Annotated in this window: 38 protein-coding genes; 22 read left to right on the top strand and 16 right to left on the bottom strand. The window is 63.5% G+C overall.

The annotated features are described in order from the left end of the window. The first annotated feature begins 187 nt into the window (after positions 1-187). Together ACW9IN_RS25020 and ACW9IN_RS25015 are read left to right on the top strand one after the other, a co-directional pair. On the top strand, positions 188-865 hold the full coding sequence (locus ACW9IN_RS25020) for a sterol desaturase family protein (protein WP_457368347.1): 678 nt from the start codon (positions 188-190) through the stop codon (positions 863-865). Continuing rightward, entirely contained in the window at positions 862-1959 is a 1098-nt protein-coding gene (locus ACW9IN_RS25015; RefSeq protein ID WP_457368346.1) for an SMP-30/gluconolactonase/LRE family protein, read from the top strand. The genes ACW9IN_RS25020 and ACW9IN_RS25015 overlap by 4 nt, the downstream gene beginning before the upstream one ends. 56 nt (positions 1960-2015) lie before the next feature. Here the strand turns inward: ACW9IN_RS25015 and ACW9IN_RS25010 are convergent, their stop codons facing one another. The 4 genes from ACW9IN_RS25010 to ACW9IN_RS24995 form a co-directional block, all read right to left on the bottom strand. Then, positions 2016-3458: a hypothetical protein gene (locus ACW9IN_RS25010; protein ID WP_457368345.1), complete on the bottom strand. Its 1443-nt coding sequence runs from the start codon at positions 3456-3458 to the stop codon at positions 2016-2018. Between the two features lie 113 nt (positions 3459-3571). Further along, positions 3572-4636, bottom strand: a complete 1065-nt coding sequence (locus ACW9IN_RS25005) for a lipocalin-like domain-containing protein (RefSeq protein WP_457368344.1) — start codon at positions 4634-4636, stop codon at positions 3572-3574. Then, the gene (locus ACW9IN_RS25000; RefSeq protein WP_457368343.1) at positions 4626-7088 is read right to left on the bottom strand and encodes an ABC transporter permease; all 2463 of its coding nucleotides are present in this window, start codon (positions 7086-7088) and stop codon (positions 4626-4628) included. The genes ACW9IN_RS25005 and ACW9IN_RS25000 overlap by 11 nt, the downstream gene beginning before the upstream one ends. A 1-nt stretch (position 7089) precedes the next feature. After that, positions 7090-7758 carry an ABC transporter ATP-binding protein gene (locus ACW9IN_RS24995; RefSeq protein WP_457368342.1) on the bottom strand — a complete coding sequence of 223 codons (669 nt, stop codon included), beginning with the start codon at positions 7756-7758 and terminating at the stop codon, positions 7090-7092. 276 nt (positions 7759-8034) lie between these two features. Here ACW9IN_RS24995 and pmrG point away from each other — a divergent pair, with 276 nt between their 5' ends. Then, the gene (gene pmrG, locus ACW9IN_RS24990; RefSeq protein WP_457368341.1) at positions 8035-8709 is read left to right on the top strand and encodes a lipopolysaccharide core heptose(II)-phosphate phosphatase PmrG; all 675 of its coding nucleotides are present in this window, start codon (positions 8035-8037) and stop codon (positions 8707-8709) included. Between the two features lie 232 nt (positions 8710-8941). Next, on the top strand, positions 8942-10597 hold the full coding sequence (gene arnT / locus ACW9IN_RS24985) for a lipid IV(A) 4-amino-4-deoxy-L-arabinosyltransferase (RefSeq protein ID WP_457368340.1): 1656 nt from the start codon (positions 8942-8944) through the stop codon (positions 10595-10597). A 15-nt stretch (positions 10598-10612) separates the two neighbouring features. Here arnT and ACW9IN_RS24980 read toward each other — a convergent pair whose 3' ends face one another. From ACW9IN_RS24980 to ACW9IN_RS24955, 6 genes are all read right to left on the bottom strand, one after another. Continuing rightward, positions 10613-11545, bottom strand: coding sequence for an ATP-binding cassette domain-containing protein (locus tag ACW9IN_RS24980; protein WP_457368339.1), 933 nt, complete (start codon positions 11543-11545; stop codon positions 10613-10615). Positions 11546-11691: 146 nt separating this feature from the next. Further along, complete coding sequence (locus tag ACW9IN_RS24975; RefSeq protein ID WP_457368338.1) at positions 11692-12522, bottom strand: alpha/beta fold hydrolase; 831 nt, start codon at positions 12520-12522, stop codon at positions 11692-11694. Then, positions 12515-14131, bottom strand: a complete 1617-nt coding sequence (locus ACW9IN_RS24970) for an ABC transporter ATP-binding protein (RefSeq protein ID WP_457368337.1) — start codon at positions 14129-14131, stop codon at positions 12515-12517. The genes ACW9IN_RS24975 and ACW9IN_RS24970 overlap by 8 nt, the downstream gene beginning before the upstream one ends. Then, positions 14128-14955, bottom strand: a complete 828-nt coding sequence (locus ACW9IN_RS24965) for an ABC transporter permease (protein ID WP_457368336.1) — start codon at positions 14953-14955, stop codon at positions 14128-14130. The genes ACW9IN_RS24970 and ACW9IN_RS24965 overlap by 4 nt, the downstream gene beginning before the upstream one ends. Further along, the gene (locus ACW9IN_RS24960) at positions 14955-15932 is read right to left on the bottom strand and encodes an ABC transporter permease (RefSeq protein ID WP_457368335.1); all 978 of its coding nucleotides are present in this window, start codon (positions 15930-15932) and stop codon (positions 14955-14957) included. Before ACW9IN_RS24960 ends, ACW9IN_RS24965 begins: the two co-directional genes overlap by 1 nt. Then, positions 15929-17512 (bottom strand): ABC transporter substrate-binding protein, encoded by a 1584-nt coding sequence (locus tag ACW9IN_RS24955; protein ID WP_457368334.1) that lies wholly within the window; start codon positions 17510-17512, stop codon positions 15929-15931. Before ACW9IN_RS24955 ends, ACW9IN_RS24960 begins: the two co-directional genes overlap by 4 nt. 417 nt (positions 17513-17929) lie before the next feature. Here ACW9IN_RS24955 and ACW9IN_RS24950 point away from each other — a divergent pair, with 417 nt between their 5' ends. Next, positions 17930-19270 (top strand): tetratricopeptide repeat protein, encoded by a 1341-nt coding sequence (locus tag ACW9IN_RS24950; protein WP_457368333.1) that lies wholly within the window; start codon positions 17930-17932, stop codon positions 19268-19270. A 232-nt stretch (positions 19271-19502) separates the two neighbouring features. Here the strand turns inward: ACW9IN_RS24950 and ACW9IN_RS24945 are convergent, their stop codons facing one another. Beyond that, positions 19503-20513, bottom strand: a complete 1011-nt coding sequence (locus ACW9IN_RS24945; protein WP_457368332.1) for a P1 family peptidase — start codon at positions 20511-20513, stop codon at positions 19503-19505. A gap of 308 nt (positions 20514-20821) precedes the next feature. On the opposite strand from ACW9IN_RS24945, the gene ACW9IN_RS24940 reads away from it, so the two are divergent. From ACW9IN_RS24940 to ACW9IN_RS24910, 7 genes are read left to right on the top strand one after another with little or no spacing between them, the layout of a single operon-like run. Beyond that, the gene (locus tag ACW9IN_RS24940; RefSeq protein WP_457368331.1) at positions 20822-23257 is read left to right on the top strand and encodes a TonB-dependent receptor plug domain-containing protein; all 2436 of its coding nucleotides are present in this window, start codon (positions 20822-20824) and stop codon (positions 23255-23257) included. 57 nt (positions 23258-23314) lie between these two features. Next, positions 23315-24652, top strand: a complete 1338-nt coding sequence (locus tag ACW9IN_RS24935; protein WP_457368330.1) for an LLM class flavin-dependent oxidoreductase — start codon at positions 23315-23317, stop codon at positions 24650-24652. After that, on the top strand, positions 24649-25563 hold the full coding sequence (locus tag ACW9IN_RS24930) for a 5'/3'-nucleotidase SurE (protein WP_457368329.1): 915 nt from the start codon (positions 24649-24651) through the stop codon (positions 25561-25563). Before ACW9IN_RS24935 ends, ACW9IN_RS24930 begins: the two co-directional genes overlap by 4 nt. After that, a complete protein-coding gene (locus ACW9IN_RS24925) occupies positions 25560-26540 on the top strand; it encodes an LLM class flavin-dependent oxidoreductase (protein WP_457368328.1) in 981 nt (326 codons plus the stop codon). The genes ACW9IN_RS24930 and ACW9IN_RS24925 overlap by 4 nt, the downstream gene beginning before the upstream one ends. Then, positions 26537-27541: an LLM class flavin-dependent oxidoreductase gene (locus ACW9IN_RS24920; protein WP_457368327.1), complete on the top strand. Its 1005-nt coding sequence runs from the start codon at positions 26537-26539 to the stop codon at positions 27539-27541. Before ACW9IN_RS24925 ends, ACW9IN_RS24920 begins: the two co-directional genes overlap by 4 nt. Further along, on the top strand, positions 27531-28484 hold the full coding sequence (locus ACW9IN_RS24915) for an LLM class flavin-dependent oxidoreductase (RefSeq protein ID WP_457368326.1): 954 nt from the start codon (positions 27531-27533) through the stop codon (positions 28482-28484). Before ACW9IN_RS24920 ends, ACW9IN_RS24915 begins: the two co-directional genes overlap by 11 nt. Position 28485: 1 nt before the next feature. Next, positions 28486-29595, top strand: a complete 1110-nt coding sequence (locus ACW9IN_RS24910; protein ID WP_457368325.1) for an LLM class flavin-dependent oxidoreductase — start codon at positions 28486-28488, stop codon at positions 29593-29595. Positions 29596-29762: 167 nt separating this feature from the next. On the opposite strand, the gene ACW9IN_RS24905 is transcribed toward ACW9IN_RS24910, so the two are convergent. After that, positions 29763-36035, bottom strand: a complete 6273-nt coding sequence (locus ACW9IN_RS24905; protein ID WP_457368324.1) for an amino acid adenylation domain-containing protein — start codon at positions 36033-36035, stop codon at positions 29763-29765. A 451-nt stretch (positions 36036-36486) separates the two neighbouring features. On the opposite strand from ACW9IN_RS24905, the gene ACW9IN_RS24900 reads away from it, so the two are divergent. After that, positions 36487-37278, top strand: coding sequence for a helix-turn-helix transcriptional regulator (locus ACW9IN_RS24900; RefSeq protein WP_457368323.1), 792 nt, complete (start codon positions 36487-36489; stop codon positions 37276-37278). Then, positions 37278-38699, top strand: coding sequence for an efflux transporter outer membrane subunit (locus tag ACW9IN_RS24895; protein ID WP_457368322.1), 1422 nt, complete (start codon positions 37278-37280; stop codon positions 38697-38699). The genes ACW9IN_RS24900 and ACW9IN_RS24895 overlap by 1 nt, the downstream gene beginning before the upstream one ends. A gap of 9 nt (positions 38700-38708) precedes the next feature. Here the strand turns inward: ACW9IN_RS24895 and ACW9IN_RS24890 are convergent, their stop codons facing one another. From ACW9IN_RS24890 to hpaA, 4 genes are all read right to left on the bottom strand, one after another. Next, entirely contained in the window at positions 38709-39629 is a 921-nt protein-coding gene (locus ACW9IN_RS24890) for a hypothetical protein (protein ID WP_457368321.1), read from the bottom strand. 53 nt (positions 39630-39682) lie between these two features. Further along, a complete protein-coding gene (locus ACW9IN_RS24885; RefSeq protein WP_457368320.1) occupies positions 39683-40660 on the bottom strand; it encodes a hypothetical protein in 978 nt (325 codons plus the stop codon). Positions 40661-40710: 50 nt separating this feature from the next. Next, the gene (locus tag ACW9IN_RS24880) at positions 40711-41991 is read right to left on the bottom strand and encodes a hypothetical protein (protein ID WP_457368319.1); all 1281 of its coding nucleotides are present in this window, start codon (positions 41989-41991) and stop codon (positions 40711-40713) included. Positions 41992-42227: 236 nt separating this feature from the next. After that, the gene (gene hpaA, locus ACW9IN_RS24875; RefSeq protein WP_457368318.1) at positions 42228-43088 is read right to left on the bottom strand and encodes a 4-hydroxyphenylacetate catabolism regulatory protein HpaA; all 861 of its coding nucleotides are present in this window, start codon (positions 43086-43088) and stop codon (positions 42228-42230) included. A 127-nt stretch (positions 43089-43215) separates the two neighbouring features. Here hpaA and ACW9IN_RS24870 point away from each other — a divergent pair, with 127 nt between their 5' ends. The 8 genes from ACW9IN_RS24870 (at position 43216) to hpaI (ending at position 50481) form a co-directional block, all read left to right on the top strand. Further along, a complete protein-coding gene (locus ACW9IN_RS24870; protein WP_457368317.1) occupies positions 43216-43881 on the top strand; it encodes a fumarylacetoacetate hydrolase family protein in 666 nt (221 codons plus the stop codon). Next, positions 43878-44648 (top strand): fumarylacetoacetate hydrolase family protein, encoded by a 771-nt coding sequence (locus tag ACW9IN_RS24865; RefSeq protein ID WP_457368316.1) that lies wholly within the window; start codon positions 43878-43880, stop codon positions 44646-44648. Before ACW9IN_RS24870 ends, ACW9IN_RS24865 begins: the two co-directional genes overlap by 4 nt. 5 nt (positions 44649-44653) lie before the next feature. Continuing rightward, positions 44654-46114, top strand: coding sequence for a 5-carboxymethyl-2-hydroxymuconate semialdehyde dehydrogenase (gene hpaE / locus ACW9IN_RS24860; RefSeq protein ID WP_457368315.1), 1461 nt, complete (start codon positions 44654-44656; stop codon positions 46112-46114). A 97-nt stretch (positions 46115-46211) separates the two neighbouring features. Beyond that, positions 46212-47069 carry a 3,4-dihydroxyphenylacetate 2,3-dioxygenase gene (hpaD, locus tag ACW9IN_RS24855; protein ID WP_457368314.1) on the top strand — a complete coding sequence of 286 codons (858 nt, stop codon included), beginning with the start codon at positions 46212-46214 and terminating at the stop codon, positions 47067-47069. Positions 47070-47084: 15 nt separating this feature from the next. Next, on the top strand, positions 47085-47480 hold the full coding sequence (locus ACW9IN_RS24850; protein WP_457368313.1) for a 5-carboxymethyl-2-hydroxymuconate isomerase: 396 nt from the start codon (positions 47085-47087) through the stop codon (positions 47478-47480). 65 nt (positions 47481-47545) lie between these two features. Continuing rightward, positions 47546-48850, top strand: a complete 1305-nt coding sequence (locus ACW9IN_RS24845) for an MFS transporter (protein WP_457368312.1) — start codon at positions 47546-47548, stop codon at positions 48848-48850. 11 nt (positions 48851-48861) lie between these two features. Next, positions 48862-49665, top strand: a complete 804-nt coding sequence (gene hpaH / locus ACW9IN_RS24840; protein WP_457368311.1) for a 2-oxo-hept-4-ene-1,7-dioate hydratase — start codon at positions 48862-48864, stop codon at positions 49663-49665. A 15-nt stretch (positions 49666-49680) separates the two neighbouring features. Continuing rightward, complete coding sequence (gene hpaI, locus ACW9IN_RS24835) at positions 49681-50481, top strand: 4-hydroxy-2-oxoheptanedioate aldolase (RefSeq protein WP_457368310.1); 801 nt, start codon at positions 49681-49683, stop codon at positions 50479-50481. Positions 50482-50542: the final 61 nt, after the last annotated feature.

The following is a 50542-nucleotide window of genomic DNA, read 5'->3' as shown; positions in this document are numbered from 1 at the left end:
TGGGCTGGGCCGGCATTCCGGCTTTTCCAAAGTGACCCGCTGTAAGAGCGGAACCATAAGCCGCCGTGACCGCAGCAACGGATATACACCCATCACACCCCGCACACCCCGCCCCCCCCGAAAACCTAGCACAATCCCCCCCACCGACTAAGCTCACACCCCAACAAAAAAACACCGAGCCCTGGCCATGCCCCACCCCACCGAAACCTTCCGCGCCCGATACCGAGCCAACATCCACCGCCATTACAACCCCTGGCTACACGCAAGCTTCGTGCTGGGCTACGGCGCAACCTGCATCACCCTGGCCTGGACCTCCACCCACCACATCACCCCGCTGCAATGGCTGACCGTGCCCTTGACCCTGGTGTTCTTCAACCTGTGCATCTATCTCGTGCACCGCCACCTCGGCCATCACAAACACGCCCTGGCGCGCTTGTTCTACGCGCGGCATACCGGCGATCACCACAGTTTCTTCACCCCCGGCCACATGACCTACGACAGCCCCCGGGATTGGCGCGTAATCCTCTTTCCGGCCTGGTTGATCGTGCTGCACAGCCTGGCTATCACCCTGCCCGTCTGGTGGCTGCTCAAGCAGTGGAGCCCCAATGTCGCCGGGCTGTTTGCCGGCTGCATGATCCTCGGCTACCTGCTCTACGAAGTCTTCCATGCCTGTGAACACCTGCCCGCCGACCACCCGGTGGCGCGCCTGCCGTGGCTGCGCCAGATGCACCGCCTGCACGCCCTGCACCACCGCCGTGAGCTGATGCAAGGGCGCAACTTCAACATCGTCCTGCCACTGATGGACTACCTGTTCGGCACCCTGCACTGGGAACCGACCCCCCACGACAACCAGGAATCGTCATGAACACCCGCCCCAAAAAACTCCGCCACCTGCTGTTCGTATTGATGCTGGCGGTAGTGGCTTTTCTGCTGCTGATGCCCACTAAAGTCCAACCGGTGAACTGGGCGCCGCCCAAGGCGCCTTCGATGAAAGACGGCCCCTTCGCCGAAAACCAGCGCCTCAAGGGTATCCAGAAAATCGGCGCCCAGGACATCGCCGGCCCCGAAGCCCTGGTGCTGGACGCCCAGGGTTATCTGATCAGCGGCCTGCACGATGGGCGCATCATCCGCACCTCGCCCGACAGCCGCAGCCTGGAAGTGCTGGCCGACACCGGCGGGCGGCCCCTGGGGTTGGCGCTGCACCCGGATGGGCGTCTGATCATCGCCGATGGCATCAAGGGTTTGCTGGCCCTGGACGCAAAACACCAGCTCAGTGTCCTGAGCACCAGCGCCAACGGTATGCCGTTCGGCTTTACCAATGATGTGACCGTGGACGCGCGCGGGCGCTATGCGTATTTCAGCGATGCATCGAGCCGCTGGGGTTATGGCCAGGACGGCGAGGCGGTGATCGAACATGGCGGCGATGGGCGTCTGCTGGGCTATGACTTCAGCAGCGGCACCACCGAGGTCTTGCTCGACCAGTTGCAATTCGCCAATGGCGTCGCCCTCGGCCCCGACGAAAACTACGTGCTGGTGAATGAAACCGGCGCCTATCGCATCAGCCGCTACTGGCTCAAGGGCGAGCGCGTCGGCAGCCACGACCTGTTCATCGACAACTTGCCCGGCCTGCCGGACAACCTCAGTTTCAATGGCCAGGACCGTTTCTGGGTGGCGCTGTACTCACCCCGTAACCCATTGCTCGATGGCTTCGCCGGCTACCCCTTGCTGCGCAAGGTCATGGTGCGGGCGCTGATGGTGGTACCCAAGCCCATCGAGCGCAAGGCCTTCGTCCTGGGGCTGGACACCGACGGCAACGTCATCGCCAACCTGCAGGACGGCAGCGCGGGCAATTATTCGCCCATCACCACCGCCCGGGAGTATGGCGAATGGCTGTACCTGGGCTCGCTCAAGAGCAGCAGTATGGCGCGCCTGCCGTTGTCACTCGCGTTGGCGCACTGAGCAAGACGCAAAAAAGGCAGCCTCAAAAGGCTGCCTCTTTCATGTGCAACGTGGGATCAGTGAACGATGTCCTGGGTGCAGATATGCCCCAGGCTCACGTAAGGCACGTTATCGCCGCCGACGCCCACCCCCGGGAACTCCTCCAGCTCGATGCGCCAGCCGCCGAAGTTGAAGGTGGTGTCCCAGTTGTACGCCACGCCGGTGCTGCTGTCCGGGATCACCACGCGGTAATCGCCGAAGCAGTCGCCGATGCCGGCACTGGCCAGCGACGCACCCGCGCTGTTGGTGGTGGTCTTGAAGTCGGCCCAGTGGAACTCGGCCCCGTCAAAACGCTTGTCGACACGCAGTACCGGAGTAATGCCCAGCAACGGCGCGCCAGTAGTGTCGGACCACTGGGTGGACCAGTTCAGCGTCCGCGCCGTCTGGGTTGCCAACGGGAACACCGAGACCGGTACCCGCACGATGTTGTCACCCTTCACGCTGGACGTATTCAGACGCGGCGTGGAGCCCAGGCTCAATTGATACTTCTTGCTCGGGTCCTGTACCACCGCCGGGTTGGCGCGTACGCGTACCTTCACCGTGGTGCCCGGCGTGACGCTGGGATACGTGGAGGTGGAACCGGCAGGGATGGTCACCCAGTTGACGCCGTCGAAGCGGTCGAAGATCCACTGGTTGCGGCTGCCGCTCGCATCGCCCGCCAGGTACATGCTCACGCTCTGGCCACGCACCGCCTTGAAGTCGAAGTAATCGACATCGTTGGCGTTATCGAGGTTGCCGGTGACCTTGTTCATCGAGTCCGGCAGCACGAAGGCGGTCTGCGGGGTGTCATTGGGCTCGTAGGCATCGATGTTGCTGTCCACCGCGACACCGAAACTGAACTGCGAGTTGCTGGCGACCTTGGCCACCATGTACCAGTAGTAGTCACCCGCCGGCAGCACGCCGTTGAGGTATTCGTCGGCATTGCCGGCGGCGTCGGAGGAACCCACCACGCTGAGGTTGCCCTGGCCGTCATCCTGGAACAGGGTCAGCGACATGTCGGTGCCAGCGCTCTGGTTCACCAGTTGCACCTGGACCCGAGCGTTCTGCGCCAGATTGAAGTGATAGGCGAACTCCTCGCCCTGACTCACGCCACTGATGGTGTAGAGGGTGTTGATATCCAGGGTGGGAAACAACGGTTCAAAAGCGGCGACGGCGGCGTTTTTCAGGTCGGCCTGGGCCGGTTTTTTCAGCTCGCCGACCGTGCTGTCGAACGGTGCGCTGCTCGCCGCCTTGGTCACCGCTCGGGACTGACCGGTTTTCGCCGCCTGCAGCTTTTGCTTGAGGGTCGCCGAGACCTTGGCGGTATCGACCTTGCCACCCGGTTTCAGCGCCTTCTGCGCCGCCTGTTTGACCGCTTGCGCGCTGAGGGTTGGAGGGGTTTGCTCGGCCAGGGCAAAGGCCGAAACGAAGCAGGAGGCCGCTACGGCCGCGCCCAGCATAAACGCTTTTTTCGATTTCATTTTTTATCCATCCATAGTTAAAAAGTGAAGCTCAGGTGACATCCGGTCACCTGGGATGGAATCTAGATAAATACTGAATGCATGTCCAGTATTTTTTAAACGAATTGTTTAGCCTAGTAGCCGGTCATCTCCAGATACCCCACCCCGCCGTCGAACCGCACCGGGCCTTCCCAGTAGGGAATGCTCAGGTTCATCCACGCATTCGGATTGACCGCATCGACAGTGATATCCAGCTGTTTGCCGGGGACTTTCAGTGACCAGCGCGTAGGCATCGCGCGGCCTTCGACCGTGGTTGTGGCCAACGGTGTCAGCTGGATATCGGCGTTGTGCAGGGTCTGCGTGCGGCCCTCGTGGTCGATCCAGGTACCGGTGAGATAACCCGGCCCATCCGTTTGCCGTACCCGAAACAGCATCAGTTGTTCGCCCCGGTCCAGGTGCAGGGAGAACCAGTCCCAGCCGGTCTGGCTGGCGGCCAGGGGCTGGCTGCTCCATTCGCGATCCAGCCACGCCGGGCCACTCACCTGATAGGTCTTGCCATCGAGGCTGACGCTGCCGCTGGCCCTGAAGAATGGCTGGCTGTAGTAATACGAGGCCTGGCCCTGATCGGACTTGCGGCTGTAGCCGTTGTCACCCTGCAACACCAACGGGCGGCTGGAAGTCAGGCGCAGGTCGTAGGCGAATTGCGCGCCGGCGGCCTTGAGTTGCAGGTCGGCCAGCGGGCTCGCGGCGCCCGGCAATGTGGCGAAATTCCAGTCGTCGATCCACGCATTGAACGGCTCAGCCTGGGCCCCGGCCTGGCCGACACCGCCCCGGGCATAACGCTCGGCGGCATAGTGCCGGGTGGCGGACGTGACGGCGGCGTGGCCGAGCCAGACCGTCGAGTCGTGCCAGCCCGCCTGCACCGGGCCGGCCTTCAGGGCGTTGCGAAACAGCGTCCATTGCACACCGAACCGATGCCCCTCGGCATCCGTGAGGTTGGCGGTGACGTACCACCATTCGATGCGAAAGCCCGGATGCGGGCCGTGGTCTTGCGGAAAGCTGAACACCTTGCCCGGCACCACCTGGGCGAAATCGGCAGCCTCACTGCCCAGCCCGGCGAAACTTTGCGTCGGCTCAGGCGCCTGGTCACACGCGGTCAACAGCACGACAACAGCCCACAGCAGGCACTTACTCTTCATGGGCAAAAGTCCTCAGCAAATCCGCCGGTCGGCTGCGGTACAACTGCCACAGCGGCCACGCCGAGGCGAGCCACGTGGCCAACAGCGCCAGGCCCAGCAACTGCGCCAACTGCCACGGGAACACCTGCAACGGCAGACGCCAACCAAAGGCTTGCACATTGATCACCGCGTCCAGGCACCACGCCAGCAGCAGGCCCAGGGGCAAGGCCATGACCAGCGTCAGCACCGCCAACAGCCAGGTCTGCCCGAGGTTGAGCAGCATCAGTTGCCGACGCGTCACCCCCAACGCCCACAACGGCGCGAGCTGGCCCAGACGGCTCTGGCTCTGGGTCAACAGGCTGATGAACAGCGCCACGCCGGCCACGCCCAGGGTCAGGCTGTTCAGCGCGGCCGTGGCGGCGAAGGTGCGCTCGAACACCTGGCTCGACCAGCCTTTGAGCTGCTGTTGATCGACGATACGGCTATCTTCCAGAGCAAATTCACGCTGCACGTCACGCACCACGGACGCCACGTCCGACGGTGCCACCCGCAGGTTGAAACGCACCGGCGCCAGCGTCGGCCAATGGGCCAACAGGTGGTTCGAATTCACCAGCAGATGGCCCTTGGGGTTGCCGTAGTCGGCGTAGATCCCCACCAGCCGGGGCGACCATGTCCCTTGCGGCACGGGAATCTCGACGGTATCCCCCAGGCGCACGTTCAGGCGTCGCGCCAACTGCTCGCTGAGCATCAGGGTGTCGGCCTGCTGCAACTGGTCCCACGGTTGCCCCACCGCCTCCAGCAGCGGCCAGTGCTGGCGGTAGGTCAGGTCATCGATCACGCCAAACAGTTCCGCCGGCCAGCCCTGCAATTGCACAGTGACTTGCCAGGCAGGCAGCACTTTCTGCACGAGCGGCTGCCGGGCCAGCCACGTCTTCAGTTGCTCGGCCTGGACCGGGTTCTGCGGGTTGAGGTACAGCTCGGCCGTGAGGCGCTGCTCCAGCCAGTGATTGAAGGTCTGGCGAAACCCCGAGGTCATGGAGCCTGCGCCGATATTCGCCGCCAACGCCAAAAGCAACGCCATCAGCGCCAGGCTCAAGGCCGGCAATTGCTGGCGGCAGTCGGCGAGAAACCATTGGCCCAGCACCGAGCGACTGCGCCCCAACACGGCCTTCAACAGCCCATTGAGCACCACCGGCAAGCCAAGGGCAGCGCCGAGCAACAACGCCGCCATCAGCACGAATCCGGCGGTCAGGCTGTTGCCCCCTAGCAAGGCCACCAGTGCAATCAGCAACGCCGCGCTCGCCACCACGCCCTGGCGCCGCAACCAGCGCCCATGGGCTTCATGCCAGGCTTGGGCATCGGCCAGTGCCAGCAACGGCAAACGCGCCGCACGCCACAGGCTGCTGGCACCGGCCAGCAGCGCGCCGACCAGGCTCAGGCCCAACCCGGCCAGCCACCAGCCAGGGTTCAGGCTCAACTGCCCCGCCACCTCCGCGCCATACAAGCCGCGCAGGCTCACCGCCACATCCGGCAGCAACAGACTGGCCAGCCCGTAGCCACTGACCACACCCAGCACACCGCCGAGCAGCGACAGCACCCCCAACTCGACGCCCAGGCTGACAATCAACAGTCGCGCGCTCACCCCGCAGGCGCGCAAGGTGCGCAGCAGCCCACGGCGTTGTTCCAGCGCCAAGCCAATCGCCGCGTGCACGATAAACAGGCCGACCAGAAAAGACAGAAAACCCAGCGCATCCAGGTTCAGGTGAAAACTCTCGGTGAGGCGTGCGAGGTTGTTGTCTTGCGCACGCTTGAGCTGCAAACCGGCGGGCGGCACAGGCTGGGTGGCGGCGAATGCCTTGTCGAGCCACAGCCGCGACAGACGCTCGGGCATCTCCAGCAGCGGTTGGGCAAACCCGATGTCGGTCAGCAACAACCCGGGGGCCATGTCCTGCCGAACCTGCAACGGTGGCAGGGCCTGGCCGCCGCTGGTCAACGGCTGATCGCCTTCGTGCAACCCCAGTTCCTGCAAGGTCGACGCGGCGATCCAGATACGCCCCGGCGGGCTGAAGAACGCCGCCATCTGCGCCTGACTCAAGCGCTGCCCGGCCACCGCGCCGCTGCCGGGCAACGACACCGGGTCGATGCCCATCAATTGCAGGCGTTGCGCTTCATGTCCCTTGAGCGTGACCCGGCCCTGTACCACCGGCGACACCGGCCATCCAGCCCGGCGCAGCTCGGCAAAGCGTGCCTGGGGAAAGCTCGCTCCGTCGGGCATCGCGAGGCTGGCCTGGGGTTCACCGCCGATCAATTGGCTGGCACGCGCATAGCTGTCGCGCGCCTGGCTGTTGAGCGCTTGCACACCGGTCAACAGCGCGGTGGCCAGCCACAGCCCGGTGAGCACGCTGAAAAATTGCACCGGATGACGCCGCCAATGGCTGAGCAGCGCGCGCAACGCCCAATGGAACACCGCCATTTCAGCGCCCGTCCGCCGGCTGCACTCGACCGCGATGCAGCACCACCTGGCGGTCGAGCCGTGCGGCGATGCGCGGGCTGTGGGTAACCATCAACAGGCTGGTGGGACTGTCGCGCAGCAGGTCGAGCAGCAGTTGCAGCACTTCATCACTGGTGGCTTCGTCGAGGTTGCCGGTGGGCTCGTCGGCCAACAACAAGCTGGGACGCGAGGCCAGGGCGCGCCCTACCGCTACCCGTTGCTGCTGGCCGCCGGAGAGTTGCTCGGGATAGCGCTTGAGCAGATCGCCCAGGCCCAGACGCTCCACCAACTGCGCCTGCCATTGCGGGTCATAGCGCCCCGCCAGGCGCGCCTGGAAAGCCAGGTTGTCGTCGACACGCAGGCTGCCGATCAGGTTGAACTGCTGGAACACCAGGCCGATATCGGTGCGCCGCCAGCGCGCCAGTTGTGCCTCGCTCAGTTGATCGAGGCGCTGCTCGCCCACTTGAATGAAGCCGCTGTCCACGCGGTCGAGCCCGGCCACCAGGTGCAGCAGGGTGCTCTTGCCGCTGCCCGACTCCCCCATCAACGCCAGGCTGCTGCGCCCGGTCAGCTGCAAGTCGACACCCGCCAGTACCGGCAACGGGCCCTGCGGGGTGGCATAGCTTTTGACAACGCCCTGTACCTGCAACATAAAAACACTCACCTGGGGGGACTGAAAACGAGCATAACGGCTAAGCCTTGGAACCCTGCAAATTTTTCACATGGATTTCACCGGTTACCCACCCGCGCCCCTTTAAATTGCCCGCCAAGTGTCACCGGTCGGCAACTTGTTAGTTGCCATGCCTGACAACTTTTTACCGCAACATGTTCAGCGAAAAGACAGCAGCCCTGTGACAGTCTCCTGCCTCACTACGGGCATTCGCCAAGAAGTTGCGCCTAACTAAATACAACATTGCCAACAGTGCCCATGGTGAATGAAGTGGTTGACCTTACCCTGACCAAACCGCGCTCGCGCCGGGCGGTGTTCAAGCGCCTGCAACCCCGGTGGCTGGGCATGGTGGTCGTGGCGCTGCTGCTCGGCGCCAGCCTGCTCTGGCCCCTCTCGCCGCGTGACCTGGGCGTCGGCGATCGCCTGCTGACCTCCCAGGTATTGCCGGCCTGGCGCGACGGTGACCTGATCGTGCTGGTGCGCCATGAAGAACGCTGCGACCGCTCGAAAAACCCCTGCCTGGGGCCCAACGAAGGCCTGACGATCAATGGCAGCCAACATGCCGAACAACTGGGCAGAGCCTTTTATACCCTGGGCATGGAAGGCAGCGACGTGCTTGCCAGCCCGCTGATTCGTACGGCCCAGACCCTGCGTTTCATGTTCGGCAAAAACGAACTGACCTCGGGCCAGCAAGCCATCTGCGGTACGGCGATGGGCGAAGAATTGCTCGCCCATAAAACCCCCGGTCACAACCTGGTGTTCGTCACCCATAGCGGCTGCATCGCCGATTTCGAAAAGGCCCTGGGCTTCCCCCACGCGTCGTTTCCGGAGTACGGCAGCGCGTTGTTCGTGCAGGTGTTGGCGAACGGCAAATTCAAGCCCCTGGGCATCATGAACAACCCCGATTGGCCGGCGGCGCTCAAGCAGCGTTAGGGTCGGCTTTCAACGCAGCATCAAGGTTTTTCGTAAAGAGCCTGGTCATCCCTGCCCGGCCACTACCGCCCATGTTCAGCAAAAAGACAGCCGTTGTCTGGCATGTTTAGTTGCGCCCTTGAACTAAGGACGTCATGAATATCCCCTGCTATTTAGTGAATGCTGTGACTTCTTTCGCAATTGAACTACTACTTCCATACCCGGTTTTCAAACGTCAAGGAGCGACGTTTTCATGACCCGCTTAAACCCCCTGCCGTTGTTGTTGCTGGCCCTCGCTGCGTTTTATTTACTGCCCCTGGGGCTGCACGGTCTGTGGATACCGGACGAGACCCGTTACGCGCAGATCAGCCAGGAAATGCTGCTGAGTGGCAACTGGGTCGCGCCGCACTACATGGGTGTGCGTTATTTCGAAAAACCTGCCGCCGGCTACTGGTTGATTGCCCTCGGCCAGGCGGTCTTCGGCCAGAACCTGTTCGGTGCGCGCATCGCGTCGGCACTCACCACCGGCCTGAGTGTGCTGCTGGCTTACCTGATCGCCCGCCGCCTGTGGAACGAACCGCGTAAAAGCTTCGCCTGCGCCCTGCTCTACCTGAGTTTCGGTCTGGTGGCCGGTCAGGCGGGGTACGCCAACCTCGATCCGCAATTCACCCTGTGGGTCAACCTCAGCCTGGTGGCGCTGTGGTTTGCCCTCGACAGCTCGACCCTCAAGAGTCGCCTGTTGGCCTGGACATGCGTAGGGTTGGCCTGCGCCATGGGTTTCATGACCAAGGGTTTTCTGGCCTGGGTGCTGCCGGTGCTGATCGCCGTGCCCTACATGCTCTGGCAACGGCGCCTGGGCGAACTGCTGCGCTATGGCCCGCTGGCAGTCGGCGTGGCGGTGCTGGCGTGCCTGCCCTGGGCAGTGGCGATCCACCTGCAGGAGCCGGACTTCTGGCGCTTCTTTTTCTGGAACGAACATATCCGTCGCTTCAGCGCCGATAACGCACAGCACGTGCGGCCCTGGTGGTTCTTCCTGCCGATCATCGCGGTGTCGTGTCTGCCGTGGGCCGGGCTGCTACCCACCACCCTGCTCAAGACCTGGCAGCAAAAACGTCAGCCAGCCATCGTTTTTCTCGCGCTGTGGCTGCTGCTGCCCCTGGGCTTTTTCAGCCTGAGCAACGGCAAGCTGCCGACCTACATCATGCCGTGCCTGCTGCCCCTGGCCCTGCTGATGGGGCATGCCCTGGTCGACCAGTTGGCGCAACACAAACCCCGCGCGATCTGCCTCAACGGCCTGCTCAACTTCGCCATCGGCATGGTCGCGATGGTGACCCTGATCTACCTGCAAATCGCGCGGCCGCTGTATGGCAACAGCCATGCCGAGATGTTCAGCCTGTCCCTGGCATTCATCGTGCTGCTGGGCTGGATCCTCGCCAACCTGCTGCAAGCCTTTCGCCCGCTGACGCTGTGGGCCATGCCGGCGCTGGGCATTGGCTTGCTGGTGATTCTGTTGCCGGCGGGCATGCCGGCGCTGGTCGCGGATAACGAAATGCCCGATCAGTTCGTGCTCGATCACCTGGAAGAACTGCAGGAAACCCGCGCCCTGCTGAGCAACGGGCTGGAAACGGCCGCCGCACTGTCGTGGCGCCTGAAACGCCCGGACGTGACGTTCTACGACACCCAGAGTGAACTGCGCTACGGCCTGCAATACGCCGATTCAGTCCCGCGTAAGGTCGACCTCGAACAGGTTCAGGGCTGGCTGAAAAATGCCCGGCAACATGGCCCGGTGGGCGTGCTGCTGCGCGTCAGCAGCACCAGTGAAATGCGCGAAGTCGGGCAATTGCCGCCGGGGGGAACGCGGTATCACCGAGGGCAGTTGGAGCTCATCATTTACCCGGCGTTGCCCTGACCCAAACAGTGCGGATCAGGGTGTGTGAGGCTTGCCGCCATTCAGCACATCGACCGTGGCCAGGTTGCCGGCCAGCCCCGCCACCTGCTCCTGCACTGCCCGTCCTTCGGCGCGATTGCGGATAAACCCGGCGCGGGTAAAGCGCTCCAGGAACGGCACGGGCACACTTTTGTCGGGCGCCAGGCTGGGGTTTTCCGTGGTGTCGCCAAACAGGGTATAGGCCACCGACGACAGATGACGGGTATTGAGGTCGCAGGTCAAACGACCTTCCTGCAAGACAATGGCCCGGTTGGTCACCCGTTGCAGGTCGGACAGGCGCTGGGAGATATAGAGAATCGCCACGCCGCGGCTGCGCTGGCTGTCGATCAGCCCGAGCAGGCGCTCGGCGTCCGCTTCCGAGAGGGCCGCGGTGGGTTCGTCGAGGATCAGCAGTTTGGGCTGCAAGACAAACGCGCGGGCCAATACCAGCAATTGACGGTCCGCCGGTCCCAGGCGCTCCACCGGGTGTTGCAGCGGCAGGTCCAGGCCGAGCCCGGCGGCGATGGTTTCGGCGCGTTGCAGCAGGCTTTTGCGGTTGAGCATAAAGTCTGCACCGGGCAGCCCCAGCTCATCGAGCAACAGGTTCTCGGCCACGCTCAGGCCCGGGGCGATGGCGTCGTCGGGGCGTTGATGCACCGCGACAATCCCCACCCGGCGCGCCGACAGCGGCGACACGAAACGCTGCCGCGCACCCTCGACCCACACTTCGCCGCTGTCCGGCACCAGGCTGCCGCCGAGGATTTTCACCAGCGTCGACTTGCCCGCGCCGTTGCCCCCCAGCAACGCCACGCCTTCGCCCGGATAAATATCCAGGCTGACCTGATCCAGCGCCCGCCGGGCGCCAAAGGTCTTGCACAGGTCACGCACCCGCAGCAACGGCTCGGGGGCAAAGGCAACAGGGTTGCTCATGGCTAATCTCTAAGGCGGAACTGATGACTCATTACAACGCATAAGAGCGCTGATTTATTCCGTGCAACAATGAGTTAGGTCCCGAATTAAATGCATTACCTTATGAACAATCCAATAGCTGAATCGTATAGCGAAAGTTTTTTGAGTTATAAGCGCCTGTCGATGAGCTGATGAAAGGCTTGCAGCACCGCGTCGGGCTTCTCCAGCATCAGTTGATGACCACAGTCTTCCAGCACCTGAAACGTCGCATCGGGCAGTTGCGCCGCCAGTGCCTGGCCACCGCTGGCCGGGGTCAGGCCGTCGCTGTCGCCGGCCAGCACACTCACCGGCAGCGTCAGGCCGGGGATCAACTCGGCGGGCGGCCATTGGGCGTGTTTCATCAAGGCCTTGAACATGAACAGGCGGTTGCGCTCGGTGAGCTTTTCTTCGTAGGCCACCAGCGCCGGGTCCGCACTGGCATGCCAGGCACGCTCGCGAAAGCCCTTGGCCAATAGCGGGCGCAGCCATTCGAGGAGCCACGCCGGCAACGCCATCAACCCGCCGCCGCTGACCGGCCGATACAGCTGGGTGCCCAGCAGCAACGCCGCTTCGACGGGCACCGCAGGCTGGGTCAGCAAGGCGCTGAGGCTCAGGCCGGTGCCGAAGGAATGGGCGACGATCAGGTTACGCGCACCGGCGTAGCGGTGCAGGATCGCCCCGTAGTCCGCCACCAGTTCGTCCCAGGCGTAGGCCGTGGCCTTGCGTGGCGTGGCACTGTCACCGTGGCCCAGCAGGTCCCAGGCCACCAGGCTGTAGCCTTCGGCCTTGAGCGCTTGCCATTGCAGGCGCCATTGGTCTTTGTTGCCACCCGCGCCGTGGCAGAAAAACACCACGGTATCGGGCTGGGTGCTGCCCCGGTGGTGAGCGATGCTCAGGTGGCGACCAGGACGGATCTCCTGCCGTTCGCCACGCACTACCTTCAGGTTCTGATCAGTCATGGAGCGCATATTCCTTGGGGTTGAGACCGGTCTGCGGCACACATTGCAACAGCGTGCGGGTATAGGGATGTCGCGCGTCGGCAAACAAGGCCGCCGTCTCGCCCTGCTCCACCACCCGCCCGTTCTGCATCACGGCGATGCGGTCGCACAAGCGCGCCGCCACCCGCAGATCGTGAGTGATAAAGACGATGCTCAATTTCAACCGTCGTTGCAGGGCCTCCAGCAATTCCAGGATCTGCACCTGGATCAACGCGTCGAGGGCCGACACACATTCGTCAGCAATCAACACCCTGGGTTCCACTGCCAGCGCACGGGCAATGCCAATGCGCTGGCGCTGGCCGCCGGAAAATTCATGGGGGTAACGCTCGAACGCCGTGGCCGGCAGGCCTACCAGCTCCAGCATTTGCCGCGCGCGCCGCTCGGCCTCGGTGCTGGAATGCCCCTGCACCAAAGGGCCGGTCATGATGATCCGGCCAACGCTCTGGCGTGGGTTGAGGGAGGCGAACGGGTCCTGAAAGATCATCTGCACCTGACTGCGCAGCCCGCGCAAACGCCGCTCGGGCAAGGTGTCCACGGCCTGGCCGAGCCAGTGCACCTGCCCGCTGTCGGCACGCAACAGCCTGACCAGGCAGCGCCCCAGGGTGGACTTGCCGGAGCCGGACTCGCCGACGATCCCCAGGGTTTCGCCTTCGCGCAGTTGCACCTGCACCGCGTCCAACGCGCGGGTGGTGCGCCGCCCAAACCAGCCGCTGCGCGCACTGAACACCTTGCCCAACTGCTCGGCCTCGAGCACCACCGAGCCCGCCACTGCGCCGCGCGGCGCCAGGGGTTGTGCCGACACCGCCGCGAGCAACTGCCGGGTGTAGGCGGCAAGGGGTTCGCGCAACACCTGGCGAGCGTTGCCCTGCTCGACCAATCGGCCCTTTTCCAGGACCAGCACGCGGTCGGCAATCGCCTCGACCACGGCGAAATCATGGGTGATGAACAACAGGGCCATGCCCTTGTCCCGCTGGATCTTGCGCAGCAGGTCGAGAATCTGCGCCTGGGTGGTCACGTCCAGGGCCGAGGTTGGCTCGTCGGCGATCAACAACGCCGGATCGAACGCCAGGGCCATGGCGATCACCACCCGTTGGCGCTGGCCGCCGGAGAGCTCGAACGGATAGGCCAGACGCAGGCGCGGCGGGTCGGGCAGGCCCACGTAACCCAGCAGGTCCAGCACCCGCCGACGGCGTTCATCGGCAGACTTCACACCATGGGCCCGCAAGGTTTCATCGATCTGTTCGCCCACGCGCAACAGCGGGTTGAGCGCGCTCATGGGCTCTTGGAACACCATGCTGATATCGCGCCCGCGTAGTTGGCGCATGGCGGTTTCGCTGAGGCTCGCCAGGTCCTGTTCGCGAAACACCACACGCCCGCTCTGCACCCGCAACGGGTCCGGCAACTGGCGCAACAACGCCTTGGCCAACATCGACTTGCCCGAGCCGGACTCCCCCACCACACACAGGCATTCGCCACGCGCCAGCTGCAACGACAGGTCATACAGCGCATGACTGCGGTCGGCGCCTACCGGCAAGGCGATACGCAGGTTCTGCACACTCAACAGTGTCATAGCGACCTCCCCGGTTCGAACGCCACGCGCAGGCCTTCACCCACACGGTTCACCGCCAGCACGCAGAGCATGATTGCCAGCCCTGGCAAAAAGCTCATCCACCAGGCATCGCGCAACAGGCCCCGGGACGCATTGATCATATAGCCCCAGCTCATGGCCTCCGGATCGCTGAGACCCAGGAACGCCAACGCCGCCTCGGTGAGGATCGAGGTCGCCATCACAAAGGTCATGACCACCAGCAACGGCGCCAGCGCATTCGGCAGAATCTGTTCGCGGATGATCCCCAGCGGTGACTGGCCCAGCACCCGCGCCGCCTGCACGAATTCGCGCTGACGCAGGGTGAGGAATTCGCTGCGCACCAGGCGCGCCACCCCCGGCCACGCCACCAGGGCAATGGCCAGCACGATGGTGCCCAGGGACGGCTCCAGCACCGCCACCAGGATCACCGCCAGCACCAGTTGCGGAATGATCTGGAAAAACTCGGCGATACGCATCAGCACGCCATCGACCCAGCCGCCGAAGTACCCGGCGACGGCACCGACCAACAGGCCCACCAGCAGGGTCGCGAGGGTGGCCAGTGCCGCAACCGACAGGGACACACGGGCGCCATACAACAAGCCGCTGCCCAGGTCACGCCCGAGCAGGTCGCTGCCCAGCCAGTGGGCCGGGTCATGGAACGGCGCCAGCATCGGCGCGGTGTTCATCTCCCACGGCGAACTGTGGGTGAGCCAGGGCGCCGCCAGCGCGAGCACTGCCAACACCACAAGGAACAGCGCACCGGCCAGCGCCGCAGGCTGGCGCACGAAACGTCCGAGAACAGCCATCAGCCCTGCCCTCCCGCGCCGATACGGGGGTCGAGAAAACGGCACAGCAGATCGGTCAACACGTTGAAGCCCACCACCAGCAAGGAGATCACCAGAAAGCCGCCCATCAGCACGCCGTAATCGCGCTGGGCCAGGGCGTCGTACATCAAGCGGCCGATACCGGGCCACGAATAGACTACTTCCACCAGCAAGGCACCGCTGGCCAGTTGGCCCAATTGCAGACCGGCAAAAGTCACCACCGGCAACAGCGCATTGCGCAGCACATGCCCATACAGCACCCGACGCGGGTGCAGGCCTTTGGCGTGGGCGGTGCGCACGTATTCCTGACCGAACGCATCGAGTACCGCGGCGCGGGTCAGGTGGATATACAGGGCGAGGAACAGCACGCTGAGGGACATGCACGGCAACAGCAAATGCTTGAGGCGGTCGAGCAGCGAGAAGTCCTGGCCGACGGTTTCCATGCCGAAGGCCGGCAGCCAGTCCAGGCTGACGGAGAACAGCAGAATCAACAGCATCGCCAGCCAGAACGATGGCAGCGCATACAGCAACAAGGCCCCCTGGGAAATCACCCCGTCGAGCCAGTGCCGCTTCTGTTTCGCCCGCGCCGCCAGCACCCCGAGGCTCACCCCCAGCAGCGACGACACGACAAATGCCGAGCCCATCAACGCCAGGGTCGCCGGCAAACGCTCGGCAATCAGCGCCCACACCGATGTCTGGTTGCGATAGGAATAACCCAGGTCCAGGTGGGCGATATGGCCCAGGTAAATCAGCAGCTGCTGCCACAACGGTTTGTCCAGGCCGAGGGTCTGGCGCAACTGCGCGATGAACTGTGCATCGTCCACCCCCGCCTCGCCGGCCAGCAGCAACGCCGGATCCCCCGGCGCCAGATGGATCAGCATGAAGCCCAGCACCAGCACCGCCAGCACCATCAGCAGCGCCTTGAACAGCCGCCCGCCCAGATACCCGAGCGCGGTCATGGTGCCGGGGCGTCGAGGTAGACGCTTTCGTAGTCTTCATTGAGGCTGGTAGCGGTTTGCAGCAGGTTTTTCACCTGCGTGTGAAACAGCGTCTGGTTGCGCATTTCGAAGATCGGCGCAATGGGCAGGTCGGTGTTCAACAGGTTTTCCAACTGGCTGTAGAGCCGGGTGCGCTCAGGGCCTTCCGGGGTATCGGCGAGCTTGCGCCACAACGCGTCCGCCTCGGGGCTGTTGTAGCCACTGACGTTGGCGAACGGCGAAGTCTTGAGAATGTAGTCGGAGCGGAACAGGTAGGCGCTGGTCAGGTACGGGTCGCCAATCTGGAAGATAAAGTTGTAGGTCAGGTCGAAGTCCCAGTCGCTGACGCGCTGGAACCAGGTTGCCGCGTCGGACGTCACCACCTGCACCTTGAAACCAAGAGGTTGCAGCGCCTGCTTGGTGTATTCGGCCAGACGCTCCCAGGCGCCGCCCTTTTCGCCATTGAGCAGGCGGATGCGCACCGCCCCAACGTCCACACCAGACTCGGCAATCAGCGCCTTGGCCTTTTTGGGGTCATAGGCGTACTGCGGCAACTGCGGATCGTGGTACGGCGTGGTCGACACGAACTCGCCCTGGGCGACCTTGCCCGAGCCGAAGAAAATGTTGTCGACGATGAACTGACGGTTCAGCGCATAGAGGATCGCCTGGCGCACCTTGGGGTTGTCCAGCGGCGGCTTGCGCGTGTTGATTTGCAGGAACGCCAGGCCGGCGTACAGCTCCCAACCTTTCTCCGAGGCCTGTACATCCGGCAGCGCGCTGAGGCGCTTGAGGTCGGAGTAGTCGGCATCGCCGCTGCGCAGCACCTGCACGTCGTTGCGCTCGAACGCCGCCGCGCGGGACGAGCCGTCCGGAATCACGTGGAAGATGATGCTGTCGAGGTGCGGCAGGCCAGGCTTCCAGTAATGGGGGTTGCGGGCCAGCTTGATGTAGGCGCCGCGCTTCCACTCCACGAACACGAACGGCCCGGTGCCCACCGGCTTGAGGTTGTACGGGTTGTTGCGAAAATCGGTGTTTTCGTAGAGGTGCTTGGGCACCACCGGGCGCAGGCCGCTGCCCAGGGCCGAGAGCAACGGCGCGAAAGGTTTCTTCAAGTGGAACACCACCTGCAACGGCCCCTTGGCGGTGATGCTGTCGACGTACTCGGTGATGATCCCGCCGAGGCGCTTGTCCACGTCGGGGTAAAAGGTCTGGAAGCTGAAGACCACGTCATCGGCGGTGAAGGCCGGGCCGTCGTGCCATTGCACGCCGTCCTGCAGGTCGAAGGTGTAGGTGAGGCCGTCGGGGGAAATGGTCCAGGCCTTGGCCAACACCGGTTTGGGCTTGAGGTCGGTGTCGAAGGTCAGCAGGCCTTGCAGCACCTTGCCGCTCACATACTGGGTGGACACATGGCTGACCACCCCGTGCATCAGCGACGGCGGCTCGGGCTGGGCCACCAGGTTCAGCACCCCGCCGTCCCGGGGTTGTGCCTGGACCTGGCCGGCCAGCAACGCGGTGCACAGCGCCACGGACGACAGGGCACGACGCAAAGAGAATGGGCGCATGGAAGCTCCTCGAATGGAAAGGTTCTGGGAGGGATTTTGCAAGGGCTGTGCCATGGGGTTTTCGGCGCAATTGCGGGTGCTGGTTGCCGTCCGTGTGATGAAAAAACCACAGCGGCCTGCGCGAGTGTGCAAAAAGCAACAGCACCTCACATCCAATGTGGGAGCGGGCTTGTTCGCGAACGCGGTGGGTCAGTGCCCGATCGTTCCCACGCTCTGCGTGGAAACGCATCCTGTGACGCTCCGCGTCACGACTTCAAAAGCGGACGCGGAGCGTCCAGGGCGGCATTCCCACGCGGAGCGTGGGAACAATCAGCAAGCGCATTCGCGAGCAAGCCCGCTCCCACAAGAGGCCTGGGGTGTTCAGATGGCACAGGGTTTGCCCTGTGATCCTGATCCGCCCCCACGAGCCTCTATCCCATGTCACTGGACTACCTCGGCAACCCCATCGACACCCTCGACCCGTCCACCCGCCAGGGACTGGACGACTTCATCGGCGGCTTCCTCGGCTACCAGCCGCGCGCCGAACGCATCCTGGCCGTCGCCGATGCCGACCCCGAATCGGCACTGGCCAATGCCTTCGCCGGTTTGCTGCTGATGTTCATCGAGTCACCCGAAGGCCCGGCACTGGCGGAGAAATACCGGCAGCGTGCGGCACACGCCGATCACCCGCGCGCGCAGCTCTACCTTGATGTGCTGCAGGCCTGGATCAACGACGACCTTGATCGAGTCCTGCAGTTGAGCGAAAGCCTGCTCGACCGCTACCCCCGCGACCTGTTCGCCGCCAAGCTCAGCCAGTACCTGGAGTTCAACCGCGGCAACTGGCCGGCGCTGCTGCGCATCGGTCTCAAGGCCACCGCGGGCGCCCCGGATATCGCCCACAGTCACGGCCTGCTGGCCTTCGCCTACGAGCAATGTCACCTGCTCGACGAGGCCGAGGCCAGCGCCCGCGAAGCCCTGCGCCTGCAACCCTCCGAACCCTGGGCCCAGCATGCCCTGGCCCATGTGATGCTGACCCAGGGGCGTATCGAAGAAGGCATCGCGTTTCTCGAGGGAGTTTCCCATCACTGGGAGGGGCTGAACTCGTTCATGTACACCCACAATTGGTGGCACCTGGCGCTGTTCCACCTGGCGCGCGGAGAGGACCGACGGGTGCTGGAAATCTATGACCGCCACGTGTGGGGCATCCTGCCGGAATACTCCCAGGACCAGGTGGGCGCGGTGTCATTGCTCGCGCGCCTGGAACTGGCCGGCATCGACGTGGACGAGCGTTGGCAGGCGCTGGCGCCCTACCTGCAACGACGGGTGGACGACACCGTGCAGCCGTTTCTCAGCGTGCAATATCTGTACGGCCTGGCGCGGGCCGGCAAACCCGAAGCGGATGTGCTGTTGTCGGCCCTGCGCCACCACAGCGTCGATGCGCGCCCGGTATGGGGCGAAGTGACCCTGCCGCTGGCCAACGGCTTGCTGGCCCATGCACGGGGTGATTGGCAGCAGGCATTGGAACAGCTGAACATCGCCCTGCCACGCCTGAACGAAATCGGCGGCAGCCATGCCCAGCGCGACCTCTTCGCCCAGGTGGAACTGGATGCCCGGCTGCAAACGGGCGACTGGTTCACCGCCCAGCAAACCCTGGAATTGCGGCGTCGTTATGACGGCTGGGACGTGCCGACCAATCGCAGCCTGGTGCAGGTGTACGAGGCGTTGGGATTGCCGGAGCAAGCAGCGAAAGCCCAGGCACGCGTCTCACGATTCACCTGACCCACTTTGCTTTCAGAATCAAACGCAACTTTTGTAGTGAGCGGGCTTGTCGAATCGTCGCACCGCCCGCGCTGGTCTGCGCAGCAGACCCAACAAGGATCCCGCGTGTTTCCAGGCAGATTGAAGCAGCCGCTTTTGGGGCCGCTTCGCGCCCCAGCGCAGGACAAGCCTGCTCACCACAATAAGTTCTGTTCATCACAGTAGGCCCGCTCCCCCTGCAAGCCCGCTCAGGTCAAGCCTGCCCATGGCTGCTTTGCGTGGCCGCAAAAACGCCTCGCGCAATCGCTCTTGCCACACAATCCGCCGCTGCCGCGCCGATCCTGCCGATCTCCACCTGGCGTCGTGGCCCGTCGGTCAAGGCCACCGCCGCCGACGCCAGGGCGAACACCGTGTCGCCGTCATAGGGCAGGTGCGCCGGACGCACCGCCCGTGCGATGCCGTCCTGGGCCATGATCGCCACGCGCTTGCACTCGGCAACCGTCATGCGCGCCGTGCTGGCGACCGCCACCAGCGTGGTGTTGGCGCCGGCTTGCAGGCGGCCCATGGAGTCCAGCCGTGACAATTCGGGCATCGGGTCGCTGCAATCCATATCACCTTGCGGGCGCTGGCCGCCGAACTCCCCTGCCACTTCCCAAGGCCAGGCCCAGAAGGTTTTGCCATCGGGCATGTACACCGAGCCGATGGGGTTGGCGACCACCAGCGCGGCCACGATCAACCCCTCGCCCAGGTCGAGGGAGGCGCTGCCCAGCCCGCCCTTGAGCACCCCGGCCATGGCGCCGCGCCCGGCGCCCACCGCGCCCAGTGCGAACGCCTGGCTGGCATTCTCCAGTGCTTGGATGCCCAAGCGTCGATAAGGCGGGTCGAGGCCCCAGGCCTTGTCGCCACCGTTGGCCAGGTCATGCAGCACCGCCGCCGGCACGATGGGAATCGCCGGGGCGCCGGGCTTCAAATGCAGGCCCACGTCGTCGTGGGACAGCTTCGCCGCCACCCCGTCCGCTGCGCCCAGGCCGAACACCGAGCCGCCGGAAAACACCAGGGCGTGCAGTTGGCCGACCATGTTTTCCGGCTCCAGGGCGGCGGTTTCGCGCCCGCCGGGGCCGCCGCCGCGAATGTCGATGCTGGCGGTCCAGAAACCCTCGGGGCGGATCACCGTGACGCCGGTGTCGGCGTGCAGGTCCGTGGCGTGGCCGACCGTGAGGCCGGGAATATCGGTAAGGGCGTTGCGCGGGCCAGGTCTGGGCATACGGATAAAACTTCCTTGGGTTCAGGTATGGCCTGGGGGTGAGCAAGGGCTGTGCCAAGCCCCAACCCCCCATCGCGACGGAATGCCGCTGGCCACGTGACCAAACCCTCTGCACAAAAACCAACACCCTGCCTTGGGGCCTGTTAGAAAAACACCAACCCTTGCCCGAACCAATCAATAAGCCTCTGTTTTAAAACATATTTTACAGATGGCACAGGCCTTGCTCTCCAGCCTTCCACCAGAGCTTGAACCCAACAAGCCGCCCTCGACCCAGGCCCAACGCCTCACCCATTGGAGTGTTTCCCATCATGAATGCAACACGCACCGCAGGCCGCCAACCCGGCAAGGCCTTCGCCCATACCCTGTTGTTCGTCGCCCTGTGCGAAGCGGCCAGCTACAGCAGCCTGGCCCTCGCCGCCGACGCCCCGGCCAGCGACAACCCGTTGGATACCGTGGTAGTGATCGGCAACCGTGGCCAGGCGCGCACCCTGGCCGAAAGCCCGGCACCGGTGGATGTGATTTCGTCCAAGCAACTGCTGGCCACCGGGCAAGGCGACCTGACCCGCGCCCTGAGCAAGGTACTGCCGTCACTGAACCAACCGGCGTCCTCGGGTTTCGGCTCTACCTCGGTGGTGCGTCCCATCAGCCTGCGCGGCCTCAACGGCGACCAGGTGCTGGTGCTGGTCAACGGCAAGCGCCGGCACAACAGCGCACTGCTGAACAACGGCACCTACCTCAACTCCGGCTCGCAGCCGGTGGACCTGGACATGATCCCCACCGCCCTGGTGGATCACGTCGAAGTGCTGCGCGACGGCGCTTCGGCCCAGTACGGTTCGGACGCCATCGGCGGCGTGGTCAACGTGGTGCTCAAGCAGACCGACCACGGCGGCAGCCTGTCCACCAGCTACGGCCAGAACTATGAAAACGGCGACGGCGAAACCGTGCGCCAGACCGGCAACGTCGGCCTGGCCCTGCCCAACGACGGCTTTATCAACCTGGCCCTGGACGTGAAAAAGCAGAACGTCTCCGACCGCTCCGACAACGCGCCGTACACCGACTCCGCCGGCAACAGCAGCCAGCGGCACACCTACTACGGCACCGGCCTGCCCGAAGCGAAGAACTTCAGCCTGGGTTACAACGCCGAGTTGCCGGTCGATGACGCGCTGACCTTGTATTCGTTCTCCACCTACACCCATCGCAACTCGGAAAAACCCCTGGCGTTCCACCAGCCTTCGAGCTTCAACGGCATCCAGACGCCGTACCCGGAAGGCATCGAAGACAACCTGCGGTTTATCGAGGATGACTTCCAGGTCGCCTTCGGCGGCAAGGGCAAGGCCGCCGGCTGGGACTACGACCTGTCCAGCACCTTCGGCCAGGACCACGCGCGCGCGACGCTCACCGACACCTACAACCTGAGCTACGGCCCCAACTCGCCGACCTCGGTGGACACCGGCGTCAAGACTTTCAGCCAGTGGACCAACAACCTCGACCTGACCCGCGCCTTCGACCTGGGCCTGTACAAGCCGACGCAGATTTCCTGGGGCCTGGAACAGCGCTACGAAAACTACAAGATCGGCAAGGGCGACCTCGCTTCCTATGCCAGCGGGCCGTTCACCACCGGCGCCAACGGTGCGCTGATCCCGCCGGGAACAATTTCCGGAGCCGGTACCACCCCCGCCGACGCCACCGAGAAAAGCCGTATCAGCCTGGCCGGCTACGGCGAGATCGGCCAGGACTTCACCGATAAATGGCACGTGGACCTGGCCGGTCGCTACGAGCATTACAACGACGGCTCGGGCACCACCACCAACGGCAAATTCTCCACCCGCTACCAACTGACGCCGATCCTCGCCGTGCGCGGCACCGTCAGCACCGGGTTCCGCGCGCCGTCCCTGGCCCAGCAGATCTACAGCTCCACGTCGCAGACCAGCGTCAACGGCCAGTTGTTCGACTACCGCAACGTGGCGGTCAATTCCGACGTGGCCAAGGCCCTCGGCGCCAGCAACCTGAAGCCCGAGAAGTCGACCAACTTCAGCCTCGGCTTCACCCTGCAACCCACCGACGCCACCAGCATCACCCTCGATGCCTACCAGATCAAAATCAAGGACCGCATCGCGCAAACCGGCTACCTCGGCGGCACGGCCCAGATCAACGCGATTCTCGCCGCCGCCGGGCTCAACCCGAACCAGGCCGTCACCTACTTCACCAACGCCCTCGACACCACTACCCGGGGCGTCGACCTGGTGGGCGAGTTTCGCCAGGACGTGGGTGCCTGGGGCAACCTGAAATACTCCGCGGGCTTCAACTGGAACACCACCCAGATCGATGACATCCACGCCTCCGCCATCGCCGCCCAGACCCTGGGCCCGGACGGTGGCTACGACCGTCAGCGCCAGGGCAACCTCAAGTACGGCCTGCCGCAGTCCAAGTTGCTGCTGGGCACCACCTGGACCTACGAAAAACTCGAAGTCGGCCTGAACCTGACCCGCTACGGCGAGTACACCCAATACGGCACCGCCGAAGCCTTCGACCGCACCTTCTCGCCGGCGTGGATCACCGATGTGAACATCGACTACCACCTGACCCCGGCGATCACCCTGAATGCGGGCGCCAACAACCTGTTCAACAAGTACCCGGAACGCACCGGCCTGCCGAGCAGTTCGGGCGCCTTCCCCTACGGCAACTTCTCGCCCTACGGCACCACCGGCGGCTACTGGTACACCGGCGTGACCTACAACTTCTGACCCGATGCACGGAGCCGGTTCGCCGGTTCCGTGCCTGATTTCGATGGGAGCCTGTTCATGACCCGCCGCACCGATCAACTCAAACTGGGGGCCTTCCTGGCCAACAGCGGTCACCATGTCGCCGCTTGGCGCCATCCGCTGGCCCAGGCTGACGCCAGCCTGGATTTCGAGCATTTCAAACACATCGCCCAGACCGCCGAGCGCGGCAAGTTCGACGCGCTGTTCATCGCCGATGTGGTAGCGCTGTGGGGGCATCATCACGATGCCTTGAGCCGCACTGCGCGGGCCGAACACTTCGAACCGCTGACCCTGATGTCGGCCCTGGCTGCCGTCACGAGCCGCATCGGCCTGATCGCCACCGCCACCACCACTTACAACGAGCCGTACCACCTCGCGCGCAAGTTCGCGTCCCTCGACCATCTGTCCAGAGGCCGCGCGGCGTGGAACCTGGTGACCTCGGTGGTTTCCGACGAGGCCTGGAATTTCGGCCGCGAACACCATGTGGACCATGGCGACCGCTACCAGCGCGCCGAGGAATTCCACGACGTGGTCAAGGGCCTGTGGGACAGCTGGGACGACGACGCCTTCACCCGCGACAAGGCCACTGGCGAGTACTTCGACGCGAGCAAATTGCACACGCTCAACCATCACGGCGAACACTTCAGCGTGCGCGGCCCGCTCAACGTGGCGCGCCCGCCCCAGGGCCATCCGGTGCTGGTGCAGGCCGGCGCTTCGGAGCCCGGTAAAAACCTTGCCGCCCGGGTGGCCGAACTGATCTTCGCGCACTCGCACTCGGTGCAAGGCGCCCAGGCGTTCTACCAGGACATCAAGGCCCGCGCCGCCGCCTTCGGGCGTGACCCGGACCACGTCAAGATCCTGCCCGGTGTCACCCCGTTCATTGCCGACACCCGCGAAGAAGCCCAGGCGCTGTTCGACGCGTTCCAGGCCTTGATCGACCCGGTGCTGGGCCTGCGCCTGCTGGCCGACACCCTGGGGGATGACATTGACCTGTCCGGGCATGACCTCGACGGCCCGTTGCCCGACACCCCGATCGGTCAACGGGGCAGCCGCCGCGACAAAGTGCTGGAACTGGCGCGCAGCGAAAACCTGAGCATTCGCCAACTGTACCTGCGCCTGGCCGGCGGCAACCCGGTGATCGGCACCGCCGAGGATGTGGCCGATCACTTCGACGCCTGGTTCCAGGCCCGTGCCTGCGACGGGTTCAACGTGTTCTTCCCGTACTTCCCCGGCGCCATCGACCTGTTCGTCGACCGGGTGATCCCGCTGTTGCAGGCGCGTGGGCTGTTTCGCCTCGACTACGAAGGCACCACCTTGCGCGATAGCCTCGGTCTGCCGCGCCCGGTCAACCGCTTCAGCGCGGGAGCCACGGCATGAAACGCCGCGCCTGGATGCTCGCCTGCACCGGCCTGCTGGCGCCCAAGGCGTTGGCCTTGAACATTCTGCTGAGCAACGACGACGGCTATCAGCACCCGAATATCCGCGCGCTCTACACCGCACTCAAAGCCCAGGGGCACAGCGTGAAGATCGCCGCGCCGCAAAGCGATCAAAGTGCGCGGGGCGGGGCGTTTTTCTTCGGGCGTGAAGTCACGGTGGGCCACGACAGCGACCCCGCCTACCCCGACAGCTATTTCATCAGCACCACCGAAAAAGGCCTGTGCCAGAGCGCCGACTGCGTCGGCAAACAGGTGCAGATAGAAATCAGCGGCACGCCGGTGATGGCCGTGTTGATGGGGCTGAACAAGGTGTTGCCGCATCCCGACCTGGTCATCGTCGGGCCCAACCCCGGCAACAACCTGGGGGCGATCAACATGGCGTCCGGCACCTTCAATGCCGCGAGCGTGGCCCTGCAAGCGGGCATTCCGGCGCGGGCGGTGAGTACGGATTTGAAAGAGACGGATCCCCAGCGCGCCGCGCTGTTGGTCGCCAAACTGGTCCACGCCCTCGACCGGCATCGACAGGCCGACGGCGCACTGCTGCCCCCGGGCCTGGGCCTGAATATCAACCTGCCCAAGGCCACTGCGATCAAAGGCGTGAAATTCACCCGCGTGGGCAGTTACGTGGGTTTCCAAGCGCTGTACACCGACGATCTCAAGCCATTCAACCTGCCCGGCAAACCCGGCATCGGCTTCCAGTACAGCCCCGCCGCCACCGCTGCGCAACAGCACGATGAAGCGGTGTGGCTGAACAAGGGCTACCTGACCATCAGCCCGTTCAGCGGTGTGCCGGAATCCATCGACGCCAGCGTCGCGCTGCAACGGCAACTGGCCCGCGAGGTGCAACCATGAGCGCAGGTTTTTCCCTGGGGTTTCTGAGCCGGGTCTACAGCCCGGGCTTTGCCCCCCAGGTCTATCGCGACACCCAGGAGCTGTTCCGGGTCGCCGAGGCGCTGGGCTTCGACAGCGGCTGGGTGGCGCAACACCACTTCGCCAGTGAACAGGGGCGCCTGCCCGCCCCGCTGGTACTGCTGGCTGCGGTGGCCCAGCGCACCCAGCGCATTCGCCTGGGCACCGGGATTATCGTGCTGCCCCAGGAAGCGCCCCTGCGCCTGGCCGAGGATGCGGCGGTGCTCGACCTGCTGAGCAATGGCCGTCTGGAACTGGGCCTGGGCGCGGGGTTCGACCCCGAGACCTTCCTGGCCTTCGGCCGTGACCCCGACGCTCGCCACCGGGATTACGAACAGCACCTGCGCCAACTGATCAATGCCCTGGGCAACGCGCCCTTGACCGACAGCGGCGCGCGCCTGTCGCCACGGGCCAGCGGCTTGAACCATCGGCTATGGGAAGCCACTTCGCGGGTGGAATCCGTTGCCGAGCGCGGTCATGGCCTGGTCATGGCGCCCAACCCGCAGCTGCCTGCCGAGGCCGGTGTCGAGCTGGTGAACAGCTACCGCAACGCCTGGACCGGCGACAACGGTACGCCCGCCCGCGTGGCCCGGGTACAGGCGCTGCTGCCTTCCCCCGACGACGCCACCCGCCGCGATATCCAAACCTATGTGCAGCGCCAGCAACGCATCGGCATCCTCAAGGCGGCACAGGGCGATGACTTCAACGCCACGCTCCAGCGTCTCGGCGTGCTGCACGGCTCGCCGCAGCAGATTATCGGGCAGTTGCAGCAAGGTCCGGCGCTCACGCCCCACGATCACCTGATTTTGCAAGTGCAGACCACCAGCACACCGTTGCGCGAAGCGATCCGCACCCTGGAATTCATCCGTGAACACATTGCGCCGGCCCTCGGCTGGCAACCCACAGGAACGGCACCATGACCTTCAAACTGGGCTTTCTCAGCCACGCCTTTGGCGATGATCCACAGCAGGTCTACCGTGACCTGATCGAGCAGTTCGAGGTCGCCGAAGCCCTGGGTTTCGACAGCGGCTGGATTGCCCAGCATCACCTCAGCGGCGGGTTTGGTCGCCTGCCCTCACCGCTGGTGTTGCTGGCGGCGGTGGCCGAACGCACGCGGCATATCGAACTGGGCACCGGGGTGATCGTGCTGCCGTTCGAAGACCCGATCCGCCTGGCCGAAGATGCCAGCGTGCTGGATGCCTTGAGCGGTGGACGCGTGCAATTGGGCCTGGGCAGCGGCGGCGCCAACCTGGATAACTTCAGCGCCTTCGATCGCGACCCCAGCCAACGCCAGGCCGATTTCGCCGAGCGCCAGCAACATCTGCAACACCTGTTGCAAGGCCGGCCGCTGACCGGAGAACTGACCCTGCAACCACCGGCTCCGGGCCTGGGCACACGCTTGTGGCACTCACACGGCAGTGTCGAAGGCGCGGCCTATACCGCGCGCCAGGGCAACGGCCTGTTGCTGGGCACTGCCACCCACGACCCGTTGACCGTGCAGAAACCCTTGGCCGACGCGTACCTGCATGCCTGGGCCCACACGGATCGCAAACCCCGCATCGGCGTGGTGCGTGCGGTGTTCCCCGCCGCCGACCGCGCCAGCGCCCAGGCTGAGTTGGCGGTGGACATCGAGCGACATATCCCGCGCCTGCAGCGCGAAGGTCTGATCGATCAGGCCGTGGACCTGCAAGAGCACCTGCGCCTGATGAACGTGCACCACGGCCATCCCGATGAAGTGATCGAAAGCTTGCAACAGGACCCATCGCTGCTGCCTTATGCTGATCACCTGATCGCCGTGGTCCAGGCCGAAAGCTCGACCCAGGCGCAGATCCTCAAGCGCCTGGAAATCCTCGCGCAAACCATCGCCCCGGCGCTGGGCTGGAAACCACGATCAACAACGGAGTGTGGGCATGCCCCTTGAATTCAGCTGGCTGATGCCCCTGTGCACCCCCGACTGGGCGGCGCGGCCAGGGCAATGGATTCAGTTGGCCCAGGCGGTCGAGTACGCCGGGCTCGATGGTCTGTGGATCCCCGGCGGTGCGCTGTGCGCCGATAGCCTGGGAGTGGCGGCGGCCTTGTGCGCCCACACGCGGCGGGTGCGTCTGTCGGTGAGCGTGCCGCCGGAAGTGATGCTGCCGGCGGCATTGGCCACTACCTTGCAGAGCCTGCAATCGATCAGCGGCCACCGCGTGCAGGTGCACTTGCCCAACAGCGAGCGCAGTGCCTTCGGTGATTGGCTCAACCGTGACCAGCGCAGCGAGCGGATCGGCGAATACCTGGACATCCTCGGCCAACTGCTTGCGCCCAAGGACGGCGGGCTGGATTACCAGGGCCTGTACTTCCAACTGGAAAACGCCGGCGTCGCCCGCCGCGAACTGCCCGCGCCACCGCTGGTGCTGGACGACAGCCACAGCCACGCGCTGGTGGCTGCCCATGCTCGCACCTGCCTGCTCGCGCCCGGCCATCCCCAGTGGCTGGCCACCGAAATACAGCGCTGGCGAGCGATTCAACCGGCGTTGAATTTCGCTTGTACCTTCGGCCTGATCCTCGGCGACAGCGAAGACCTGGCCTGGGAAACCGCCGCCAGTCTGTTACCGGTACCGGCAATGCCCGTCGAACCGCTGGCTACCCTGCCCCGCGCGCGCCACCCGTTGCGTCAGTGGGAGGTGCACCCGAACCTGCTGCAACTGGCGCCGGGGCAGCCGCTGATCCTGGTGGGCACTGCGCCGCAGGTCGCCACGCGCCTGCGGGAGCTGCACGGCCTCGGCCTGACCCATCTGATCGTGGAAGGCGGCCCGGCCGTCAGTGAGGTGCTGCGCTTTGGCGAGCACGTCGTCCCTCTCTTGCGCAAGGAGCGCCCGTAACATGCCTGCCGATCCACGCCCGCCGATCCAGCTGGACTGGTTCCTGCCCACCAATGGCGACGGTCGCCACCTCACCAGCAGCGGCTTGCCCAAGGTCGGGCTGTTCCAGCAGGGCGAACGCGCGCCGACCCTGGACTACCTGCGCCAGATCGTGCGCGCCACCGAACAGGCCGGTTTCGATGGCATCCTCGTACCCACGGCCAGCGGTTTCGAAGACCCGTGGCTGATTACCGCCGTGCTGGCCCAGGAAGTGCGTCGCCTGAAATTCCTGCTCACGCTGCGACCCGGCACCGAACTGCCGGCCTACACCGCCCACCGCGCCGCCACCTTGCAACTGCTCAGCGAGAACCGCCTGGCGCTGCATGTGGTGAGCGGTTCGAGCCGTTTCGAACAGCGCTCGCTGGGTGATTTTCTGGAACATGACGAGCGCTATGCACGCACCGCCGAATTCCTCCAGGCATTTCAGGCCGTGTGGACCGGCCAGCCGTCGTCGCACCCGGGTCGTTACTACCGCAGCGGCGCCGCTACCGCGATTGCGCCAGGAGCGATCGCGCCGCCCATCTACTTTGGCGGCGCTTCCGAAGCCGCCGAACGCGTCGGCGCGGCCCACGGGCAAACCTACCTGATGTGGTGCGAACCGCCGGCGATGATCGCCGAACGCATCCAGCGCATGCGCGACCTCGCCGCCGCCCAGGGCCGCAGCCTGCGCTTCGGCCTGCGCCTGCATGTGTTCGCCGCGCCTACCGATGACGCGGCCTGGGCCCATGTGGAGCGCCTGCTGGAAGAAATCCCCAAGGATGCCATCGACCAGGCACAACGGCAGATGGCGACCTATGAGTCCGTCGGCCAGAGCCGCCAGACCCAACTGATGCAAGGCCGTGGCCGCGGCGCACGGGAGCTGGAAGTGTCCGCCAACCTGTGGGCCGGGGTGGGCCTGGTACGCGGCGGCGCCGGCACCGCCCTGGTGGGCAGCTATGCCCGGGTGGCGGAGCGGATCGAGGAGTATCACCAGTTGGGGGTGGACAGCTTTATCCTGTCGGGCTTTCCACACCTGGAAGAGGCGATTCATGTGGGGGCGGAGGTGCTGCCACTGCTGCGCAAGCATCCCTGAAACGTTCAGGCACTCCGCATCGAAGGGTTTTGGGTCTGCTGCGCAGCCCGGCGCGGGCGGTGCGACGATTCGACGAGCCCGCTCACTACAAAAAAACCTTTGATCCTGAAAGAAGGTGCCTGCCTGAAATACTCACTGTGGTGAGCAGTTCAAGCACTCCGCAAGGGTCAGATTCGCCGCCGCCGGTTGAGTTGGGGGATGGCGCTCTGAGGGACTTCCACGCGCTGCACCTGGGTCACGGTGCAGGTAGCCAGTTGGGCCAGGGTCGGCTGGCTGAACAGGGTGCGGGCGTCCACTTCCAGGCCGGCCTTGCGCAGGCGCGCCACCAGGTTCACCGCCAGCAGGGAGTGCCCGCCCAGTTCGAAGAAATGGTCGTGCCGCCCGACCCGTTCCAGTTTCAGGACCTCGGCCCAGATACCCGCCATCAGCGTTTCCACCTCGCCCACCGGGGCTTCATACGACCGGCTGACCACCGCCTCCAACCCCGGCTCCGGCAGGGCCTTGCGGTCGAGTTTGCCGGCAGGGTTGAGGGGCAGTGCCTCCAGTTGCACAAAGGCAGCCGGCACCATGTATTCCGGTAGCTGCGCCAGCACATGGGCGCGCAAGGCTTCCAGGCCCGGCGCTTGCCCACGCACCGTGAAGTAAGCCACCAGGCGCTCATCGCGGATCAGCACCGCCACTTCGCGCAACGCCGGATGCTCGGCCAAACGGGACTCGATCTCGCCCAGCTCCAGGCGCACACCCCGCAGCTTGACCTGGAAGTCGTTGCGCCCGAGGAACTCCAGGTTGCCATCCGGCAAGTACCGCACCAGGTCGCCGGTACGATACAACCGGTCCCCGGGCACGAACGGGCTGTCGATAAAACGCTCGGCCGTCATCTGCGCCAACCCCAGATAACCCCGGGCCACACCAACCCCGCCGATATGCAGTTGGCCACTGACGCCCGTCGGCACGGGCCGGTCGTGTTCATCCAGCACGTACAGGCGCGTGTTGTTGATCGCCCGACCGATCGGCAGTTGCAACGCAGGCACCGGCGCGCCAGGCTCCAGGGTCCAGGCGCTGCTGTCCACCGTGGCTTCGGTGGGGCCGTAGACGTTATGCAAGCGCACGTTCGGCAAGCGCGCCTGCACGCCACGGGCCAGGGCTTCGGTAAGTTCACCACCGCCGCACAGTACATCGGTGAGGCTGGTGCACAGCGCCGACTCGTCCAGTTCGAGGAACTGCTGCAACATCGCCGGCACGAACTTGATCACGCTGATCTGCTGCTCGCGAATCACCTGGGCCAGGTAGGCCGGTTCGCGATGACCATCGGGCCGCGCCAGTACCAGGCGCATGCCGTTGGCGAGCGGCCAGAACAGTTCCCATACCGAGCCGTCGAAGCTGAACGGCGCGCGCTGCAACAGCGCGCCGCCTTCGGCGTTCGGGCACAGTTGCGAGCCCCAGTGCATCAGGTTGCCCAGGCCACGGTGCTCGATCATCACGCCCTTGGGCGTGCCGGTGGAACCCGAGGTGTACATCACGTAGGCCAGGTTGGCGACACTGAGCCCCGGCACTCGCGGGTTGCCGGTCGGCGCCTGGCTCCAGGCGCAGTGGTCGAAGTCGATCACCGGAATCGACACCTCCCCCGGTACATCGCGGGTGGCGGCGTGCACCAGCAGCGCGACCGGCTGGCTGTCTTCCAGCATGTAGGCCAGGCGCTCGCGCGGGTAGCCCGGGTCCAGCGGCACGTAGGCACCACCCGCCTTGAGGATGGCCAGCAGGCCCACCACCAGGTCCAGCCCGCGCTCGACGCACAGCGCCACCCGAGTGTCCGGCTGCACACCGCGTTCACGCAGGTAGTAGGCCAACTGGTTGGCACGCTCATTGAGCTGGCAATAGGTCAGTTGTCGCTCTCCGGCCTGCACGGCCACGGCATGGGGCGTATGCCGTGCATGGGCTTCGAACAGCGCCTGCACGGTCAGGGTGTCGGGGTAGTCGATGACGGTATCGTTGCGCTCCACCAACAGGGTTTGCAGCTCGCTGGCCGGTAGCACCTGCACGTCATGCAGCGGTGTTTGCGGGGCCTGTTCCAGCGCGTCCGCCAGGTGCACCAGTACGGTTTCGAGGTAGTCCAGCAGGCGCTCGGCGCCGACCTTGCGCGGTGCCTTGGCCTTGAGGCGCAGGCCGCTGCCGATGTCGTCCACAGTGAGCATCAGCGGGTAGCTGAGGATGTCTTCGCTGCTGAGCAAGGCGATGCCCGGGATCAGGTTCAGGTCGCGCTCGGCATCCGTATGCCGGTAGTTGAGCAGGCTGTTGAACAGCGGCGATGCCGCGCTGCAACGCTGGGCCAACGCCAGGGACGCTTGTTCATGGGCAAGCAACGCACTGAGTTGCAGATGGGTATCGCTGAGCGCCTCCGTCACGCTCTGCCCGGCCAGGCGCAGGCGCAGCGGCAAGGTGTTGATGAACATGCCCAGAGCGCGGTCGGCGCCCTCGCCCGCCTGCAAACGTCCGAGCAGGACGGTGCCGAACACCACGTCATTGCGTCCCGATACGCGGCTCAGCACCTGGGCCCAGGCCAGGTGCAACAGGCTGGCGAGGCTGACGCCCAGGCCCCGCACCTGGCTATGCAGGCGTTGATTGAGGTTGTCGTTGAGCGCCCGCTCGGCCTCTTCGGTCTGTGCCCGGTCCGCCTGACGCTCCTGCAAACCGAAGGCCAGGGTCGGCTCGTCGACATCCCCCAGTCGCTCGCGGAAGAACGCCTCGTGCGCCACTTGCCGGGCCGGTGAGCGGGCCTGCGCCACCACGTTGCGATACGGCACCGGCGCCGGCAGCAAAGCCTGCTGGCCAAGCAGATGGGCGCGGATTTCCTGCATCAGAATCGTGGTGGAGGTGGCGTCGTTGACCAGGTGATGGAAGCGCAACCGCGCGACCCAGCGCGCGTTTTGCGGCTGTTCGGCATAGTCCAGGGCCATCAGCGGTGCCTGGCGCAGATCCAGTGGCGGGCAGGTTTCGCCCATGGGCTGGACCGGCAACGGTGCATGGCGCCATACCACTTGCATCGGTTGTTCCAGGGCATCCCACACCAGGCTGGTGCGCAAGATATCGTGACGGTCGATCACCTGTTGCAGGGCCTGGGCGAAGGCGTCCAGTTGCTCGCGGCCGACAAAGCTGAACAGCGCCTGCTGCTGATACGGGTCCTGCGCGTCGGTGATGTGGTGATAGAGCAAGCCTTCCTGCAAGGGTGCCAGGGGGTAGATGTCCTGCACGTTCGCCGCCCCGCCCGGAATGGTTGCGACGATGCGCGCCAGGCTGGCAGCGTCCGGTTCGTCGAGGTCGGTGACATCCACTTCGGCGTATTCGCTCGCCGCCGCCAGCGCCGCCAGGGTCGGCTGGCCGAACAGCACTTGCACATCCGCGTGCAAGCCGGCCTGACGCATGCGTTGCACCAGTTGCACCGCCAGCAGCGAATGCCCGCCCAGCTCGAAGAAGTGGTCCTGTCGCCCGACGTGCTGCACCTGCAACAGCTCGGCCCAAAGCTGCGCCAGGGTAGTCTCCACGCCGGCGTGCGGCGCCTCGAATTCACGGGTGATAAAGGCCTCCTGGGTAGGTGCCGGCAGGGCCTTGCGATCAAGCTTGCCGTTGGCGGTCAGCGGCAGCGTGTCCAGCGTCACATAGGCCGCCGGTAGCATGTAGTCCGGCAACGATGCTTGCAGATGGGCACGCAGTGCTTCGATGGCCACCGCCTCGCGCGGTACGAACCAGGCCAGCAGTTGCCCGTCGCGAAACTGCACCACAGCCTCCTGCACCGCCGGATGCCCGGCCAGGGCAGATTCGATCTCCCCCAGCTCGATACGCACGCCACGGATCTTGACCTGGTCGTCGTTGCGCCCCAGGTACTCCAGGTTGCCGTCGGGCAGCCAACGCGCCAGGTCGCCGGTGCGGTACATGCGGCCTTCGTTGAACGGGTCGTCGAGAAAACGCTCGGCGGTCAGTTCAGGACGGTTCAGGTAGCCCCGCGCCACGCCCTTGCCACCGACGTACAACTCCCCCGCCACGCCGATGGGCACGCGGCGCTGTTGTTCATCCAGCAAGTACACCGTGGCATTGGCGACGGGCCCGCCGATATGCAGCGGCCGGCCGACCTCGACACGCCCGGAAGTGGCGACCACCGTGGCTTCGGTGGGGCCGTAGTTATTGATCACCGCGAACCCCTGCGCCTGGGCGAAGGAACGCAGGCGATCGCCGCCGATCAGCAAGGTGCGCAGGGTCGGGTGTGGCAGGCCCTGGCTGAAGGCGTATTCGGCGACCGGCGTGGGCAGGAAGCACACGTCCAGCGGCTGCGCGCGCCACCAGTCCAGCAGCGCATCGATATCTTCGGCACCGTCGTGGGCCGGTGGCAGATGCAGGGTCGCGCCCACGCAGAGCGCCGGCCAGACTTCCCACGCCATCGCGTCAAAGCCGAAGCCGGCAACGCTGGCGGTGTGGCTGCCGGCATGCAGGTCGAAGGCCTGGCAATGCCAGTCCACCAGGTTGGAGACCGTGTGATGCTCGACCATAACGCCCTTGGGCAAGCCGGTTGAGCCGGAGGTGTAGATCACATACGCCAGGTTCGAGGCGCTGACCGCCACGCGCGGGTTGGTGCCCAGGTGGAAGGTGGGCCGGTCGAGCTGGATCACCGGAACGTCCAGCGCTGGCAGGCGCGGCAATAGGTCATGCTGGGTCAGCACCACCACGGGGGCGCTGTCGTGCAGCAGGTAGTGCAGGCGCTCGGCGGGGTGGGCCGGGTCCACCGGCACGTAGCAGGCCCCCGACTTGAGTACCGCGAGCAGCCCCACCAGGGTGTCCAGCCCGCGTCGGGCCACGATCGCCACCCGGTCATCCGGCTTGACCCCGCGCTCCAGCAACTGATGGGCCAGGGCGTTGGCCTGCTGGTTGAGCTGGGCATAGCTCAGTGAACGGCCCTGGTACAGCGCAGCCACGGCCTCGGGTGTGCGGGCGGCCTGGGCCTCGATACGTTCATGCAGGGTTTTCGGCGCGCCATAAGCCTGAGTCGTGGCGTTCCAGCGTTGCAACTGCGCGTCTTCTTCCGGGGTGATCAGCGACAGCTCCTGCACCTTCAGCGCGGTGTTTTCCACCCCTCGCTCCAGCAGCCAGGTAAGACGCTGCACCAGCGCCTGCACCTCGTCCTGCCGGAAATACGCCTGGTTGTACACGCAATGCAGGCAGGCCGTGTCCTGGTAGCGGTTGCTGCGCAGGTGGATAGCCAGCGGCAACGGCTCGTGATGGTTGGACACCTTGATCGCCCGCGCCTGAACCTGGCCAAAGCGCAGGTCATGGTCGTCCTGCTCGAACGACACCGACAGGTCGAACAACTGCGCGCGATCCGCACGCCGCAGGCCCAGCTCGCGGTTCATTTCGCTCAAGGGGAAACGCTGATGACGGAAATCCTGCTTGAGCTGATCACGCACGCCACGTACCACGGCGCTGAACGGCAGTTGCCGGTCAAACTGCAGGCGCACCGAGCTGACCTGGGTGAACAGACCGACGGTGGAGCGAAACCCGGCGTTGGAACGGTTGAGGATCGGCAGCCCGACCACCCATTCATCGCGTTGAGTGGTGCGGGTGAAGTACACGTACATCGCCGCCAGCAGCACATGGAACGCCGAAGCCTGGTAACGGTTGGCCACTTGCTCCATGCGGTCAAGCAATGACACCGCAAAAGGTTGCGCCAGCGTGGCGCTGGGTGCCGAAGCCGGTTGCGCGGTGTGGCGTGCGGTCAGCAGTGGCTCCGGCAGCGCCTGGTATTTATCCAGCCAATAGGCACGGTCACGGGCATAACGGGCCGACGCATGGTAACGCTGGTCGGCGTGAATGAAGTCGAGATACGACGGTGCCACCACCTCGGGTTGACGGCCCTGCTCCAGAGCGCTGTACAGGCGCGCCAGGGATTGCAGCATCTGGCCGAAACCCCAGCCGTCGAGGATCAGGTGGTGGGCCTGGGTGCCCAGGCGGTAGTGCTGCTCGTCGAGCCTGACCAGGAAAAACCGGAACAGCGGCTCGCCCTCCATCGCATAGGGCCGGGCCATCCGGGCCTGCATCAACGCCTGGCAGGCGGCCTGCGGGTCGGCGTCGGAGGAAACGTCATGCAGCGGCACCTGCACCGCCAGCGTCGGGGCGAACCGCTGGCGCGGCATCCCGTCGATATCGCTGAACAACTGGGTGCGCAATGCATCGTGCTTGGCCACCAGCCGCTCGACGGCCTGGCTGATCAGTTCGGGCACGACCGCGCCGGCAAAGTCGACGTAGCCGCCGATGTTGTAGAGCGGTGAAGTGCCCTGGCGCAGTTGGTCGAGCCAGATGTCCTGTTGGGCGGCAGTGAGCGGCAAGCTTTCCGGCTGAAGGGAAGCTTCCTGTTTCGCGACAGCGTCGCCCGGGGCGGAGTGGGGAAAAAGCTTCATAAGATCCTTCTTATGGGGGGGCACTGACCAGGCAGGCTAGCCCATGGCGACGAAATTGCCGGATTTGAGCATGCGCGCCAGGACGCGTCTGACACCCGAAACCCGGACATCCGGGACACCGGTGCGGGCTTGGCTGAGGGTTCAGTGCTGAAACGATTAAATAGCTGTAGGAAATTGGCTATATCTTGCCGCTGTCGATTTTTCACAAAAACCGCCAGATTAATTTTTAATCCTTTAAAAACATATAGTTAAAAAACTCTAAAGCAGATGTGCGACTTTTCGTACGCTGATTTTATTGTCAGAAACGTCGATTTAATGACGTTGTTTTTATGGCAGGTTGTGTCCCTCGTTTCCGCTACATACGTAGGACAAATTCCTATGGCTAAATAAATTCTCGATCGCCGACCTGCGTTCAAGGAGGACGGTTTTCGACATCAAGGATGAGATGGCTATGAGTCTTAAGCGCAGCATTGGCAACACGGAAAGCCCACATTTTTACGCTGAAATGGGCGAGTTGATTTCAAACAGCGGCCACGAAGACTTTGCCTCGACCATGCTGCACCTGGTGGACAAATGGGTGCCGATTCACCTGGTGGACCTCAGTGAATGGACCCTGGACGAAGCCCGCGACCGCGTGCTCGATATCAAGCTGCTGGGCAGCGCCGGCCAGAAACAGGACCTGGCGCCCCTGACCCTGCACCCGGCGCACGACCACCCGCTGCTGCGCGAAATGCTCGGCATGCAAGACCCGCTGCTGATCCAGATGAAGGCCAAGCCCAACAGCGCCCACCCCCGTGGCAGCTCGCACCAGTGCAACCTGGTGTCGCGTCAGGCCAACCGGCGCTGCGTGATTTCCCTGTACCGGCCCCCGACCCAGCGCGGGTTTTCCCTGGCAGAACTGTCGTTTCTCAAAAGCCTGTCGGACACCCTGCTGCCGCTGATCGAGCGCCATGCGCAATTGCTGCGCCAGGCGCCTCAGGACGCTGTCGAACCGGCCCACACGCTGCTGGAGCAATCGCAATTGCAGCGTGAGTTCTACAAGCGCCTGTCGTTGGGCGACATCACCCTTTCGGCCCGTGAGCAGGAAGTCTGCCTGGGCCTGTTGACCGGCGGCACCGTGCCGCAAATGGCGGAAAAACTCAGCGTGAAAAACAGCTCGATCGAAACCTACCTCAAGCGTGCCGCCGCCAAGCTGGGCGTGAGTGGCCGCCACGGCCTGGCCAAATGGATGGTCGGCGCCTGATGAACACACGGATGATCACCACCTTCGGGGTGGCCTGGATGCTCGGCGGCTGCTCGCTGATCCCCGACTACCAGCGCCCCGCCGCACCGACGCCGGCCCAGTACCCCCAAGACGGCGTGTACCGCCTGGCGCAATCCGGCAGCCTGGATGCGGGCAGCGACTGGGCAGTGCTGTTTCACGACCCGGCGCTGCGTCAGCTGATCGGCGAGGCCCTGCTGAATAACCGCGACCTGCGGGTGGCGGTGCTGAACGTCGAGGCGTTCCAGGCGCAGTACCGTATCCAGCGCGCGGACCTGTTTCCGGCGGTCTCCGCCACCGGGGCCGGCAAACGCCAGCGGCTGCCGGGCAGTGTGACCGGCACCGGACAATCGGCGATCACTTCCAGTTATTCCGCGACCCTGGGTATCAGCGCCTATGAGCTGGACCTGTTCGGCCGCGTGCGCAGCCTCAGCGAACAGGCGATGCTCAACTACCTCGGCACCGAAGAGGCCCGGCGCAGTGCGCAACTGAGCCTGGTGGCCAACGTCGCCAATGCCTACCTGACCTGGCGCGCCGACCAGGAACTGCTGGTCCTGGCCCGCCAGACCCTGGACGCCAACGACCACAGCCTGCGCCTGACCCAAGGCAGCAAAAACGCCGGCAAGGCCTCGGCGCTGGACGTGGTGCAAGCCCGCACCAGCGTCGAAAGCACCCGCGCCAGCGTGGCGCGTTACGAACGCCAAGTGGCCCAGGACCTGAACAGCCTGGCCCTGTTGGTCGGCGGCCCGGTGGACGAGAATCTGCCGTCGCGCGCACTGGCCGACGACCTGGTGGCCCGCGTGCCCGCCGGCTTGCCCTCCGACCTGCTGCAACGGCGCCCGGATATCCTCCAGGCCGAATACCAGTTGCGGGCCGCCAACGCCAATATCGGCGCGGCGCGGGCCGCGTTCTTTCCGTCGGTGAGCCTGACCGCCAACGCGGGCAGCACCAGCACCGAATTGTCCGGTCTGTTCAAGGGCGGTGCCGGCACCTGGACCTTCCAGCCGCAGATCAACCTGCCGATCTTCAACGCCGGCAGCCTGCGCGCCAGTCTCGATTACGCCAAGCTGCAAAAAGACATCTCGGTGGCCAACTACGAAAAATCCATCCAGACCGCCTTCCAGGAAGTCGCCAACGGCCTCGCTGCGCGCCAGACCTTCACCGACCAGCTCAATGCCCAACGGGACTTCGTCGCCGCCAACCAGACTTATTACAACCTGGCGCAACACCGTTACCGCAGCGGTGTGGACAGCAACCTGACGTTCCTCGATGCCCAGCGGACATTGTTCAGCTCGCAGCAGGCGCTGATCGTCGACCGGTTGGCGCAGTTGGTGGCGGAAGTGAACCTGTACACGGCGTTGGGTGGCGCCTGGGACGGCACTGGTTACATCACGACTCGTTAACGAATGGCATTAAATCAATTTAATACCGATGTTACCGGCGATGCCTCTATTAGTATCAGTAAGTTTGACCTTGCCGTAATGATCCAAGTAACCACCTGCAACCACACCGACATGACCCAGTGTCCATAAAGTGCCTATCGCCCCATTCCTGAGGTCTTTCATCGATGCACCCACGATACGCGTACCCAATCCCATACGCCGTAAAATGTCACCGGGATGGGCCCCTGAATTTAGCGAGCCAACGCACTCTTCAAAGGTCGTGAAACTATCGAAAAAAAGGCGTTCTTTCTGCATTCGCTTGGCGGTCACCGCAAATAAAAAATTGGCATTCGTCAATACATCGTTCGGCGAACCACACCTAAAGTCGGCAATGGTAGTTGCATGCCTTATTTCGCCGTGAGTCACGTGAAGAGAGAAGCCATCGCGCATCACAATATTGAAACCATCGGCGACGGCCTCAATGTTCTTATATATGCCATACGGGCTATGCCCAAACCTCATCATCGCGGCCTTGATAGCGGCTACCGCAGCGCAATGCCCCTGACCGCCCTGGGTGAAATCAGTAAAAATATCAGTGGGTTTTACACCAGCAGCATCAGGCCCACCAGCGATAAATCCCATATCTCCTTTATCTGACTTAAGCAATGGATATTCAGAATAATTATTGTACTGCAGATTAGAGAGTGTCTTGGGATTTACCGCTGCCGACCTCAACGGCTGATGCGCATCCGCTGAACTGGACTTCAGCAGCGGCGGTGAAAACGTCTCCAATAACACCCGGAGTTCATCAACCAACGCTGCGAGCTCATGAAGAGCACGACCGTTTATTTTTTCAAATTTCTCCGGCACTTCTGTGCGCAACCCAATGGGGGTAAGCTGCGCATTGCCCCATCCTCCGGAGGTATCTGAGTTCGTTCTGGAAACATCCATATAATATTCTCTATTCAATCTATTTTGCCGGTCAGTTCGCCGTTGGAAAAGCGCTATACAAGCTTGACTCCGCGCTTCCAATGTAGGCCCCTTGTCAGCCGTCCTCTAACGCCATAAGACTCCAAATAACCATCCACCACAGCCATATCATGTGAATCAGTTGCGATCGTGCCAATCGCGCCCTGCATGAGTTCCCTGACATTGGTTTTAACCATGTGATTTTTGAGCCCAAGACGAAGCAGGCCCTCGCCGGCACTTTCACCATCATTCAAAGTCCCCATGGCCGTCTCAAAACCGTGATGGCCAATGCCATCGTTGTCTTCCATTTGAGCGCGCTTTGCACTCACTGCAAATAAAAATACTGCACTTAGAAAAAGTCGGCCTTTATCATTACCCGTTTCAAAACCAGCACCATATTTAGCCTCTTCCAATTCTTCATTAGTTATCATCAAGGGGAAACCGTCCCTCATCGTCACTTTAAAACCTTCCCCCACACTGATGACTTCTTTATAAATATCCCGGGGATTTGTTCCAAACTTGGCCATGGCCGCCTTTATAGCAGCTACCGTCACGCAATTATCTGTTGGACCTTGCTTAAACCCGCCCCATATATCGTTATTCTCCAGCTTATCTGTCCGGGCATCGCTATTGGCCGCAGGAAACAGTAGTTCCTTGAAATCAGAAGTATTTCCTTCAACAAGGGCTGACGGAATAGTGGCTATGGGACTTGAATTCGCGGGAGTGACCGGAGGAAGGGTTGCCCCTCGGCTCTCTTTATCGACAGTCACGCCGCGTTCAGACGTATCGTTCAAACGTGAGACCAGAGCGCTCAATGTCGTAACCAGGCTTCCAAGCCTCGTGAATAAATGGGAAGGGTCATCAGGAAGAGCCCGAAGACTGCCTTGTCTTGATGTAGCAATCGCGGCGCGCACTGGCGCTAATGATTTATGCGCAGTCAACGTTTCAACTTCCGACGGCCTGACGTCGTAATGAGCGCTGGATAATGCATCTTTAACGGAGAACACTGTCATGACAACCTTTCTACTTTATTATTTATCGACAAATACTAATCAGATCAGCCTTAAGCGTTGAGCCTGGCTTTATCGTCGATAGACAATCCCAGCCCGGAATAGGGAGCCACCTCAACGGCTTCGCCCCTCGCATTCATACCGGCACCTGCATGCTGATGGACATAAGGCTCATACTTTCCAGCCTTTATCTCTTCCTCGGTCATATGCCCACCCAATCCCAGCAAGCCGACTAGACGATCTCGTGGCTTGTCTAACCCGTAACTTTTCCTCAACACGCCAAGATAATCAAGGGACGTTATCCGACTATAAACAGGGATATTAGGGTATTGCTTTTCAAATTCAGCTTCACGGGCTTGGACACCGGCGGCATAATCATTTTGATTAATTTGCTGGCGCTTGCACATTACACCGAACATGAAATAAGCATCCCCCAACATTCCCTCATCTGCACCTCCAAACCTGCTGGCCTTTCGGGCCAGTCGTAATTCTTGGTTGGTAATGTGCAATTTAAATCCATCTTTCATCGTGACGTTGTAACCCGTCGCTGTTGCTGTCACCTCATCAAAAACACTCTCTGCACTTTGACCGAATTTCTCCATGGCCATCTTTATAACTTCCACATACGGCGTGCGCTTGTCCTTCCCCAGCCATGGGAAAGGTATGTGGATGGCAACAAGGCCATGCTTCATATCGCTCGGTTTCTCACCTTTAGGTTTATTTGAAAGCGGTAAGTCAGCCACGTCAAACTCCACTGCCCTACTGCCTATGCGCTTGCGTTCATAATCAATCAAACTGATACCTGCTCCCCGATGCGGACCAAGCGGTCTCATAAAGTCATCAAAGGGATCAAGTGCATATTCAAGTGGCTTGACAGCTTCTTCACTCGGGGTGCCATCAACCGGAATAAGTTCATCAAAGGGATCAAGTTCGTCTTCATCCGGAGAGACCGCTTCGGTGACCGTTTCGGGTACATCTGACGGGTCATTCCCGGGACCTGTGGAAGCCGGTATCACAGGCTTGACGGTTACTGAGGATGATAATGCATTCGTTGACCTTTCACCGGGCACAGACTGCCGAAGGGAGGATAATGTTTCAAAAACATTCTTTAATGTACTCAACAGCTTTTCAAGGAGAACACTCGCCTCCCCCCTATCTCCCGGAGACTCAACAACATCATTCGCCCACGGCGCAGGATATGGATCCATTCGCCCTTCAGCACGCGGCATATCGGTGATGCGATTCGTATGCGTATTGCTCGCCCCCACTAAATAATCCGCCGAAAACGCTCGAGCACTCAATAAATTATTGTGTTGTGCTAATGAACCCAACATATAACCTCGACCACAAATTATTAATATTTTATAAACAACAACACACTAACGATAGGCGCCAGTGCGATTAATCAGTGGTTGCGAAAGTCGAGAGGTTCCTGCTCGTTGATACCTGTCTTGTATCAACAGACTTCACGGGCAAATAAATGCAAGGGAACATTTCTGATATGTGTTATTCCCCCAAGGTAACACCACGTCGGACTTTCAAAGCGTACGAGACAACGGCTGATTGGCGGTCAACCCAAACCCGACTGCCGCAGCCGGTACTCCCCCGGCGTCATCTGCGCATAACGCAGGAAAAAGCGGCTGAAATACGCCGGGTCCTTGAAGCCCAGTTGGTAGCAGATTTCGTTCGCCGAGCTGCCGGTGAACAGCAACAGGCGCTTGGCCTCCTGCATCACCCGTTCGAGGATCAGGCGCTTGGACGGCAGGTCGGCCATGCGTCGGCAGACTTCGTTGAGCCGTGCCCCGGTCACGCCAATCCCCTCGGCATAGCGCGCCAGCGGCCAGTGTTCCAGGTAGTGGGCTTCGATCAGTTCGTTGAAACGATGGAAGATGCGCAGGTCTTCGTGGCGGGTCGGGCGCGATGGCAGCGAGTGCGCGCACAGCCGCAGCAGGCGAATCATGATCACCCGCGTGAGGCTGTCCAGGGCGGCGGCGCGCCCTGCCCGTTCGGCGTTGATTTCGTCGCACAGCGCATCGAACAACGGATCGAGCGCCTGAGCCTGTGACCCGAGCGCCACGCATGCGGCGCCGGAGGCCAGGCTGGGGTCGGCGTCGATCAAGGCCCACACCAATTGCTGGCGCACCGTCAGCACATGCCCATCCGCATCGGCTTCAGTGACAAACGCGTGGGGCACCGTGGGTGGCGTGAGGAAAAACATCGGGCCCGACTCCACGAACTGGCGGTCATCCAGATACACCCGCACCGCGCCGCTCTTCACGTAATGCACCTGGAAGAACCGGTCATGCCGGTGCACGGGCATGTTGCGCCCGAAAAAACCCGCCAGGTTGCCAAGCTTGTCGTAATGCACCTCGGCGTCGCTGTAGCGCTGGTCGTAGACCTGTCCGATGTTGATATTGGGAATCGGCTTCACGCTGCCCCCTTGTTGTTATTTGAATGCCGGAGGATTTTGCCACGCTTGACGGTAGTTAACATATTAATTATAACGTTAACACATTAACGAACTACCCCAGCAGTCGTCCCACCGTCAGGAGAAACGCATGAGCCGTACCCAGCATGATGTTGCCAGCGGCACCCTGTTCGGCGTCGCGCTGAACTACCAGGGCCTGCTGGATCGGCATCTCGCCACCTTCCAGCAGGCGCCCTACCAGAAGCCGCCGAGCAAGCCGGTGCTGTTCATCAAGACGCCGAATACCCGCAACGAACACGGTGGCGTGGTGTTGCAACCACAGGGCGAGCGCCTGCAACCCGGCCCGGCGCTGGGTGTGGTGATCAGCCAGCGCGCGAGCCGTGTCAGCGCGGACACCGCCATGGAACATGTGGCCGGCTATGTGGTGGTCAACGAATTCAGCCTGCCGGAAGACAGCTACTACCGCCCTGCCGTCAAAGCCAAATGCCGCGATGGGTTCTGCGCGCTGGGGCCGCAACTGGTTCCACGCGATCAGGTGGCAAACGCCAATCAGTTGAGCCTGAAACTGTGGGTCAACGGTGAACTGCGCCAGGAAAACTCCACCGCGAATTGGGTGCGAGACATCCCGCAGTTGATCGCCGAAATCAGCGAGTTCATGACCCTGCACCCTGGCGACGTGCTGATCACCGGCACGCCCGAAGGCCGCGTGGATGTAGTGCCAGGCGACAGGGTTGAAGTGGAGATCAGCGGCGTAGGTCGCCTGACCAATCAGATCCAAGCGGAGACCCCAGCATGAAACACGCCCGCATCCGCTATGAAAATGAAATCCACGCCGTGACGGTCGAGGCCGACAACGCCGTGCGCCTGAGCGACGGCCGCCTGCTCGCCGAGGACCAGGTCGAGTGGCTGCCACCGGCCACCGGCAGCATGTTCGCCCTGGGCTTGAACTACGCCGACCACGCCGCCGAACTGGCCTTCACGCCACCGACCGAGCCGCTGGCCTTCATCAAGTCCGTGGGCACCTACACCGGCCACCGCCAGGTCACCTGGCGCCCGGACAACGTCGCCTACATGCACTACGAGTGCGAGCTGGTGGCAGTCATCGGCAAGACTGCGCGCAACGTCAAGCGCGCCGACGCCCTGGACTATCTGGCCGGCTACACGGTGTGCAACGACTACGCGATCCGCGACTACCTGGAAAACTACTACCGCCCCAACCTGCGCGTGAAAAACCGCGACGCCACCACCCCGGTCGGCCCGTGGATCGTCGACGTGGCCGACGTGCCGGACCCGGCCAACCTCACCCTGCGCACCTGGATCAACGGTGAGCTGCGCCAGGCAGGCAGCACCCGCGACATGATTTTCGATATCCCCTACCTCATCGAATACCTGTCGAGCTTCATGACCCTGCAACCCGGCGACATGATCGCCACCGGCACGCCCGAGGGCCTGGCCGACGTGGTGCCCGGCGATGAAGTGGTGGTGGAAGTCGAAGGCGTGGGCCGCCTGGTCAACCGAATTGTCAGCGAGGCGGACTTTTTCTCCGCCCGGAAAGAGGCGTAAGCAGCATGATCAAACACTGGATCGATGGCCGTGAGGTCGAGAGCAAAGACGTATTCGTCAATTACAACCCGGCCACCGGCGAGGCCATTGGCGAAGTGGCCAGCGGCGGCGCGCAAGAAGTCGCCCAGGCGGTCGCCGCGGCAAAAGAAGCGTTCCCCAAGTGGGCCAACACCCCGGCCAAGGAGCGTGCGCGCCTGATGCGCAAGCTCGGTGAGCTGATCGAACAGAACGTGCCGCGCCTGGCCGAACTGGAAACCCTCGACACCGGCTTGCCGATCCACCAGACCAAAAACGTGCTGATCCCCCGCGCGTCCCACAACTTCGATTTCTTCGCCGAAGTCTGCACGCGCATGGACGGCCACAGTTACCCGGTGGACGACCAGATGCTCAACTACACCCTGTACCAGCCGGTGGGTGTGTGCGGGTTGGTGTCGCCGTGGAACGTGCCGTTCATGACCGCCACCTGGAAGACCGCGCCGTGCCTGGCCCTGGGCAATACGGCGGTGTTGAAGATGTCGGAACTGTCGCCGCTGACCGCCAATGAACTGGGGCGCCTGGCGGTGGAAGCCGGGATTCCCAACGGCGTGCTCAACGTGATCCAGGGCTACGGCGCCACCGCCGGCGATGCGCTGGTTCGCCACCCGGACGTGCGGGCGATTTCCTTTACCGGCGGCACCGCCACCGGCAAGAAGATCATGCAGACCGCCGGCCTGAAAAAGTACTCCATGGAGCTGGGCGGCAAATCGCCGGTGCTGATCTTCGAGGATGCCGACCTCGAACGTGCCCTCGACGCCGCCCTGTTCACCATCTTTTCCCTCAACGGCGAACGCTGCACCGCCGGCAGCCGGATCTTTATCCAGGAAAGCGTGTACCCGCAGTTCGTCGCCGAATTTGCGGCGCGCGCCAAACGCTTGATCGTCGGTGACCCGCAAGACCCGAAAACCCAGGTCGGCTCGATGATCACCCAGGCCCATTACGACAAGGTCACCGGCTACATCAAGATCGGCCTGGAAGAAGGCGCCACCCTGCTCGCCGGTGGCCTGGAACGCCCGGCCAATCTGCCGGCGCACCTGAGCCGTGGCCAGTTCATCCAGCCGACAGTGTTTGCCGATGTGAACAACAAGATGCGCATCGCCCAGGAAGAAATCTTCGGCCCGGTGGTGTGCCTGATCCCGTTCAAGGACGAAGCCGAGGCCCTGCAACTGGCCAACGACACCGAATACGGCCTGGCCTCCTACATCTGGACCCAGGACATCGGCAAGGCCCATCGTCTGGCGCGCGGAATCGAAGCCGGCATGGTATTTATCAACAGCCAGAATGTGCGCGACCTGCGCCAGCCATTCGGCGGGGTCAAAGGCTCCGGCACCGGGCGCGAGGGCGGCCAGTACAGCTTCGAAGTGTTTGCCGAGATCAAGAACGTGTGCATTTCCATGGGCAGCCACCACATCCCGCGGTGGGGTGTGTAGTTCCAAAGCAAAAACACTCTCCTGTGGGAGCCGGGCAAGCCCTGCTCCCACAAGGATCGCGCTGGCCTTACAAGAACAAGTATTCAGGAGAATCATCATGGGCGAAGTGGTCCTGGCAGCGAAGATCTGCCACGTACCGTCGATGTACCTGTCGGAGTTGCCCGGCAAACATCACGGCTGTCGCGAAGCGGCGATTGCCGGGCACAAGGAGATCGGTCGGCGTGCCCGCGAGCTTGGCGCCGACACGGCGGTGGTGTTCGACGTGCACTGGCTGGTCAACAGCGGTTACCACGTCAACTGTGGCGAGCGATTCCAGGGCACCTACACAAGCAACGAGCTGCCGCACTTCATCAAGAACATGGAGTACGCCTACCCCGGCTGCCCCGGGCTGGGCGAACTGATCGCCGCCGAGGCCAACGAAGCCGGGGTGCGCAGCATGGCCCACAACATCCCGAGCCTGGAGCTGGAGTACGGCACGCTGGTGCCCATGCGCTACATGCACATGGGCGTGCCGGAGGACGAGAAATTCAAGGTCATCTCCATCGCCGCCTGGTGCGCCTGGCATCGCCTGGAAGACAGCTTTGCGTTTGGCGCCGCCGTGCGCCGGGCCATCGAGAAGAGCGACCGCAAGGTGCTGGTGCTGGCGTCGGGTTCGTTGTCCCACCGTTTCTCGGACGACCGCCAGGCCGAAGCCAATATCCACAACTGGACCCGCGAGTTCGACAAACAAGTGGACCTGCACGTGGTGGAGCTGTGGAAGCAGGCCCGCTTCAAGGAGTTCTGCGCGATGCTGCCGGACTACGCCGAACATTGCTTCGGCGAAGGCAAGATGCATGACACTGCCATGCTCCTGGGGCTGCTCGGCGGGCCGGACTATGCCAAGCCGGCGGAGATCATCACGCCGCCGTTCGGCAGTTCGGGCACCGGTCAGGTCAACGCGATTTTCCCACTGTAGAAACGGGAGAAACCCATGCCGCACTTTATCGCCGAGTACACCGACAACCTCGAAGCACAGGCGGACCTGCCCGGCCTGTTCGAGAAGATCCACCGCGTATTGGGGGACAGTGGCGTGTTCCCCCTGGGCGGCATCCGCAGCCGGGCGGTACGCCTCGACACCTGGCGCATGGCCGATGGCCAACACGACTACGCCTTCGTGCACATGACCCTCAAGGTCGGCCATGGCCGTGACCTGGCCACGCGCCAGGCGGTGGCCGAAGCGGTGTTCGCGGTGATCACCGCGCACTTTGCCGAGTTGCAGGCGCAACGCTTGCTGGCGCTGTCGTTCGAGATGGTCGAACTGCACCCGCAATTGAATTTCAAGCAGAACAACGTGCATGACTTCCTGAGTCAACACACCTCCCTGTAGGAGCTGGCTTGCCAGCTCCTGCAGGGGCTTATATCCACGGCCACTCAGACAAAAAGTACAAGACCATGAGCACAGCCCATTCCACGGCCAGCCGCACGCTGGTCGAGCACGACCGCACCCATCGTTTGGTGACCTGGCGCCTGATGCCACTGTTGTTGGTGTGCTACCTGTTCGCCCATCTGGACCGCATCAACATCGGTTTTGCCAAGGTGCAGATGAGCAGCGACCTGCACTTCAGCGACACGGTGTACGGCTTCGGCGCCGGACTGTTTTTCATCGCCTACGCCTTGTTCGGGGTACCCAGCAACCTGGCGCTGGACCGCGTCGGACCACGGCGCTGGATCGCCAGCCTGATGGTGGTGTGGGGGCTGTTGTCCACCGGCATGCTGTGGGTGGAAAGCGCCCGGGGTTTCTACGTGCTGCGCTTTTTGCTGGGGGTGGCCGAGGCCGGGTTTTTTCCGGGGATCCTGGTGTACCTCAACCGCTGGTACCCGGCGCGACGGCGGGCCCAGGTCACGGCGCTGTTCGCCATCGCCGTGCCCATGGCCGGCGTGCTGGGCGGGCCGTTGTCCGGGGCGATCCTCGAACATTTCCACGCCGTTGGCGGCTTGCGCGGCTGGCAGTGGATGTTCCTGATCGAAGGGCTGCCGGTGGTGTTGCTGGGCCTGGTGGTGCTCAGAGGCTTGCCGGACAGTTTCGAGTCGGTGCACTGGCTGACCACCGAGCAAAAGCAGCAGCTCGGCGACCAGTTACGCAGCGAAGAACAACGCAAGACCATCACCTCGTTCGGCGGCATCCTGCGTGACCCGCACGTGTGGTTGCTGGTGGCGGTGTATTTCGCGGTGATGCTGGCGGTGAACACCCTGGCGTTCTGGATGCCGACACTGATCCACGGCGCCGGCATCGGTCGCGACAGCCAGGTCGGCCTGCTCAGCGCCGTACCCTATCTGGCCGGCTGTTTTTTCATGCTCGGCTGCGGGCGTTCGTCCGACCGTCACCGCGAACGCCGCTGGCACCTGTGCGTGCCATTGCTGATGGCCGCCGTCGGCATCGCCGTGGCCGGCCTGGCGCCGGACAACCCGCTGCTGGTGATGGGCGGCCTGGTGGTTGCCGGCATGGGCGCCAGCGCGGCCCTGCCGATGTTCTGGCAACTGCCGCCGGCGTTCCTCTCCCACACCACCCAGGCCGCCGGCATCGCCATGATCAGTTCGTTCGGCAGCGTCGCCGCGTTCCTCGCGCCCTACCTGATCGGCTGGATGCGCGACGCCACCCAGAGCGCCAGCCTGGCGCTGTACGTACTCGCCCTGTTTATCGCCCTCGGTGGCCTGCTGGTGCTGCGCACCCACGCCACCATCGTCAACCCGCACTAAGGACCGTCGCCATGCTCGACTCCCAGCAAATCCTCGCAGCCGCTGCCAGCCTCGACCGCGCCGAACGCAACCGCGAACAGGTACGCCAGTTTTCCCTCGACTACCCGGGCATCACCATCGAGGACGCCTATGCGATCCAGCGTGCCTGGGTTGCGCAGAAGATCCAGGATGGCCGCACGTTGAAGGGCCACAAGATCGGCCTCACCTCGCGGGCCATGCAGGTGTCGTCGAACATCACCGAACCGGATTACGGCGCGTTGCTCGATGACATGTTTTTCGACGAGGGCAGCGACATTCCCTTCGAACGTTTCATCGTGCCGCGGGTGGAAGTGGAGCTGGCGTTCATTCTCGGCAAACCACTCAAGGGGCCGAACTGCACGGTGTTCGATGTACTCGACGCCACCGAGTGGGTGATCCCGGCGCTGGAAATCATCGACGCGCGCATCCAGCAGATCGATCCGCAGACAAACGCGACCCGCAAGGTGTTTGACACCATCTCCGACAACGCCGCCAACGCTGGCGTAGTGCTCGGTGGCCGTGCCGTGCGCCCTGCGGATATCGACCTGCGCAAAGTGCCGGCGGTGCTGTATCGCAACGGCGTGATCGAGGAGTCCGGCGTCTCGGCTGCGGTGCTCAACCATCCGGCCAAGGGCGTGGCCTGGCTGGCCAACAAACTGGCGCCCTATGACGTGACCCTGCTGCCGGGCCAGATCATCCTCGGCGGCTCGTTCACTCGCCCGGTCGCCGCCAGCCCGGGCGACACCTTCCATGTCGACTACGACCTGCTGGGGTCGATCGCCTGCCGCTTCGTCTGACCCTGGAGAACTGTCATGGACATGCCCGTCAACCGCTTCAAACAACGCCTGTGCAACGGCGACGTACAGATCGGTCTGTGGCTCGGCCTGGCCGACGCGTACTGCGCGGAGCTGGCCGCCAACGCCGGCTTCGACTGGCTGCTGATCGACGGCGAACACGCGCCCAATCACCTGCAAGGCATGCTCGGCCAGTTGCAGGCGGTGGCGCCCTACCCCAGCCAGGCGTTGATCCGTCCGGTGATCGGCGACAGTGCGCTGATCAAGCAACTGCTGGACATCGGCGCCCAGACCCTGCTGGTGCCCATGGTCGAAAGCGCCGCCCAGGCCCGCGAGCTGGTGCGCGCCCTGCGCTACCCGCCCCGAGGGATCCGGGGTGTGGGCAGTGCATTGGCGCGGGCTTCGCGCTGGAACAGCATCCCCGGTTACCTCGATTTGGCGGATGAACAGATGTGCCTGCTGGTGCAGATCGAAAACCTTGAAGGCCTGGCTAACCTGGATGAGATTGCCGCCGTCGAGGGTGTGGACGGCGTGTTCATCGGCCCGGCGGACTTGAGTGCGTCGATGGGCCACCGTGGCAACCCCGGGCACCCTGAGGTGCAGGCGGCGATTGAAGACGCGATACAACGCATCGTGCAGTCGGGCAAGGCAGCGGGGATTCTCAGTGCCGATGAAAGCCTCGCGCGGCGCTCTATCGAGTTGGGTGCGACCTTTGTCGCGGTGGGCGTGGACACCACAGTGTTGATGCGCGGGTTGCAGGCGCTGGCCGGGAAATTCAAAGGAGCTTGCGAGGCCAACGACGCAGGCAGCGTGTACTGAGATCCCCTGTGGGAGCTGGCTTGCCTGCGATGGCGGTGTATCAGTGACAAATAAGCCAGCT

The organism is Pseudomonas sp. SDO5271_S396 (assembly GCF_054071795.1).
This window is presented reverse-complemented; position numbering and strand designations above follow the sequence as displayed.

Excerpts from the sequence above, each read along its gene's own strand:
- ACW9IN_RS24950 (WP_457368333.1), top strand. The coding sequence starts at position 17,930 with ATGTCACTGGACTACCTCGGCAACCCCATCGACACCCTCGACCCGTCC.
- ACW9IN_RS24885 (WP_457368320.1), bottom strand. The coding sequence starts at position 40,660 with ATGACAGTGTTCTCCGTTAAAGATGCATTATCCAGCGCTCATTACGAC.
- ACW9IN_RS24850 (WP_457368313.1), top strand. The coding sequence starts at position 47,085 with ATGCCGCACTTTATCGCCGAGTACACCGACAACCTCGAAGCACAGGCG.
- ACW9IN_RS24945 (WP_457368332.1), bottom strand. The coding sequence starts at position 20,513 with ATGCCCAGACCTGGCCCGCGCAACGCCCTTACCGATATTCCCGGCCTC.
- ACW9IN_RS24870 (WP_457368317.1), top strand. The coding sequence starts at position 43,216 with ATGAGCCGTACCCAGCATGATGTTGCCAGCGGCACCCTGTTCGGCGTC.
- ACW9IN_RS24905 (WP_457368324.1), bottom strand. The coding sequence starts at position 36,035 with ATGAAGCTTTTTCCCCACTCCGCCCCGGGCGACGCTGTCGCGAAACAG.
- ACW9IN_RS24980 (WP_457368339.1), bottom strand. The coding sequence starts at position 11,545 with ATGAGCAACCCTGTTGCCTTTGCCCCCGAGCCGTTGCTGCGGGTGCGT.
- hpaI (WP_457368310.1), top strand. The coding sequence starts at position 49,681 with ATGGACATGCCCGTCAACCGCTTCAAACAACGCCTGTGCAACGGCGAC.
- ACW9IN_RS24970 (WP_457368337.1), bottom strand. The coding sequence starts at position 14,131 with ATGACACTGTTGAGTGTGCAGAACCTGCGTATCGCCTTGCCGGTAGGC.
- ACW9IN_RS24965 (WP_457368336.1), bottom strand. The coding sequence starts at position 14,955 with ATGGCTGTTCTCGGACGTTTCGTGCGCCAGCCTGCGGCGCTGGCCGGT.
- ACW9IN_RS24895 (WP_457368322.1), top strand. The coding sequence starts at position 37,278 with ATGAACACACGGATGATCACCACCTTCGGGGTGGCCTGGATGCTCGGC.
- ACW9IN_RS24940 (WP_457368331.1), top strand. The coding sequence starts at position 20,822 with ATGAATGCAACACGCACCGCAGGCCGCCAACCCGGCAAGGCCTTCGCC.
- ACW9IN_RS24925 (WP_457368328.1), top strand. The coding sequence starts at position 25,560 with ATGAGCGCAGGTTTTTCCCTGGGGTTTCTGAGCCGGGTCTACAGCCCG.
- ACW9IN_RS25015 (WP_457368346.1), top strand. The coding sequence starts at position 862 with ATGAACACCCGCCCCAAAAAACTCCGCCACCTGCTGTTCGTATTGATG.
- ACW9IN_RS24960 (WP_457368335.1), bottom strand. The coding sequence starts at position 15,932 with ATGACCGCGCTCGGGTATCTGGGCGGGCGGCTGTTCAAGGCGCTGCTG.
- ACW9IN_RS24975 (WP_457368338.1), bottom strand. The coding sequence starts at position 12,522 with ATGACTGATCAGAACCTGAAGGTAGTGCGTGGCGAACGGCAGGAGATC.
- ACW9IN_RS24995 (WP_457368342.1), bottom strand. The coding sequence starts at position 7,758 with ATGTTGCAGGTACAGGGCGTTGTCAAAAGCTATGCCACCCCGCAGGGC.
- ACW9IN_RS24935 (WP_457368330.1), top strand. The coding sequence starts at position 23,315 with ATGACCCGCCGCACCGATCAACTCAAACTGGGGGCCTTCCTGGCCAAC.
- ACW9IN_RS25005 (WP_457368344.1), bottom strand. The coding sequence starts at position 4,636 with ATGAAGAGTAAGTGCCTGCTGTGGGCTGTTGTCGTGCTGTTGACCGCG.
- ACW9IN_RS24955 (WP_457368334.1), bottom strand. The coding sequence starts at position 17,512 with ATGCGCCCATTCTCTTTGCGTCGTGCCCTGTCGTCCGTGGCGCTGTGC.
- pmrG (WP_457368341.1), top strand. The coding sequence starts at position 8,035 with ATGGTGAATGAAGTGGTTGACCTTACCCTGACCAAACCGCGCTCGCGC.
- ACW9IN_RS24900 (WP_457368323.1), top strand. The coding sequence starts at position 36,487 with ATGAGTCTTAAGCGCAGCATTGGCAACACGGAAAGCCCACATTTTTAC.
- hpaH (WP_457368311.1), top strand. The coding sequence starts at position 48,862 with ATGCTCGACTCCCAGCAAATCCTCGCAGCCGCTGCCAGCCTCGACCGC.
- ACW9IN_RS24880 (WP_457368319.1), bottom strand. The coding sequence starts at position 41,991 with ATGTTGGGTTCATTAGCACAACACAATAATTTATTGAGTGCTCGAGCG.
- hpaE (WP_457368315.1), top strand. The coding sequence starts at position 44,654 with ATGATCAAACACTGGATCGATGGCCGTGAGGTCGAGAGCAAAGACGTA.
- ACW9IN_RS24910 (WP_457368325.1), top strand. The coding sequence starts at position 28,486 with ATGCCTGCCGATCCACGCCCGCCGATCCAGCTGGACTGGTTCCTGCCC.
- ACW9IN_RS25020 (WP_457368347.1), top strand. The coding sequence starts at position 188 with ATGCCCCACCCCACCGAAACCTTCCGCGCCCGATACCGAGCCAACATC.
- ACW9IN_RS24865 (WP_457368316.1), top strand. The coding sequence starts at position 43,878 with ATGAAACACGCCCGCATCCGCTATGAAAATGAAATCCACGCCGTGACG.
- hpaD (WP_457368314.1), top strand. The coding sequence starts at position 46,212 with ATGGGCGAAGTGGTCCTGGCAGCGAAGATCTGCCACGTACCGTCGATG.
- ACW9IN_RS24930 (WP_457368329.1), top strand. The coding sequence starts at position 24,649 with ATGAAACGCCGCGCCTGGATGCTCGCCTGCACCGGCCTGCTGGCGCCC.
- ACW9IN_RS24845 (WP_457368312.1), top strand. The coding sequence starts at position 47,546 with ATGAGCACAGCCCATTCCACGGCCAGCCGCACGCTGGTCGAGCACGAC.
- ACW9IN_RS24890 (WP_457368321.1), bottom strand. The coding sequence starts at position 39,629 with ATGGATGTTTCCAGAACGAACTCAGATACCTCCGGAGGATGGGGCAAT.
- ACW9IN_RS25010 (WP_457368345.1), bottom strand. The coding sequence starts at position 3,458 with ATGAAATCGAAAAAAGCGTTTATGCTGGGCGCGGCCGTAGCGGCCTCC.
- arnT (WP_457368340.1), top strand. The coding sequence starts at position 8,942 with ATGACCCGCTTAAACCCCCTGCCGTTGTTGTTGCTGGCCCTCGCTGCG.
- ACW9IN_RS24915 (WP_457368326.1), top strand. The coding sequence starts at position 27,531 with ATGCCCCTTGAATTCAGCTGGCTGATGCCCCTGTGCACCCCCGACTGG.
- ACW9IN_RS24920 (WP_457368327.1), top strand. The coding sequence starts at position 26,537 with ATGACCTTCAAACTGGGCTTTCTCAGCCACGCCTTTGGCGATGATCCA.
- ACW9IN_RS25000 (WP_457368343.1), bottom strand. The coding sequence starts at position 7,088 with ATGGCGGTGTTCCATTGGGCGTTGCGCGCGCTGCTCAGCCATTGGCGG.